This is a genomic window from Labrenzia sp. C1B70, from assembly GCF_000475395.1.
GTDB lineage: Bacteria > Pseudomonadota > Alphaproteobacteria > Rhizobiales > Stappiaceae > Roseibium > Roseibium algicola.
Window position 1 is genome coordinate 1 of record NZ_AXCE01000063.1, and the last position, 57,032, is coordinate 57,032.

53 protein-coding genes and 1 pseudogene (1 of these 54 running past the window's edge) are annotated in these 57,032 nt (G+C 57.2%); 26 read left to right on the forward strand and 28 right to left on the reverse strand.

All coding sequences use genetic code 11. The features are described from left to right. The 5 genes and pseudogenes from Q666_RS66640 to Q666_RS66900 all read left to right on the forward strand — a co-directional run. A partial coding sequence (locus Q666_RS66640) for a hypothetical protein (RefSeq protein WP_035910199.1) occupies positions 1-211 on the forward strand: 211 nt, incomplete at its 5' end. A gap of 476 nt (positions 212-687) precedes the next feature. Beyond that, on the forward strand, positions 688-3,471 hold the full coding sequence (locus Q666_RS65320) for an autotransporter domain-containing protein (RefSeq protein WP_152533474.1): 2,784 nt from the start codon (positions 688-690) through the stop codon (positions 3,469-3,471). A 368-nt stretch (positions 3,472-3,839) separates the two neighbouring features. After that, positions 3,840-4,196 carry a hypothetical protein gene (locus Q666_RS64250; protein WP_022999506.1) on the forward strand — a complete coding sequence of 119 codons (357 nt, stop codon included), beginning with the start codon at positions 3,840-3,842 and terminating at the stop codon, positions 4,194-4,196. 48 nt (positions 4,197-4,244) lie between these two features. Further along, the gene (locus Q666_RS66150; protein WP_152533475.1) at positions 4,245-4,868 is read left to right on the forward strand and encodes a hypothetical protein; all 624 of its coding nucleotides are present in this window, start codon (positions 4,245-4,247) and stop codon (positions 4,866-4,868) included. A gap of 68 nt (positions 4,869-4,936) precedes the next feature. Continuing rightward, a pseudogene (locus Q666_RS66900) lies at positions 4,937-5,626 on the forward strand (IS6 family transposase). A gap of 212 nt (positions 5,627-5,838) precedes the next feature. Here Q666_RS66900 and Q666_RS64260 read toward each other — a convergent pair. The 6 genes from Q666_RS64260 to Q666_RS64285 form a co-directional block, all read right to left on the reverse strand. Beyond that, positions 5,839-6,687: a fumarylacetoacetate hydrolase family protein gene (locus tag Q666_RS64260; RefSeq protein WP_022999509.1), complete on the reverse strand. Its 849-nt coding sequence runs from the start codon at positions 6,685-6,687 to the stop codon at positions 5,839-5,841. A gap of 38 nt (positions 6,688-6,725) precedes the next feature. Beyond that, on the reverse strand, positions 6,726-8,333 hold the full coding sequence (locus tag Q666_RS64265) for a GMC family oxidoreductase (protein WP_022999510.1): 1,608 nt from the start codon (positions 8,331-8,333) through the stop codon (positions 6,726-6,728). 36 nt (positions 8,334-8,369) lie between these two features. Next, positions 8,370-9,698, reverse strand: a complete 1,329-nt coding sequence (locus Q666_RS64270) for a TRAP transporter large permease subunit (RefSeq protein WP_022999511.1) — start codon at positions 9,696-9,698, stop codon at positions 8,370-8,372. Continuing rightward, entirely contained in the window at positions 9,691-10,287 is a 597-nt protein-coding gene (locus tag Q666_RS64275) for a TRAP transporter small permease subunit (RefSeq protein WP_022999512.1), read from the reverse strand. Before Q666_RS64275 ends, Q666_RS64270 begins: the two co-directional genes overlap by 8 nt. A 231-nt stretch (positions 10,288-10,518) precedes the next feature. Then, positions 10,519-11,535, reverse strand: a complete 1,017-nt coding sequence (locus Q666_RS64280; RefSeq protein ID WP_022999513.1) for a TRAP transporter substrate-binding protein — start codon at positions 11,533-11,535, stop codon at positions 10,519-10,521. An 84-nt stretch (positions 11,536-11,619) separates the two neighbouring features. Further along, positions 11,620-12,657 carry a C-terminal binding protein gene (locus Q666_RS64285; protein WP_022999514.1) on the reverse strand — a complete coding sequence of 346 codons (1,038 nt, stop codon included), beginning with the start codon at positions 12,655-12,657 and terminating at the stop codon, positions 11,620-11,622. Between the two features lie 175 nt (positions 12,658-12,832). Between Q666_RS64285 and Q666_RS64290 the strand changes: the two genes are divergently transcribed. Beyond that, a complete protein-coding gene (locus tag Q666_RS64290) occupies positions 12,833-13,540 on the forward strand; it encodes a GntR family transcriptional regulator (RefSeq protein ID WP_022999515.1) in 708 nt (235 codons plus the stop codon). Positions 13,541-13,646: 106 nt separating this feature from the next. Here Q666_RS64290 and Q666_RS64295 read toward each other — a convergent pair whose 3' ends face one another. Both Q666_RS64295 and Q666_RS64300 read right to left on the reverse strand, forming a co-directional pair. Beyond that, complete coding sequence (locus tag Q666_RS64295; protein ID WP_022999516.1) at positions 13,647-14,291, reverse strand: hypothetical protein; 645 nt, start codon at positions 14,289-14,291, stop codon at positions 13,647-13,649. A gap of 9 nt (positions 14,292-14,300) precedes the next feature. Then, positions 14,301-15,521, reverse strand: a complete 1,221-nt coding sequence (locus Q666_RS64300; protein ID WP_022999517.1) for a hypothetical protein — start codon at positions 15,519-15,521, stop codon at positions 14,301-14,303. 104 nt (positions 15,522-15,625) lie between these two features. Between Q666_RS64300 and Q666_RS0134390 the strand changes: the two genes are divergently transcribed. The 4 genes from Q666_RS0134390 (at position 15,626) to Q666_RS64310 (ending at position 18,747) form a co-directional block, all read left to right on the forward strand. After that, entirely contained in the window at positions 15,626-15,919 is a 294-nt protein-coding gene (locus Q666_RS0134390) for a hypothetical protein (protein WP_035910210.1), read from the forward strand. Between the two features lie 2 nt (positions 15,920-15,921). Beyond that, the gene (locus tag Q666_RS64305; RefSeq protein WP_031268831.1) at positions 15,922-16,614 is read left to right on the forward strand and encodes a thioredoxin family protein; all 693 of its coding nucleotides are present in this window, start codon (positions 15,922-15,924) and stop codon (positions 16,612-16,614) included. Positions 16,615-17,056: 442 nt separating this feature from the next. After that, positions 17,057-17,539, forward strand: coding sequence for a hypothetical protein (locus Q666_RS65325; RefSeq protein ID WP_022999520.1), 483 nt, complete (start codon positions 17,057-17,059; stop codon positions 17,537-17,539). After that, the gene (locus Q666_RS64310; RefSeq protein ID WP_022999521.1) at positions 17,536-18,747 is read left to right on the forward strand and encodes a biotin/lipoyl-binding protein; all 1,212 of its coding nucleotides are present in this window, start codon (positions 17,536-17,538) and stop codon (positions 18,745-18,747) included. The genes Q666_RS65325 and Q666_RS64310 overlap by 4 nt, the downstream gene beginning before the upstream one ends. 221 nt (positions 18,748-18,968) lie before the next feature. On the opposite strand, the gene Q666_RS64315 is transcribed toward Q666_RS64310, so the two are convergent. From Q666_RS64315 to Q666_RS64350, 8 genes are all read right to left on the reverse strand, one after another. Then, positions 18,969-19,721, reverse strand: coding sequence for a transcriptional regulator NanR (locus Q666_RS64315; RefSeq protein ID WP_228148160.1), 753 nt, complete (start codon positions 19,719-19,721; stop codon positions 18,969-18,971). 72 nt (positions 19,722-19,793) lie between these two features. Continuing rightward, positions 19,794-21,614: a hypothetical protein gene (locus Q666_RS64320; RefSeq protein WP_031268833.1), complete on the reverse strand. Its 1,821-nt coding sequence runs from the start codon at positions 21,612-21,614 to the stop codon at positions 19,794-19,796. Between the two features lie 10 nt (positions 21,615-21,624). Beyond that, positions 21,625-22,650 carry a Gfo/Idh/MocA family oxidoreductase gene (locus Q666_RS64325; protein ID WP_022999524.1) on the reverse strand — a complete coding sequence of 342 codons (1,026 nt, stop codon included), beginning with the start codon at positions 22,648-22,650 and terminating at the stop codon, positions 21,625-21,627. Positions 22,651-22,660: 10 nt separating this feature from the next. Then, a complete protein-coding gene (locus Q666_RS64330; RefSeq protein WP_022999525.1) occupies positions 22,661-23,725 on the reverse strand; it encodes an ABC transporter permease in 1,065 nt (354 codons plus the stop codon). Next, positions 23,722-25,284: a sugar ABC transporter ATP-binding protein gene (locus Q666_RS64335; RefSeq protein WP_022999526.1), complete on the reverse strand. Its 1,563-nt coding sequence runs from the start codon at positions 25,282-25,284 to the stop codon at positions 23,722-23,724. Before Q666_RS64335 ends, Q666_RS64330 begins: the two co-directional genes overlap by 4 nt. Next, the gene (locus Q666_RS64340; protein WP_022999527.1) at positions 25,281-25,949 is read right to left on the reverse strand and encodes a DUF2291 domain-containing protein; all 669 of its coding nucleotides are present in this window, start codon (positions 25,947-25,949) and stop codon (positions 25,281-25,283) included. Before Q666_RS64340 ends, Q666_RS64335 begins: the two co-directional genes overlap by 4 nt. A 112-nt stretch (positions 25,950-26,061) precedes the next feature. Beyond that, positions 26,062-27,000 (reverse strand): D-ribose ABC transporter substrate-binding protein, encoded by a 939-nt coding sequence (locus Q666_RS64345; protein WP_022999528.1) that lies wholly within the window; start codon positions 26,998-27,000, stop codon positions 26,062-26,064. Positions 27,001-27,110: 110 nt separating this feature from the next. Continuing rightward, positions 27,111-27,935 carry a phosphogluconate dehydrogenase C-terminal domain-containing protein gene (locus Q666_RS64350; RefSeq protein ID WP_022999529.1) on the reverse strand — a complete coding sequence of 275 codons (825 nt, stop codon included), beginning with the start codon at positions 27,933-27,935 and terminating at the stop codon, positions 27,111-27,113. A 116-nt stretch (positions 27,936-28,051) separates the two neighbouring features. Between Q666_RS64350 and Q666_RS64355 the strand changes: the two genes are divergently transcribed. Both Q666_RS64355 and Q666_RS64360 read left to right on the forward strand, forming a co-directional pair. Then, positions 28,052-29,320, forward strand: a complete 1,269-nt coding sequence (locus tag Q666_RS64355; protein WP_022999530.1) for a ribulose-bisphosphate carboxylase large subunit family protein — start codon at positions 28,052-28,054, stop codon at positions 29,318-29,320. Next, positions 29,317-30,642, forward strand: coding sequence for a four-carbon acid sugar kinase family protein (locus Q666_RS64360; RefSeq protein ID WP_022999531.1), 1,326 nt, complete (start codon positions 29,317-29,319; stop codon positions 30,640-30,642). Before Q666_RS64355 ends, Q666_RS64360 begins: the two co-directional genes overlap by 4 nt. 168 nt (positions 30,643-30,810) lie before the next feature. Here the strand turns inward: Q666_RS64360 and Q666_RS64365 are convergent, their stop codons facing one another. Continuing rightward, on the reverse strand, positions 30,811-31,629 hold the full coding sequence (locus Q666_RS64365) for a class I SAM-dependent methyltransferase (protein WP_022999532.1): 819 nt from the start codon (positions 31,627-31,629) through the stop codon (positions 30,811-30,813). Positions 31,630-31,938: 309 nt separating this feature from the next. Next, positions 31,939-32,700, reverse strand: coding sequence for a DUF1194 domain-containing protein (locus Q666_RS64370; RefSeq protein ID WP_152533476.1), 762 nt, complete (start codon positions 32,698-32,700; stop codon positions 31,939-31,941). Between the two features lie 582 nt (positions 32,701-33,282). On the opposite strand from Q666_RS64370, the gene Q666_RS64375 reads away from it, so the two are divergent. Further along, positions 33,283-33,903, forward strand: a complete 621-nt coding sequence (locus Q666_RS64375) for a YdeI/OmpD-associated family protein (protein ID WP_035910218.1) — start codon at positions 33,283-33,285, stop codon at positions 33,901-33,903. A gap of 70 nt (positions 33,904-33,973) precedes the next feature. On the opposite strand, the gene Q666_RS64380 is transcribed toward Q666_RS64375, so the two are convergent. From Q666_RS64380 to Q666_RS64400, 5 genes are all read right to left on the reverse strand, one after another. Next, positions 33,974-34,411, reverse strand: coding sequence for a PACE efflux transporter (locus Q666_RS64380; protein WP_022999536.1), 438 nt, complete (start codon positions 34,409-34,411; stop codon positions 33,974-33,976). A 266-nt stretch (positions 34,412-34,677) separates the two neighbouring features. Then, positions 34,678-35,124 carry a VOC family protein gene (locus Q666_RS0134400; protein WP_031268836.1) on the reverse strand — a complete coding sequence of 149 codons (447 nt, stop codon included), beginning with the start codon at positions 35,122-35,124 and terminating at the stop codon, positions 34,678-34,680. Positions 35,125-35,260: 136 nt separating this feature from the next. After that, entirely contained in the window at positions 35,261-35,917 is a 657-nt protein-coding gene (locus Q666_RS64385; RefSeq protein WP_022999538.1) for a glutathione S-transferase family protein, read from the reverse strand. Between the two features lie 235 nt (positions 35,918-36,152). Then, positions 36,153-36,581 carry a hypothetical protein gene (locus Q666_RS64390; protein ID WP_022999539.1) on the reverse strand — a complete coding sequence of 143 codons (429 nt, stop codon included), beginning with the start codon at positions 36,579-36,581 and terminating at the stop codon, positions 36,153-36,155. A 651-nt stretch (positions 36,582-37,232) separates the two neighbouring features. Further along, positions 37,233-38,066, reverse strand: a complete 834-nt coding sequence (locus tag Q666_RS64400; RefSeq protein ID WP_022999541.1) for an NAD(P)H-dependent oxidoreductase — start codon at positions 38,064-38,066, stop codon at positions 37,233-37,235. Between the two features lie 94 nt (positions 38,067-38,160). Here Q666_RS64400 and Q666_RS64405 point away from each other — a divergent pair, with 94 nt between their 5' ends. The 3 genes from Q666_RS64405 to Q666_RS64415 all read left to right on the forward strand — a co-directional run bounded on the left by Q666_RS64405 (position 38,161) and on the right by Q666_RS64415 (position 40,562). Beyond that, complete coding sequence (locus Q666_RS64405) at positions 38,161-39,075, forward strand: LysR family transcriptional regulator (protein WP_022999542.1); 915 nt, start codon at positions 38,161-38,163, stop codon at positions 39,073-39,075. Positions 39,076-39,499: 424 nt separating this feature from the next. Then, on the forward strand, positions 39,500-40,102 hold the full coding sequence (locus Q666_RS64410) for a calcium-binding protein (protein ID WP_022999543.1): 603 nt from the start codon (positions 39,500-39,502) through the stop codon (positions 40,100-40,102). Between the two features lie 139 nt (positions 40,103-40,241). Continuing rightward, positions 40,242-40,562, forward strand: a complete 321-nt coding sequence (locus Q666_RS64415) for a hypothetical protein (protein WP_022999544.1) — start codon at positions 40,242-40,244, stop codon at positions 40,560-40,562. On the opposite strand, the gene Q666_RS66985 is transcribed toward Q666_RS64415, so the two are convergent. Continuing rightward, a complete protein-coding gene (locus Q666_RS66985) occupies positions 40,493-40,711 on the reverse strand; it encodes a hypothetical protein (protein WP_353608807.1) in 219 nt (72 codons plus the stop codon). The two genes, Q666_RS64415 and Q666_RS66985, sit on opposite strands and share 70 nt — an antisense overlap. Positions 40,712-41,099: 388 nt before the next feature. Here Q666_RS66985 and Q666_RS64420 point away from each other — a divergent pair, with 388 nt between their 5' ends. Continuing rightward, on the forward strand, positions 41,100-42,191 hold the full coding sequence (locus Q666_RS64420; RefSeq protein ID WP_022999545.1) for an acyltransferase: 1,092 nt from the start codon (positions 41,100-41,102) through the stop codon (positions 42,189-42,191). A 102-nt stretch (positions 42,192-42,293) separates the two neighbouring features. On the opposite strand, the gene Q666_RS64425 is transcribed toward Q666_RS64420, so the two are convergent. From Q666_RS64425 to Q666_RS64440, 4 genes are read right to left on the reverse strand one after another with little or no spacing between them, the layout of a single operon-like run. Further along, entirely contained in the window at positions 42,294-43,490 is a 1,197-nt protein-coding gene (locus Q666_RS64425) for a DegT/DnrJ/EryC1/StrS aminotransferase family protein (protein WP_022999546.1), read from the reverse strand. Between the two features lie 11 nt (positions 43,491-43,501). After that, positions 43,502-44,191, reverse strand: a complete 690-nt coding sequence (locus Q666_RS64430) for a PIG-L deacetylase family protein (protein ID WP_022999547.1) — start codon at positions 44,189-44,191, stop codon at positions 43,502-43,504. Further along, positions 44,188-45,108 carry a methionyl-tRNA formyltransferase gene (locus Q666_RS64435; protein WP_022999548.1) on the reverse strand — a complete coding sequence of 307 codons (921 nt, stop codon included), beginning with the start codon at positions 45,106-45,108 and terminating at the stop codon, positions 44,188-44,190. Before Q666_RS64435 ends, Q666_RS64430 begins: the two co-directional genes overlap by 4 nt. Then, positions 45,105-45,725, reverse strand: a complete 621-nt coding sequence (locus Q666_RS64440; RefSeq protein WP_022999549.1) for a sugar transferase — start codon at positions 45,723-45,725, stop codon at positions 45,105-45,107. The genes Q666_RS64435 and Q666_RS64440 overlap by 4 nt, the downstream gene beginning before the upstream one ends. A 1,215-nt stretch (positions 45,726-46,940) precedes the next feature. Here Q666_RS64440 and Q666_RS0134425 point away from each other — a divergent pair. The 9 genes from Q666_RS0134425 to Q666_RS64480 form a co-directional block, all read left to right on the forward strand. Next, positions 46,941-48,809, forward strand: a complete 1,869-nt coding sequence (locus Q666_RS0134425; RefSeq protein ID WP_161633225.1) for a nucleoside-diphosphate sugar epimerase/dehydratase — start codon at positions 46,941-46,943, stop codon at positions 48,807-48,809. Then, on the forward strand, positions 48,809-50,098 hold the full coding sequence (locus Q666_RS64445) for a glycosyltransferase family 4 protein (protein ID WP_022999551.1): 1,290 nt from the start codon (positions 48,809-48,811) through the stop codon (positions 50,096-50,098). Before Q666_RS0134425 ends, Q666_RS64445 begins: the two co-directional genes overlap by 1 nt. Further along, on the forward strand, positions 50,095-50,523 hold the full coding sequence (locus tag Q666_RS64450) for a GtrA family protein (protein ID WP_022999552.1): 429 nt from the start codon (positions 50,095-50,097) through the stop codon (positions 50,521-50,523). Before Q666_RS64445 ends, Q666_RS64450 begins: the two co-directional genes overlap by 4 nt. After that, positions 50,520-52,172: a hypothetical protein gene (locus Q666_RS64455; RefSeq protein ID WP_022999553.1), complete on the forward strand. Its 1,653-nt coding sequence runs from the start codon at positions 50,520-50,522 to the stop codon at positions 52,170-52,172. Before Q666_RS64450 ends, Q666_RS64455 begins: the two co-directional genes overlap by 4 nt. 112 nt (positions 52,173-52,284) lie before the next feature. Further along, positions 52,285-53,091 carry a glucose-1-phosphate cytidylyltransferase gene (gene rfbF / locus Q666_RS64460; protein WP_022999554.1) on the forward strand — a complete coding sequence of 269 codons (807 nt, stop codon included), beginning with the start codon at positions 52,285-52,287 and terminating at the stop codon, positions 53,089-53,091. 10 nt (positions 53,092-53,101) lie between these two features. Next, entirely contained in the window at positions 53,102-54,238 is a 1,137-nt protein-coding gene (gene rfbG / locus Q666_RS64465) for a CDP-glucose 4,6-dehydratase (protein WP_022999555.1), read from the forward strand. A 30-nt stretch (positions 54,239-54,268) separates the two neighbouring features. Beyond that, on the forward strand, positions 54,269-55,501 hold the full coding sequence (locus Q666_RS64470; RefSeq protein WP_022999556.1) for a DegT/DnrJ/EryC1/StrS family aminotransferase: 1,233 nt from the start codon (positions 54,269-54,271) through the stop codon (positions 55,499-55,501). Positions 55,502-55,665: 164 nt separating this feature from the next. Continuing rightward, positions 55,666-56,910, forward strand: coding sequence for a class I SAM-dependent methyltransferase (locus Q666_RS64475; RefSeq protein WP_022999557.1), 1,245 nt, complete (start codon positions 55,666-55,668; stop codon positions 56,908-56,910). Between the two features lie 9 nt (positions 56,911-56,919). Beyond that, positions 56,920-57,032, forward strand: the beginning of a protein-coding gene (locus Q666_RS64480; RefSeq protein WP_022999558.1) for an NAD(P)-dependent oxidoreductase. The gene runs 850 nt beyond the window's last position; only the first 113 of its 963 coding nucleotides appear in the window; the start codon lies at positions 56,920-56,922; its stop codon lies off the right edge, out of view.

A 57,032-nucleotide genomic window follows, 5' to 3' on the forward strand; every position in this document is an offset into this window, starting at 1 on the left:
ACGGATTCAAATGGATGATGGGAGATGGAGAACCTTAAAAGGCTTTGTCATGTTGTTTGACCGAGAAAGCCTGAAACACATGTCTTTTGAACGCATGCAGCAGCCACGGCTTCCCATTGTGCCATTGCGCGAACGCTATAAACGAGAAAAGCTGCTGGCGGTGACCCAAACAGTATTGTGGTGTGAAGGCAGACCAACTGAACGGGCTTAAACGGCAGCGGACAGTACAAAATAATTACACGCGACGATTGTCACGAACTCAATTACTGATATCTTAATTTCGAATTATGCGTCTCAATAAATAGCTTCATTTCATCGTGATCCCGGCATTTTCTGGAGAGATAATTGATGACAGTTTGCTCCTGCACGCTCCGAATTTCAAAGGCGATGACGCCGGCGTACACATGACAATCATTTCCGTCGGAGACTAGCCGATCGATGTGACCGTCAATTAGGGCGGATCGCAGGAGCCAGCACTGTAACGTTGAATATATCGTTTTCTCACCTTTTGAATCGTGCGGAAGTGCCGACTACAAGGACCAATCCATGGGCTGTGTAAAGAGTTCAGATCGTTGCGTGGCCCCTGCTGCAGGGCGAGCATCCTCCATTTCGACTCAACTCGGAAACCTGCGCTCACAGGTGAGCCAGCTTGCCATGCGGTCCGCGCCCTGCAGCACAAGAATGGCCATGCCAGTCGGACTGGCCCTGTGGTTGGTCTTGGTAACGCCCGCATTCGCGGACGGCGGCAGAGGCGGGGGCGCTGCAACGGGGGTTCCTGGAGGAAGCGACAGTGCGACGGCTGCGGGTGACAGCGGCAGCAACGGAGTCGTGGACACTAGCGTCGTCACTGGTGGTGGCGGTGGCGGTGCTGGTGTGACAGGCGGTGCTGGTGGAGCTGGTGCTGGCGGTGCTGGCGGTGCTGGCGGTGCTGGCGGCTTAACCCCGGGAGCGGATGGGGTTGCTGGCGGCAACGTGAATAGCGGAGGAACGGGCAGTGGCGGCGGTGGTGGCGGCGCACATGGTGCAGTTGTCTCGGTCTCCGGCACACTTTCCGGCGGGAACGGTGGAAACGGTGGGAACGGCGGGGGCTTTCCGGTAGGGGGCCCGACCGGGAATATCGGTGGCGGTGGCGGCGGTGGTGCAGGTGGCTACGGCACGGTCATCACGGGATCCAGTCTTTCGCTGACCAACAATGCTACCTTGACCGGAGGCACTGGTGGTGCAGGCGGTCGAGGGGGACAGGGCGGCGGCAGGGGTGGCGATGGCGGCAGTGGTGGGATCGGGCTGGATTTTGTCACTACGTCCAACGTCTTCCTGAATGGGCATACTATTGCGGGAGGCGCTGGCGGGAGTGGAGGCGCAGGGCAAGGTGCCAAATTTTTTTATGGCAACGGTGGCGATGGTGGCAATGGTGGCGCAGGCATCGTGGCATCCGACCTCGTTGTCACGAACACGGGTTCGATTACCGGCGGCAATGGTGGTGCAGCGGGCACAACAAATGTTGGTACGGCGGGTCAAGCCGGCGTTGGCGGAGCGGGCGTTTCTGGATCCAGTCTCACTATCTACAATAGCGGCACCATCGCCGGTGGTCTCTCGGGCGATGGAGCGACACGCGCCGATGCCATCAGTTTCACCGGCGGGACCAACACCCTGGAATTGCAGGCCGGGTCCAACATCCTTGGCAACGTCAGTGCGTTCAGTTCTGCCGACACCTTGCGTCTTGGCGGGGGCACCAACAGCAGCTTTGACGTATCGCAGATCGGTGCCAGTGCGCAGTATCAGGGTTTTGGCATATTTCAGAAGACCGGCGGCAGCACCTGGACACTGACCGGGAGCAACACTGCCGCACAGTCATGGACCCTTGATGCGGGGACCTTGTCCGTGAATGGCACGATCACGAATGCCAGTGTGACCGTCAGCGGTGGCAAGCTCGGCGGCTCCGGCACGGTCGGGTCTGTCGTTGTGCAATCTGGCGGCACATTCGCACCGGGTAATTCCATCGGCACGACAACAGTTTCCGGCGATGTCAATTTCGCGAGTGGCTCGGTTTACGAGGTCGAGGTCAATGACGGCGGCACGACGGCTGGAACGAACAACGACCTGATTTCCGCTACGGGCACAGCAACTCTCGATAGTGGCGCCTCCGTCACCGTGTTGGCCGAAAACGGCACTGACAATGGTTCCAGTTATGCCGCTGTATCGACCTACACCATCCTGACCGCGACTGGTGGGATTACCGGAACCTTCGGGTCCTTGAGCGAAAACTTCGCCTTCCTGGACGGAGCGCTCAGCTACGACACGCTGAATGTCTACCTTACGCTGACCCGTAACGCCGCAGGCCTGACAAGTGTCGCGCAGACCCTCAACCAGACAAAGACGGCGTCTGCAATCGTGGATCTCGGCACCGGGTCCAGCCTTTATGACGCCGTTATCTCGCAAAGTGCTTCGGGCGCACGCGCCGCTTTTGATGACCTGTCGGGCGAAATCCACGCGTCTCTTTCAACGGTTGTGATCGAGGATGCACGGTTCCTACGCAATGCCGCCTATGACCGAAGCCGTGCCGTCAGGACCCATATGGGCGCGGTAGACCTGGAGCCGGGGGGTGCCACAGCGCAAACCGCCACCTATGGGGACAGCTTTTCCGCTGCGGGCAGCGCCCTCTGGATGACCGCGATCGGCGGTTTCGGGGACTGGTCCTCGACAGGAAACACAGCGGGTCTTTCCAGCTCAAGCGGCGGCTTCCTGGCTGGGGCCGACGGTGTTCTGGGCGATGCCGTACATCTCGGCCTGATGGGCGGATACCAGAGGGCAAATGTCGATGTGAAGGCGCGCTCGTCCACGTCGAAAGTGGACAGCTATCTATTCGGGGCCTACGGCTCCACTAGCGTGAACGCGCTGGCCCTGCGCTTCGGCGGCTCCTATTCCTGGCATGGCATCGACAGTGACCGCGATGTCACTGTCGGCAGCTTCACCGACAGCCTGTCGGCCGACTATACCGGACGAACCCTGCAGGCCTTCGCCGAAGCCGGGTACGAGATTGGTCTGGGTGCCTATTCGCTCGAGCCCTTTGCGGGGCTGGCCCATGTCAACCTGCACACGGACGGTTTCACCGAGAGCGGCGGCGCAGCCGCCCTGACGGTCAATGCCGCGACCTCTTCAGCTACCTTCACAACCCTTGGCTTGCGTGCAGCTGGTGTTGTCAACTTCGACCAGACGGCGGTGAATTTTCATGGTGGCCTCGGCTGGCAGCACGCCATTGGACCTTTGAACCCGTCGGTCCAAAATAGTTTTGCAGGCGGCGCGGACTTTACGGTTTGGGGTGCGCCTATCGCACGCGATGTCTTGACCGTCGATGCCGGGCTAGACATCGACCTCGCTGAAAACACCACGTTCGGTGTTGCCTATGGCGGCCATCTCTCCGGAGAGAGTGCATTGCATGATCTAAAGGCTAACCTGACGTTCCGGTTCTAGGTCGGTGATCTTCTTGACGAATGCGTTCGGGGACGAATACCTCGAAGACACACTCTTCACATCGTGGAAGGGTGACCACAACCGAAACAGACACCACTCATCCCCGGACAGTCTCGCGTCCTGCGAATGTGCCCTGAAAATGACACTGCAAACACGGGCCGCGTATGGCCAAAAATATCATCCGAAGGACTCCACGCTGATCTGGAAGAGAACCGGGTCTCGGGTCAAGCATCAAACTCCGGCTTGCGGTCGGCTCGGAAACCGATTCCCGCGCCAGCATACATCTGGCGCGTGAGGCGCATCTCAGGACGATCTTTCGCGATATTCCGTTTTCTGAATTCAAGACACGAGCGATCTTTGACAAGGCCTTGGTCGCACCGGAGCGTGTCGGGCTGATCTATGCAGCGCCGGGGGTGGACAAGCCACTGGTTGAGGACGGTCTCTTCGGCTTTGCATCAGTGCAAACGGGCGAGCATTTTCTCGGCACTGGTATGCTGATCGCGACGGTGCAGACGTTGAACATATCCCAAAAACTCACCGACACGCTGCTCGGCGGCAAGGTCGCCCTCCGTCTCGTCCACGCGGTACGCCACTGGGCTAATACTCTCGGTTGCGCCCATGTGATGGTTCATGTCACGAATGGCGAGAACGCGGAAGATGCTGACCAGTTTTTCTGGCGCTGTGGGATGGTGACAATTGGAGGGAATTATTGTTGGTTACCATGAGCCGATTGATGAAAAGAGAAAATCAAAACAAAAAATAAGAGTGGCATAATGAAATATTTTTATCCTGATAGTATTCAATACTTCTTTTTATATATGAAAAAATACTTAAAACTTAATATATTCAAGTTTGTTTTATTACTATTCTTCACTATCTTAGTAACAACATCTTTTTTAGATAAACCATCGAAGGCAAGCGAGAATTTAGCAAGTGAATTAGCCCAATTGCTGGAAAGTAATATATTTCGCTATGGCGACGAAGAATTGCAAGTCAATGTCGACGGATGCCGAATTGCAATTATAAGCAACAATAACAATTGTTACTATCCTGAAAACACAGAAATAACAAAAAACGAAATTTGCTTGCGCGAATTTGAATCAATCAAGGTAATAAAAAACAGTCATTCATCATCGATGATCTTAAATCCGGGTAGAGAAACTAGAAAAAAGATTGAGACTCTCGACTTATTTTCTAAAGGAAAAGATGAAGACTTTGGAATTTTGTGCCCCTCTCAGGATAAGCTATTTACAAAAACAGCTAATTTCCAATGCAATGGCGGCAAATATTTTCTGGTTGATCCAGGAGGCGCTAATATTCGGTTGCACTTAGGAAGTGAAAAAATTGTAGAAGAAAAACTGAATTATTACCTAAATACCATTTGCAAAGGTGAATAAACTCATGTCAAGCAAGCGGTGCTGTCACCTTATTCCTTAGGCAACAATTTCTGTGTAGCTGCGGGAGCATGGACAGGACTGCTCCGACTTACAAAAACCATCGCTATCCGATTGAAATCGTCTCGCACGCGGTGTGGCTTTATTTACGTTTCAATCTGAGCTGCGCGATGTCGTAGAAATCTTGCTCGAACGGGGCATTGTTATTTCTTATCAGACGATCCGTCGATGGTGCCACAGGCACTGTACCGAGCATTTGCGTCTGCGCGGCAAGGCACCGGGAAAAGCAGATATCTGGCACCTCGACGAAGTCGCGGTGCGCAATCATGGCCGGAAATGCTGGCTGTGGCGGGCGGCTGATCAGGACGGTTAGGTTCTCGATGAGATCGTTCAGACGCGCCGCAACACCAAAGCAGCCAAGCTGCCTTCTGATGCGACTTTTAAAGGAGCAAGACCTGCCACCAAAGCACATGATCACCGACAAGCTGCGCTTCTATCGTGTGGCCAATCGCCAAGTCATGCCGACCGTCTAACATCGCTGACACAAAGGCTTGAACAATCAGGCCGAGAATTCCCATCTTCCGTTTCGAAAGCGGCAGGGCTTTCGGGCGACAAGGTCACTGCAGCACTTCGAGTTGATATTTTCGTCTGTGAGGAACCTCTTCGTCCCATCACACACCCTCCACTCAGCAGCACAAATTCGAGATCTTCGACTTCGGGCCTTGGCCGAGTGGAAAGCCGTTATTGAACGACTCGTTTGAAAAAAGCTGACGCAGCTTCCCGCGTCTATACTTCAAACAATGTGACAACTCCGTAGGAACGGATTCATATCGATGATGCTGGCTGGGAAGAACACCGCCAATGACGGAGGCTTCTCAGCCACATTCGGACGGCGTCCAACACGCTTTAATCTGGCCAAGGGTGACACCACGACGGGATTGCCTCTGGCAAGACTTGATAGGCGGCCGGTCAATCAAGCCGGCTGGGAGACAACGGATTGTCGCTGTGTCCCAAGGCCGGAGATGCTTAGATCGACAACGTCACCAAGCTTGAGAAACTGCGGCGGATCGAGCCCAAGGCCTACGCCTTCCGGCGTTCCAGTGGCAATGACATCACCGGGCATCAGACGCATGAATTTGGACATGTAGGAGATGATTTTCGCCACGGTAAAAATCATGTCGTCGGTTGAGCTTTCCTGGCGCATCACTCCGTTCACCGAGAGCGTCAATCGAAGGTCCTGCGGGTCCCGGATCTCGTCCCGTGTAACCAGCCAGGGACCAATCGGGCCAAAGTTTGGTGCCGATTTGCCCTTGATCCACTGGCCACCGCGCTCGATCTGATAGGACCGCTCACTGACGTCATTGATGAGGCAATAGCCGGCGACCATCTCCAGCGCGTCCTGCTCTGGAACGTATTGGCATTCGCTGCCGATCACGACACCCAGTTCGACTTCCCAGTCGGTTTTTTCCGATCCCTTCGGCAAAATGATCGGATCGTTCGGACCGCTGATGCATGAGGTGGATTTGGAAAACAGCACCGGTTCGGAGGGATTTGGATTGCCTGTTTCCTTTGCGTGCCGGGCATAGTTCAGCCCGACTGCGTAGAAATTCCGGACGCCCCCCACACAAGCGCCAAGGCGCACGTCCGGATCGACGACCGGCAGCTTTGCAGTGTCCAGGGCACTCAGGGCAGCAAGGGTGCTTTTTGTGAGTGTTTCGGGCGTCAGGTCGCTTATGTGAGCGGACAGGTCCCGGATGCGGCCTTCAGCATCAACACAGCCCGGTTTTTCCTGGCCCAACGGGCCAAAGCGAAGAAACTTCATGTGAAATCCTCGTGGTTCTGTTTCTTGGGGAATTTTTGTCAGGCAGAGAGCAGGATCATGTCTGCGGCTTTCTCGGCGATCATCACGACGGGTGATGCCGTGTTGCCGGAAACAATGCACGGCATGATCGAAGCATCCACGACACGCAGTCCCTCAATACCGCGCACCCGCAGCTCCGGGTCGACGACTGCTTTGTCATCGACACCCATCCGGCAGGTTCCGACAGGATGAAAAATGGTTGTCCCGATGTCGCCCGCAGCACGCATGAGCGCCTCATCGGACCGGACGTCGGGGCCGGGCAGAGCTTCCTCCGGCTCATATTTTTTCAAGGAAGGCATGGACAGCAACGCGCGGGCATGACGCAGGGACCTGAGTGCAACCGTCCTGTCACCAGGAGCGGACAGATAGCGCGGTGTTATTTTCGGTGGGGTTTCAGGGCTGTCGGAAGCGATGTGCACGGTGCCACGACTTTCCGGCCGGAGATTGCAAACCGAAACGGTGACGGCCGGATAGGGATGCAGAGGCTCGCCGAGCCGGTCGGTCGACAGGGGCTGAATGTGATACTCCAGATCGGGCGTCGCCACGTCCGGGCTGCTGCGGGTGAAAATGCCGAATTGGCTGGGCGCCATGGAAAGCGGGCCTGACCGCGACCACAGATATTGGGCAGCCATCGACACTTTGCCTGAGAGCGAATTGACGACCTGGTTCAAGGTCCGGGCATTGCGGACTCGAAATACCATGCGCAGTTGAAGGTGGTCCTGGAGGTTTTCACCGACGTCATCCAGGGCATGCACCACATCAATGCCGGCCTTCCTGAGGACCTCCGGCCGGCCAATGCCTGACAGTTCAAGCAGCGCGGGAGAATGAACGGCTCCCGCCGCAAGGAGGACTTCTTTTCCGGCCGTGGCTATAAGCTCCTGTCCTGCGCAACCGAAGGCAATGCCCGTGGCGCGGCGGCCGTCCAGAATGATCCGCTCGACTGTGGCACCGGTCAAAAGTCGCAGATTGCCGCGTTTCAGCGCCGGCCTCAGGAAGCCCCGTGCCGAACTCCAGCGGCGGCCGCCTTTCTGGTTGACCTCGAAATAACCTGCGCCTTCGTTGTCTCCTGCGTTGAAATCGGTCGTTCGGGGAATGCCCATTTCGCTTGCGGCACTCTGGAAATCATCCAGGAGATCCCATCTCAACCGCTGCCGCGCGACCTTCCACTCTCCACCCGCACCATGCAGCCTGCCATCCGCGTCCGGTCTGTCCTCGGACCGCACGAAGTAGGGCAGCACGTCCTGCCAGCTCCAGCCGGTGTTTCCCATCTGCGCCCAGCCGTCGTAGTCGGCTGCCTGCCCGCGCATGTAGATCATGCCGTTGATGGAGCTGCATCCGCCGAGGACCTTCCCCCGCGGGTAGGCGAGGGACCTGCCGTTCAGCCCCGGATCGGCCTCCGTGCGAAGCATCCAGTCCGTGCGCGGATTGCCCATGCAGTAGAGATACCCGACAGGAACATGGATCCAGGGGTAGCTATCCTTGCCGCCCGCTTCCAGAAGCAGAACCCTGTTGGCCGGATCTGCCGAAAGGCGATTGGCAAGCACGCATCCGGCCGTTCCGGCTCCTATGATGATGTAGTCGTATTCGCCGTCTAACCTGCGTCTCATGAGGTCGTCTCGATTGCCATTCTTGAGGGAAGTGCGTCAGTGCAGTGCGAGGGCCGGGAACATCACCAAAAGCCCTACCGCAATGACCTGAAGAGCGATGAACGGAACCAGGGACCGGAAGATCTCTCCAAGGGAAATCTCGGGTGGTGTCACGCTCTTCAGATAGAATGCGGCTGGCCCGAAAGGTGGCGTCAGGAAAGACACCTGCATGTTCATGGCAAACAAGACGCCGAACCAGACGGGGTCGTAGCCGAGTTCCTTGATGATGGGCACGAAGATCGGCATCGTCAGAAGTGCGATCCCGACCCAATCCAGAAACATTCCGAGTATGAAGAGAATGAGCATCATGAACAGGATGATGACGGTTGGATTGTCGGATATGCCGGTGATGAGCTGGGAAATGAAACGGATGCCGCCCATCAGGTTGTAGACGCCCACCAGGGCGCTGGCACCGATGCCGATCCACATGATCATGCCGACGGTTGCCAATGTGTGCATCGACGCATCCAGCAACATGGAGAAGGAAAATTCCCGCCGCAGGATGATCGAAACGATCACGCCGGCGACCCCGATGGCCGAGGCTTCCGTCACCGAGGCGATACCGCCATAGATCGAGCCCAGGACCACGAACACCACCGCCATCGGCAAGACCAGGCCACGCAGCAGGGGCAGATGTTCTGAAAGCGAAATTCGATTTTCAGGCGGGGGAGGCGCGACCTTGGGGTCGGTGTACGAACGGAACAGGATATAGGCGATATAAAGCCCCGCCAGCATGAAGCCCGGGACGAATGCTGCAGTGAACAGGTCTCCGACAGAGACGTTTGCTGTCAGTCCGTAGATGATGAGAACGATGGACGGCGGCACCATTGTGCCGAGCGCACCACCGGCGCAGACAACACCGATGGCCAGGCGGCGGTCATAGCCAAGTCTCAGCATCTGTGGCAGGGCGACGAGACCCAGGAGCACGATTTCCCCGCCGATAATGCCGCTCATTGCAGCCAGGATAACAGCCACGAATATGGTCTGGACCGCCACTCCGCCACGCAGCCGTCCGCCGACGAGTTTCATCGCGTCGAACAGATCCCTGGCAATGCCGGACCGGTCGAGGATCGCCGCCATCAGCACGAACATGGGCACTGAAATGAAGACGAAGGATGAGACAAAGCTGTAGACGCGGCTGGTGATCAACGGAACGGCCATCGGTCCGAACCAGCCAACTGCAAAAAGAAGGGCAACCAGCAAGGTCACCATGGCAAGAGGCATGCCGGTCAGAAGAAGACCGACCAGTAGGGCGAACATCACCAATGTGCCCCAACCGATGCCGAGTGCCTTGAGGTTCAGACCGAAATCGAGAAGGTCAAGCATCGCTGTCTCCCCCTGTCCGGAGTGGTCGGCGCAGGTAATTCACCGTCAGGATCAGGAACTGGATGCTCATGGTGACCATCACCACGAGCAGGAAGATCTTCAGGAGAGCCGGCGCGGGTGAGTTCCAGGCGCTGCCGCTGGTTTCCAGGAAGAAGGACCCATCCGGACGGAACATCGCTTTCTTGACCATGAGCCAGGATGCCCAGGCAAAGAACAGGCACGCCAGCAGACTGGCCATGGAAATCAGCACATCCAGAACCCTGCGTGCACGCCGGCTGACCACGTCGTAAATCAGCACGACCCGGATGTGCGAATTGCGAGCGACACAGAAAAGACCACCGAAGATGAAGGTGACGGCACTGAGGAAGGTGGTTGTTTCATGCGCCCAGATAGTGGGCGAGTTGAAGACATATCGAAGGAAGATTTCGACGACCAGCACCGCCATGGCGATGATGATTCCAACCGCGAACAATCGGGCAAGGCGAGTAATTGCCCAACCCAATCGGCCAGATTCAGGCAAATATTCCTGAGCCGGCACAAGAGGTTCGGCCTGATCCGGCACTGGGGCACGTTCTGGCGGCAGAGGCATGGACAGCCACTCCAGTCTGAGAATGGGGGATCAACCACAACGACCCGGGACGTTACCGATCGTCCCTTGAAACCGGTCGGCAGACTGCAGCGTGTCGGGGCCAGATGCGGTTGCCTGGTTCCCGGACGCATATGTCCAAGCCAACGCCTTCAAAAGGCTGCTTGCCGGTTGTGGCTTATCAAAAGTTCGAAGGAGGCATTCGGGCGCTGAGGCAGCGCCCGAAAACATGTGTCACTTCAACATGCCCTGACTGTCGAGATAGGAGGTCAGGGTCTCATAGACGTTCTGGGCATTGTCGGAGCGCGCTGCCACCTTGGCCCACTGGTCCATCGCGATCCTGCGGAACTTCGCCCGTTCTTCTGCCGACCAGTTGTGAACGGTGATGTTCGGGTCAGCAGTCGCTTCCGCATAGGTCTTCAGGTCGTTCATCGACAAGATTGCAACCGCATCCTGGGCAAAGTCACGAACGGAAACTGTCAGGATTTCCTGAAGATCAGAGGGAAGGGCGTTCCATTTGTCGAGGTTCATGGAAACCTCCACCAGAGGCATGGAATGGAACCCCGGATAGACAGGATGTTCGGCAACCTTGTGCAGGCCCTGCTGGTGGTTGGTTGAAAAGACGGTGGAATCTGCAGCGTCGATAACGCCCTTGTCGAGCGCTGTGTAAACCTCGGAATAGGGCAGGTTGACCGGAACCGCGCCGGCGGCAGCGAAGACTTCCTGAATGAGGCCTTCCGGGGCCCGTACCTTCAGGCCTTTCAGGTCATCGACCCCGTCCAGAGGACGTTTGGAGACGAAACCTTCAAGCCCCGTGGTGGTGGCGCCGATGAAATGAAGACCATACGGCTCCTCAAGCGCGTTCATCAGCTCATAGCCACCGCCGTAATTGATGAAGCGGAACATTTCGTCGGGTGCGGCCCAGGCGCCGATGGGGTTTGCAATCAGCCCGAACGCAGGATCCTTGCCGGAGAAATAGCTGACGTCGGTGATGTGGCCGTCCAGAATGCCATTGCCGACTGCGTCCTGGGTTTCATTGTATTCGACAACCGAGCCAACCGGCAGAAGCTCGATCGACAACCGGCCGCCGGACATCAGTTTTACACGTTCTGTCCAGGCCTGCTGGATGGCGAAGTTCGGGTTTCCGGCCGGATCGACCGACTGGAATGTCAATTCGAAATCCTGTGCGACGACCGAGGTGCTGCTGAGCATGCACGCTGCGATGAACGTCTTGAAAAACGTCACTTTCATACTTTCCTCCCTGAATTGGACATGTTTGGTGATCCCATGTCCTCGGATCATGTTGCGGGTTGCTGGTCCCGCAGGAGCTTTGCGTCAGGCCGCCCCGCTAAGTGCTGGCGTGACCGGTGAATTGACGAGGTTGCGAAGGCGGCCCTCGCGCAGGAACTGCATGGCCGTTTCCACCGAAAGGCGCCGCGCGTCGGCGACGCTTTCCGGGCTGGACCAGGCCGCATGGGGCGTCACGAACAAGCGCTCACCGACGATCGGATCGGCGCCATTGGCATAGGCAAGGGCGATTTCATCGGACTTGGAAGGCGGCTCGACCGGAAGCACGTCGATCCCGGCACCTGCAATCGTTTGCCGTCGCAAGGCGTCCAGAAGCGCGTTCACGTCGATGACCGCGCCGCGTGCCGTGTTGATCAGAATTGCGTGCGGCTGCATCATCGACAGTCGCTCGGCGTTGATCATGTTGCGGGTTTCCGCCGTCAGCGGACAATGCAGGCTGACAACATCGCTTTGCGACAGCAGCTCTTCGAGATGGTCGCACCGGTCCACGCCTGCGGCGATCTCGGTACCCCGGGACACCAGCGGATCATATGCCAGAACGCGCATGCCGAAGGCCTTGGCCCGAAGCGCCGTGGCAATGCCGATCCGTCCGAGGCCGATCACGCCGAACGTCTTGCCGCGCAAGCGCGCCAGCAGTGGCGCCCGGGCATGGTCAAACCCGTCTTGGGGCGATTGCATCAGGTTGCGATGATAGCTGGCGATACCGCGCCGCATGGTGAGCATCAGGGCAATGGCATGATCGGCAACTTCGCTGGTGCCGTAGTCCGGTGTATTGCACACCGGAATGCCTGCATTGGCAGCTGCCTGAAGGTCGATGTGGTCAAATCCGACACCGGCTCTCACAATGATCTTGCACCGGTCCAGCTTTGAAATGAGCTGGGGTGAAACCGGCATTTCATGCCAGACCACCATCGCATCACACGACCGCAGAACCTCTTCAGGCAACTGCTCGGGAGAGCGCTCGCGGTAAATATCCCAGTCCACATCGTCACCCGCCGTGGCCCGTTCGATCAAGGCATCGTCTGGGTATTGGGCATCAGGGGTCAGGAGACGCAGGCGGGACATGAAATACCTCTTGAACTTCAAAGTACATTTTGTGTTTGCATTGGCTCTTCTAGAATTCTAGAATTTATTCGAATGTCAAACAAATTTTTGAAACTATGAAAAAAGCAAGGTTTTTGGCGATTACAGGTCTGCTAGACCGTGGTGTAGTGAGCCAGGTGGATGCGAGGAGAAGAGAGTGTCGCTAACCCAGGAAGCCAGCGAGCGCATTCGCGATGCGATCGTGTCCGGTAAATTTGAATTCGGTGAGCGGCTCTCGGAAGAGCAAATCGCAAGAGCGCTCGGGATGAGCAAGGCACCGGTTCGAGCCGCCTTCATGGAATTGCGTGACATGGGTCTGGTGACCATTGTCCCACAGGCTGGAACCTACGTGTTTACGCCTTCGCGAAAAGACGTCGAGGAAATGAGCCAATTCCGGGCCATGCTAGAAAAGGAAGCTCTCCAGATGGCGCTGGAGCGGAACCGAAGTGGGCTGGTGCAACAGTTGTCCGCCGCCATTTCCCAGATGGACCACGCGATACAAATTGGCGACCGGCTTCGTTACAGCACGGCCGACAGCGCGTTTCATCGGGTCATTCTTCAGATTGCCGGAAACAGGTATCTTGAAAAGGCCTATGATCTGACCGCAACTGCTCTTGCTGCGCTGAGAGCACGCCTTCAGTCAGGCGAAGGCGACTACTGGCACCGCTCCTACGCCGAGCACACCCGCATGCGCGACCTGATCGATCAAGGCGAATTCGACGCCGCTCACGCACTCCTGCAAGAGCATATCCTGATCATCAATCGATCCCTGGCCCTACCGGATACCAACACCCAGATCCGCCAGAAGGCACAGCTGCGCTCGGACCAGGAGTGTCAGGAATTGCTTCTTCAAAGTCAGGGATGACTGCCTTCGGTGAGTAGCCGCAATTTTTGCGGCTAAGCGCTTGCGACAAGCCCGGCGATAGTCGCGGCGCCATGACCTTAATAGCGAGGGTCTTTTGGGGAACAGATCATTCAGAATCTGACCCCGGCCGTCGGACGACCAACAGTTTTCCGGCACCTCCGCTGCCGCAGAAAAAGCGATCACCGCCATCGGATTCAAGTCCCGAGACGCCGGAACCCGATGGCATTTGCAAACGCTCCAGCACATCTCCAGTCGCGGCATTGATGTGCCGGATATCGCTTTCGCCGTCCTGCCAGGTGCCGTGCCAAAGCTCGCCATCCACCCATGTGACGCCAGTGACGAAGCGATCCGATTCAATTGTACGATGAACCTTGCCGCTTTCTGGATCTACCTGGTGGATCTTGCAACCCCGATGCTGTCCAACCCAAAGGAACCCCTCGGCCCAAGCCAGTCCCGAATGCCCGCCGTCACCGGGGGCCGGTATCGCGGCCAGCACTTCTCCGGTATTGGGGTCGATCTTGTTGATCGCATCATCGGCAATCTGGAACAGATGAGTTCCATCGAAAGCGGTACCGGCATCGGCGGCAGTCGCGATCGATCCCGTAATCTCTCCACTTTCCGGATCAAGCGCATTTAGCCTGTCTCCGGACGCGAACCAGACTCGCTCGTGATCAAAGCTGACCCCGGCAATGTCATCGATGCCGGGGAAGGGACCGAACTCCCGGATGATCTCTGCTGTTCTGTGTTTCATGTGGCAATTCTAACCGGTGGCGATTGCAAGGGGGAGTAACAAACTTGTCGGGAATCCGGGAACGCTCGATAGGATCCAGCGGCAGGCCCGGCCTCGTCCGAAGGAACGAACTTTCCCGGCAAGAGCAAGGTCTTCAAGCTTCCTTTGAACCGTGCGTGGACTTGTGCCGAGTGCCAAGGCCAGCGCAGAACTCGACCAGGCCTCGCCGTCCGCGAGCAGCGCCAGCACCTCCGGGTGGTCGCTTTCCACCGGTGGCGCCAGCACGGCGACCTGGCAAGCGCCGTACGGCTTCAGCGCAAAGCCCAGGCTCGTTGCCCTCACCGCGGCGACGGGTTTGATGACCTTGCGAAGGCGGGCAATCTCGACACGCAGCCTCGCCCGGTGCGAATCGTCCACATGCTTTGCCCCGAAGGCGTGCAAGAGAAGATTTTCGCGCGAAACATCTTCCGGCCAGACCTCTGCCAACGCCCGTGCCAGAGCAAGCAGGACTGGACGGCGGTCGAGTGAGATCAACTTTTCCCCAAGCCGCACAGCATTTCGGCAGGTATCTACAATAAACGTATCGGAGGCGACCAGAGCCTCGACCCCGTCAAGCTGCAGCAAGTCTTGCCTGTCGCGAGAGACAAGACGGGCGGCCGGTGCCTCCAGCGCATGCCTTGCCTTTTCAACCTCGGCCTTGAGGGAGGGAATACCGGCATCCTGGGCTGCACGCGCCGCCTGCTGGAGTGCGGCTCGTGCAGGCCCCGTCCGGATTTGCCGCATGGCTATGCCGGCGACCACAAGACCGTAGCCAGCTCGAGACGCAGGCGGCAAGACGTCGATGTCGATGCTGTCGAGTGTCCTCTGGGCATCTTCGAGCCGGCCGATGAGCAGAAGCTGGCGGGCTTCGAGATAGCCGGCATGTGCGGCATTCACCTGGTCACCACCGGCTTCGAGCGTCGCGCGTGTTGCACCGAGCGTTTGAAACGAACGGCCGAGGTCGCGGCAAACCAAAGCGATCTCGGCTTCGGCAACCATGCAGCGTGCACGCGCCATCGGCTCATCCGGCCCGAAGGCGCGGGCCGCATCCTTCAGCAGCTCTCTGGCGCGCGCAAGGTCGCCGAGCTGGGCCATGGCAATGCCGCGCAACGCCAATGCCGGCGCGTCGTTGCGCAGTGCCACCCGTTTCAATACCGCCAGGGGATCTCCGGACGAAAGGGCGCGCGCCGCCGCGGCGATCAGTATGTCCATGGAAATCCCGCCAAACTTGTAACTCTCACCCGCCCCGTCTCCGCATCTATGTCTTTGCTCACCGGGCGATGGTCGCAAACGCCGGATCATACGGAGGACCGATAATGACGATGTTTGCAGGTACAGGGAAGACACAAGCACCCTCTGGTCACCGCCGCGACACAGCAGGGTGCCTTCGGCTGGCCGCCGCGCCAACCTTTGGCTCAATGGCATGGATTTCCGCAACCGGAGTGCAGGGGTGGGAGATCTGTTCATCCGTTCCAGGCTTCCTGCCAGTGAATGACATGACCCTGATGTACGTCCTGATGGGCGTGTTCCACCTGCCGCCCTGGCTCAAGCTGATGTCCGCCCGCTCGCGGCGCTTCGATATCCCCACTACCCAAACTGAAGGAGAATGATCATGCAAAACGCTGTTGTTTCACATGAAGACTGGCTCGCCGCCCGGCGGGACTTGCTGCAAAAGGAAAAGGAACTCACGCACCTGCGAGACAGGGTCGCCAGCGAGCGCCTCGCCTTACCGTGGGAACGCATCGAGAAGGACTATGTCTTCGATACACTTGACGGCCCGCGCTCGCTTGCCGGGCTTTTCGAGGGACGGTCTCAACTCGTGGTGCAGCATTTCATGTTTGCGCCGGGATGGAAGGAAGGCTGCCCGAGCTGTTCTTTCATGGCCGACCACGCAGACGGCATGAACCTGCATCTTGCCAACCATGACGTGACCATGATTGCGGTCTCCCGCGCGCCCCTGGCCGACATTGAGCGCTACCGCAAGCGCATGGGCTGGACGTTCGGATGGGTCTCGTCCTTCGGTAGCGACTTCAACTACGACTTCCGGGTCAGTTTCACCCCCGAGGAAGTTGCCACCGGGCACATCGACTACAATTTCGGTGGCTGGAACATGACGGGCGAGGAATGGCCTGGCGTCAGCGCCTTCATCAAGAACGAGGCCGGCGAAGTTTTTCGTACATATTCGACCTACGGACGCGGCGTCGAAGTGATGATGGGCACTTATGCCATGCTCGACCTGACGCCCAAGGGGCGTAATGAGGCGAGGGGAATGGACTGGGTGCGCCGACACGATCGCTACGAATAAGCACCTGGGAATTGAGTGCGCAATGCGTGCCCGCAACACCGGAAAAGGTAAGATCGCCGGGCCTGCAAAGGCCCGGCAATTTGCAAATTAGCCTCTAGGCCTACCAGCCCCTTTCCGGACAGCAGCGACCGGGGCGAACGGCTGCTTGCTAGCGGAAGACCTGAGGCAACCCTCGCTGCGGCCTGCGTGCCAGCACGGGGACCACAGTCGAAATCCAGACGTTCGCTCGGGACGTCTACACCAACCATCTCGTCATTCCGGAAAGACATTGCCTGAAACCCTTCGATCCAGCCTCGGAAGGTGCGTGTCACACCGACTGCGGATCAGGCCGACCTAACGTGTCCTCGGTCAGAGGCGCAATTTCTTGTTTCAATCGGTAATTCCTGCAGACATTATGTTTCCGGTGACGTTGGGTCACAGCACATCGGGTGGGGGAACATTCATGAGCACAACGGCAACGACGGCGCAGACACTGGACCCACCGCCGGATTCCTGGGTCGCGCCCGGCGCCAGCGACGGCTTTGCCACGGCCGGGTTGATCACACTGTTGCTGCTCCTTTTCCTGGTGATCTACCTCTATGCGGTTTTCGACCGCTACGCGGAGCACAAGGGGTCGAGGACGCCGATCCGCACCACGATCCCGACCATGCTGGTGATCGGCCTTGCCTATGACCTGGTGCCGCCCTTGCGGGACGTGAGCCTTCTGTTGCCGTTGACCCTGATTTTTGCCGCCTTCGCCTATGACGTCGTTCTCTGGATGAAGCCGGAACCGGTCGCGGACGAGACGTTGCAGGAAGAGGAAACAGCAGCCGTCGAGAACGCGTCGCCTGCCAATGGAACGCCCCCTGCCAAAGAACAACCGATAGCAGAGCAGCCAGTAGCGGATCTGCAGGCACCGGTCGAAGGAAAAGGAGCCAACGCATGATCGAGCTCCTCATCACCTGCTTTCCGCTGTTGCTGCGCATGGCCTATCTGCGCTGGCGGGGACGCCCCGTGACGCTCTACAACGTCCACCGCGCACTGTTCGTCTGGATTGTCTTGTTCGTCGCACTGATCTTCACGGTCGAGTATTATCATCCGGACACCCCAAATGCGCTGATCCCCTACCGTGTCGTGCCGATCGTCACCGAACGCGGTGGCACGGTCACCGAGGTGCCGGTCAAGGCCGGTCAAACCGTCAAGGTCGGCGATCTGCTTTTCACGGTCGATGACAGCAGCGAAAAGGCGGCGGTCGCGACCGCCCAGACCGCGGTTGGCGAGGTCAACAGCCAGATCGATGTCGTCAAGGCACAGATCAAGGCAGCCGCGGCCGACCTCGCCCGGACGAAAGCGGTTCTCGACACGGCCAATCTGACCCTGTCGGAGCAGCAGGACCTCAAGGACAAGAACTCGCCCGCCTACACGCTGAACAGGTATGAAAATGCAAAGGCCGCGCAGGAGCAGGCGGCCGCCAATGTGAACGCCGCAAACTCCAAGATGGAAGCGCTGCAAGTGCAGCTCGATCAGGTCCTGCCTGCAGAACTGAAGTCCGCAGAAGCCGCCCTTGACCAGGCCAAAGTCAATCTTGCCAAGACCAAGGTGTATTCGTCGGTTTCCGGCAAGATCGAGCAGCTAACCCTGAATGTCGGTGCTCGCGCCGCGCAGTTCTCGGTTAACCCGGCGATGGTCATCGTGCCGGATCGCGACGAGTCCGATCCTATCGAAATCGTCGCTGGTTTCAGCCAGACAAACAGCGCGGTTCTGCATGTCGGTATGCCTGCGGAGGTCGCCTGCGAGAACAACATCAACAGCGGCATGGCGAACACGGTGCTGGCAGCGCGCATCGTCCGCATCCAGGACGTTATCGCGACCGGCCAACTCGGTCCGACCGGCGTGCTGATGCAGCCGTCAGACCGTCGCGGCCCCGGTGACCTGGTCGTACATGTTCGGCTCGAATATCCCGAACAGAACGCTCTGCTGGTTGATGGTGCCAGATGTCTGGTACAGGCCTATACCACCCATATTTCCGGCTCGCTTCAGGGCACCTTCATGGGTGGCATCATCCAGGCCTGGGCGCTGGAAAAGGCGCTGATCATGCGGATGAAGGTCTGGATCATGCTCTTCGCTGGAACGGGACTGATCGGCGGGGATTGAGCTGGCAGAAAAACGTCCGATCCTTGACGCGATGATCGATGTCATCCGCAAGGACGGCGCAATTTCGACTTGTTGACCAACTGCGGGCAGTGCCCGTTGATAATTGCGTCCGGTTTCTGGATCCTGACGAGAGCCGCCGAAAGACTGATATGGGGACGCTTTGCCGGCTGGCAGGCGCCGATGGCATCAACTGCGCGCGCAGCGAAACCTTTAGTGCAGTGTCAAATGTGATGCCGGTAAAGGTCCTGAGATCTGTTCAGGTGCGAGCGCATTGCGCTTTCGGCCTCTTCAGCAACGCCGCCTTCGATGCACTCGACGATTTTCGAATGCTCGGCAAGCGTGACGTTCTCCCGTCCCGACCAGATCAACAGGTCCGTATGATAGTTGAACAACCAGTTGAGCATGGCGTCACTCACTGCTGCAAAAATCGGATTGCCTGAGATCGAGGCTATCTTGCTGTGAAACGCGATGTCGGCCTTGATGAAATCGGACGGACTGTCGAGCATGTCCTCTTGATGGCTTATGAGGTGTTTGAGCTCGGAAATGTCTTCAGGCGTTGCCATTTCCGTCGCGATCCTGACCATGCCGACTTCAAACAGTCTACGCGCCTGCTTCAGGTGCTCCAGATTGTCCGAAGACGCAGACAGCAGCATGCGCGCCACCATATCCATCTGCCGAAACGCAAGATCGGCCGAAAGCTCACTGACCCTGGAGCGCTCACCCTGCGATATCGAAATGAGACCCTGGGTGTGCATCGTCTGCATGGCCTCGCGCACCGCGGGCCGGCCGACGCCGAAACGTTGCATCAGTTCACGCTCAGACGGCATGGGATCACCGGGTCCAAGCTCACCCCGTACAATCATTTCACGCAATCGATCGAAAACCTGATCGGAGAGTTTTCGCCGGACAATCTTGTCGTCACCGGCCCCCAAGCCGTTCCAGTTTTCCATGACCCGCCAATCTGATCTCTTCATTGTTGGGGTGTCTGAACGTCGCGACAAGCACGGCGTCAAATTCGCCAGCCGCTTCAACACCCTTGGGAAGACTTATAGCCGGATAACTTCAAATGGGCCAAACGTCCTGCGTTCACCAACGCCAATTTCCAGTTCCCGATTTGTCAGATTTGCAGCAAACCGCAAGACCTCACCGTCCTTCTCCACACAAAGGGCAGCTACGCTGGCTGGCGTTTCATCGCTGCAATCGATGACAGCCCCTTCGCTTAGCTCAGCAAGAAGCGAGACAACTTCACCGACAGGCAGAAGAGATCCGCTTTTTGTGTCCACGATTCCTCTCGGGCCTGTGAAGCTGGCCGGGATCCATTGGCGGATATCAGCCTTGGCAATTGCGGACGCATACCCCATGGTCCAGGCGGCGGCGAAAAGGCCGCGCTGACGCGGATCGTCGTGGGTCATGCAGATGCGCTCGTTTCCTGGATTGGCGAATGTCTGCGAACCGTAAGGATTCTGACGCATGCCGATGGTTGTCGGTCCCAGTCTGTATTCCTTGTCCTTGCCGATGATCGCACGGGCAGTGCGCGTGATGTGCGGCAGGGTCTCAAGTGTTTCGAGAACACTCTCGTCATCAGCAGCATGGACAATCGGATTGGTCGCGTGGGTCACGAAATCAAGCAACGACACCGGAGGTCGCTTGCGGTTCAACTCGGTGAAATAGCTGAACATGCCGCCCCCGAGCCTCATGCCGGGGAAACAGTGCCTTGCGGCCGCATAGATGTCCGCCAGGGGAGGGCATTGCGGCCATTCGCTTCCAGGTGGTGTCGATTGTCGGTCAACGGAAGGACAGACCGCAATGGAAGCCAACTCGAGCCCGCTTCGATCGATCATGTCGGCAAGGTTTTGAAACTCGGCCAAGAGGTCTCCCTTGCAGGAAACCACATATTCAAGTTCATAGGATGCCGGGAAACGAACTTGCAGCTCCCTGAAACCCTCGAGCGCCTCCTGCCCATGCAAAGCAGTTGGGTCAAGGTGACACAGGATTGCTGGAGGGTTCACTTTCCTCAGGAGGTCAATGTGACTGATGGCGGACTTCAGGTCTTCCGGGCTGATCAACAAACCGATGCGCGGAAACCTGCTTTTTGTTTTCTTTCCCGCTTTAAGTTCGACACCCCCGGTGGAGGTGCTTAGCGGTGTTATGGTCGATGGGGCAGTCTCGTTTGCAAGATTTTCTATCTGAAGGGTAATCGACTGTTCGACCTCCTTGCCCGCTTCAATGACATATGGCCACGGAAGCGCCAGGGGTCTCACATAGGTCTTGTAGGAAGCGTCTGACCAGTTGCGCTGGTCCTCCATTTCGAACGTGTCGCCGTCCATCCGGCATCGGGCCTTCAAGTGCGGCGCAGGTGCGTGGGTCAGCGACCGGATCGACTTGAACGGTTGCCAGGGATCTATGAGGTCTGGAAACCTGGTTTGGACGACCGAACCATCACAATGCTCCACTTCGACAGGTTCACCGGCTACTCCGTTGATCGGATGCAGCACCGTGAAACCACAGCGGTTGGTTTCGAAGGCGCTGTCGGCAACAGCCGAAGAGGCAAATCTCAAGGAACCGGTTTCCGTGCCGGTGATGCGTGCCGTGACGCTGAGACCCGCCCCCTGGTTTTTGTAGCGGGAAACATAGGAAATCTCGAACTTCCCAGGCTCTTCCAGGACAACGAGATCGGAGATGGCTCCGGCCAGCGTGCCCCAGTCCTTGTCACGCACCACGTAGGAAATAGCGCGCAGCACTTCGTGGCCCTCGAAACGGACGTAGCGCAGGTTTCCGTCTTCCAGCCGTACTTCCAACGGTCCTGCGCGCAATATCCGGAAAGGCTCCGGCGCACTTTCCGTTCCATACAGGCGCATGCGGCTCATGGTGCTCATCTCAGGAGCTGCCCAGTATGATTGTTCGGCTGTTCCCGGCGGCGGAAAGATACGCAGCCTCGACCAGTTCCAGCGTCCTCAGGTTGTCCGTTCCAGATGTCTCTGGCGTGCTGGCAGTATTCAGGCAATCGATGAAGTGCCGTTGAATGTTGTAGACACTTTCCTGAATGTTGTGCCAGGGGCGCTCCGCCCAGGAAAGCAATGGGGGCGCAACGTCCAGTTCCCTGGTGCCGGACGCATTGTGCAACACCAGCCTGTAATCCGGCATCAGCCTGAGTGCTCCTTCACTGCCATCCACTTCAAGAAGGCTTTCCGGAAAGCTTTCCCGGGACAGCCGCGATGCGTAGCTGCAGTCGACAACACTGGTGACGCCGCTTTCGTGAACCAGCATCATGGTGGCAACGTCTTCCGCCTTTATTGCCGGATTGACCCGCTTGGTGCTTGCCGAGATGGAACGCGCGTCACCGAACAGGAAACGGGCGATGTCCAGGATATGAATCCCGAGGTCCTGGACGATGAAACGGTCATCCGTCGCAAGATACGGCTGGCTGGCATAGACATCATAGGCGGAGCGGAAACTGACTCGCCCCCAGAACGGCGTTCCGATACTTCCCTTTTCGATTTCGGCTTTCGCCGCACGGATTGCCGACTGCCAGCGAAAGTTCTCGTGCACCATCAGGGTCACGCCGGCCGATGCAGTAGCATCGACCATTGCAGTGGCGTCTTCCAGTGTGTCCGCGAAAGGCTTCTGGCAGATGATGTGAGCTTTCGACCTCGCCGCGAGTTCCACCAGCGGCCGGTGGGTCTGAACTGTCGTCGCGATGTCGACAAAGTCGAGCTCTTCCGATTTCATGAGATCGACCGCGTCGGAATAGGTCCTTTCAATGCCAAAGCGTTCGGCCGTTTCCTTCAGGCGTTTGTCGTCGCGATCACACAGCGCGATGATGGCTGCTCCGTCGACATCGGCCCATGCATGCATGTGATTTTGGGCGAAAAAACCGCAGCCGATCAATGCGCCTTTCTTCATGAAATTCTCCTCAAGCTGCCGCGGCCTGCTGCTGTAGTGCCACACGGGCCTGCAGCTTTTGCTGCGCCTGGTCGACAACTACAGCGGCGATGATCACCAGGCCCTTGATAACGGTCTGCCAGAAGGAACTGACACCCATCATCACGAGTCCGTCGGACAGAACGCCTATCACGAATGCGCCGACAATCGTTCCACCGATCCGTCCGCGTCCACCCGACATGGATGTGCCGCCGAGGACCGCCGCCGCAATCGCGTTGAGTTCGAAGGTCTCTCCCGTTGCCGGATGCGAAGCCACCAGCTGTGACGAGATGACAAGGCCGACAATGGCCGCGCAAAAGCCCGAGAACATGTAGACGAACATCTTGACGCGGTTGACCTTCACACCTGACAGGGCGGCTGCCTTCTCGTTGCCACCCACCGCATAGATGTGTCGTCCCAGTGGTGTTCGGCCTGCTATATACGCGGCGATCAATCCAACAGCTATCAAGAGCCAGATGGACACCGGGATACCGAGAAAGTTACCAGTGCCGAGCATGTCGAAACCCGTAGATCCATAGGCCTCCTTGCCGACAAGGTTTGGAAACGTCGCCCCGTCAGAGGAAAGCAGCGCTAGCCCGCGAGCCACGTAAAGCGTTCCGAGCGTCGCGATGAAAGGTGCCACATTGAGACGCGTTATCAGCACCCCATTTATCGCTCCCACGAAAACACCGACGGCAAGCGTGATGAAAATGATCTCGAAGATATTGAAATAGAGCGAGTACCCAATCCCCAGATCGACACCGTTGAGAATGAGATAGCCGGCCACCATTCCGCAAAGGCCGACAATCGACCCGACCGAGAGATCGATCCCGCCGGTAATGATAACGAAGGTCATGCCGATCGCCAGAAACGCGTTCAGCGCCACGTGCTTGGACATGATGACAAAATTCGCGGTGCTGAGGAAATTCGGAGCCGCAAACGAGAAGAACGCAAACACCGCAATCAGGGCGATGAAGGTCCTGAGCTTCAGGAGCAGCAGGATCATCGGTTGTCCGCCGGAGGTGCCTGAAGGCTGCATGGTGGTGACAGATGTCATCCGTTACTACTCCCAATGAAATGACCTGCTTCGGAGGCAGGAGCGTGCCCGATCGCAGACGCCGCGATTATCTGTTCTTCCCGCACGTCGGCGCCCTCGAACTCGCCCGTTATGCTGCCGTTCGACATCACGATGATCCGGTCGGACAGGGACATGACCTCTTCAAGATCCGAGGTGACGAACAGAATTCCCAGTCCTTCAGCCGCAAGCCGCCGCATGGTGCGAAAGACCTCGGCCTTTGCGCCAATGTCGATACCGCGGCTCGGCTCGTCCATGAGCAGGACCTTTGGCGAGGTCATCAGCGCCTTGCCGATCACGACTTTCTGCTGATTGCCTCCCGAAAGAGAGCTGACTGGGTTTTCCATGCTGGCAATCTTGATGGCCAGGTCCTTCACGAACCGCTTCACCGTCTCCCGCTCTGCCTTGAGGCTGAGGTGAATGCCCTTCACGAACCTGCCGAGGCTCGACAAAGACATGTTCTCCCGGATCGGCAGGATCTGGATCAGACCTTCCGACTTCCTGTCTTCGGGGATTAGCGCCAGCCCGCGTCCGATACGCCCAGCAACGTCCGGTTCGTTCAGATGGCGTCCCTCGACGTAGAAGTCCCCTGTGCAATGGGGATGCTGGGCCATGATGCACTCGAACAATTCGGAGCGCCCCGCGCCCATGAGGCCATAGATGCCGACAATCTCGCCAGCCCGCAGGGACAACGACACATCATCGACAACGAACTTTCCTGTCCGGCCCATCAGGCTGATGTTCTCGCAGCGAAACACTTCGTCGCCGAAGTCGTGCTCGACCGTCTTGGCAAAGTCCTTTGAGGCTGCACCGATCATGTTTTGCACGATCCAGGGCACATCGACGCCGTCCATGCTCCTGGCACCGGTTCGTGCACCGTCCCTGAGCACCGTGATGTAGTCGCCGATCCGGATCAGTTCCTCCAGGCGGTGCGAAATGTAGACGATGCCGACACCGCGTTTCTTGAGGTCCGCGATGACCCGGAAGAGGATTTCGACTTCTGCCGCACTGAGGGCGGATGTCGGTTCGTCCATGATCAGGATCCGGGCATCCTGGGCCAGCGCCTTGGCGATCTCGACAATCTGCTGCTCCCCGATGCGAAGGTCGGACACCATCGCATCCGGCGAAATGTCGTGCTCGAGACGCTGCATCAACGCTGCGGCTTCCGACCTCTGGTCGCTGGCGGCGATATCCACTCCGGCGCGGGTCTTTTCCCGTGCGATAAAGATATTGTCGGCAACCGACATGTTGGGAAACAGGTTGAGTTCCTGGAAGACAATGCCGATCCCGTGTGCCGCGGCCGTGCGCGTATCGGGGAAAGAGACCTTTTTCTCTCCCATCAGAATATCACCCGAGGTCAGCTGCTCGACGCCGGCGATCACTTTCATCAAGGTGGATTTGCCAGCGCCGTTTTCGCCAACGAGCACATTCACTGCGCCAAGCCGGACATCGAAGTCCACGTCCTTCAGCGCGTGTGTACCCGGATAGACCTTGTTTGCGGCGCGCACGGACAAGCCGATCTGGTGCTTTGCTTCTGTCATGACCCACCAATTTTTGTCTCAACGGGTGTGATCAGGTACGGCGGACCATCACCGCGCACCGTAAAGGCACCAAGCACGTCAACCGTCTTGCCCACGAGATCGTCGCGGGGCAAATCTTTCAGAGCGCTTTCGTAAGCGCGTGTATTCAGGGAACGGGAGAGCTGGGCGAACTCTATCTGATCGGTAAATGAGGAGAAATCTACAAAGGGAAGGATGTCCCGGAGTGCTGTTCCGCGGATCACCGGACCAAGCTGCAGAATAACATCTGCCTTGCCATCAGCAGTGACGTCCACTTCCGCGGTGGCAGCACGCGTATCGGTCCTGGCCGCCAAGATTGTGCCCTGTACCCGGGCTGCGAAATTCCAGGGACTTCCCTCGCTGGACGGACGATAACCATGTGCTTCGCCGGCGACGTCAACATCTCCTGCGATCGCATCGCCGAGAACGACCATGTCGGTCGCCGTTTGCTGAAGATGTGGCAAAACCTGTTTGGCCCAGATGTCGGCGACAAGGGCATCCATGTCGCCGCCCGGATCGCTTGAAACGACTTGCTGGGCCTGACCGTCACCGTCATTCGTGGCAACGTGCTTTTCGAGTTTGCAGCCGACCAGGCCGGCGGCAACTGCAAAAACTAACAACAGGGAAGGAACTGCGCCGCGATCCACTGTGCAACCTCCTTGAACAGAACTCTTCCGGCGGTTTCCGGCAGGATTTTTTCAGGTTTTCGTGGGAAAGATCACACCGCGGCGGAGCATCCGCCGCAGTGTGACAAAGGGCCTAGTTCAGCGCGAAAGTCTCAAGGTTACCTGCATTCGAACCATTGATCAGGACGCAATCCATCAATTGCTTTTCGTCCTGACCGGTCGATCCCGTCTTCAGGTACTGGTCAGCCTGCTCTACTGCGATCTGGGCCTGCCGGTAGGCTGGTTGCAGCACGGTTGCCTTGATGCCGCCTTCCAGAATGGAGTCGCGTACATCGTTGCTGCCATCAAAACCGACAACGATCACATCTGTCCGCCCGGCTGCCTTGAGAGCTGCCCAGGCTCCCATGGCCATGGTGTCATTTCCTGAAATGACACCTTTGATCTCGGGGTTGGCCTGAAGGATGGTTTCCATCTTTTCGTAGGCTTCGGTCTGGCTCCAATTGGCTGATTGCTGGGCAACCATCTCCAGATCGGGGTACTGGTCAATCACATCATGATAGCCTGCGGAGCGAATTCCGGCATTGGTGTCGGCTTCGCGGCCCAGCAGCTCGGCATATTTGCCTTCTTCACCCATCAGCTTGACGAACTCCTCCGCGCCGAGCTGTGCTCCCTGGTAATTGTTGGAGACGATCTGGGAAACGGCAATGCCTGTTTCCTTGATTTCGCGATCGATCAGGAACGACGGAATGCCGGCTTCTTTCGCGCGGCGGACTGGAGCGACAGTCGCATCCGCACCGGCATTGTCCAGGATGATCGCCTTCGCACCACGGGCAATTGCCGTATCGAAGAGCTGGTTCTGCTTGTTCGGATCGTCATCGTGGACCAGCACGAGTGTGTCATAGCCGAGGTCTTCGGCACGTTTCTGCGCGCCTTCGGCTTCCGCCTTGAAAAACGGGTTGTCATGCGACGGTGTGATGATTGCAATGAGGTCGGCTGCGGAAGCGTAAGCGGGTGCAAGCAGGGTAGCTGCAACAGCAGCGCTGGCAAGCAGGATTCGTCTCGTGAATTTCATGTTGTCCTCCCAACAATAGGTTCAATCTCGTGCCAGGTCCCGCGGGGTCCCTCCAAGACCCCGACGGCACCAATCTGAACGTTCGCCATACGAGATGGCGAACCGCTCAATCAGGTGATCTGCCGGATGCTTTCCCTGATTTCGTCCGGCTTGAACACGCCGATCCAGTCGTCTCGCATGAGACGTTTCTTGCCATTGGTGATGGCCTTGTTGCAGGCATCAGAGAAGACGCCGTCGACTTCTTCCATGACGACTGCCCCAAGAATGTTCATGTGACCCAGAAGAAAGTCCCGGGCCGCCACGGGGTCGACCCCTCGCCGGATGACTTCATCCATTGCTTCCTTCATCACAACGAGAAGGGTCGCGCAGACGGTTTCGGACAGGCCCGGCTCCAGGAGCGCCATTTGTTCCACCGAGACCCGGTGCGAACGCAGGATCGGCTGAAAAATGGTTTTCGCGATCTCCTCCCCGATTGCATAGTCCTCTTCCGGACCCTGCATGAGGGCGTTCACGATCGCCTGTTTGGCAGCAATACCGCCGAAATAGTCGCGTTTCGCAGGCAACTGCGTTTCATCGTTGAATATCGGCGGATGGCAGGGATGGGTGACGAAATAGGTCACGTCCTTGCGCTCTGGAAAGTGCCCTGCAAAGGGCGCAGCTGCGTCCAGTGCGATCAGCATCGTTCCTGGCGCAAGCTTGTCGATGATGCCTTTCGCCACCGCCCGGATCGCAGTGTCCGGCACAGCAAGAATAACCGCACGTGCGTCTTCAAGCGCGGCGTCGACGTCGACACAGTCGACGCCGACTTCCGCCTTCAGCCGATCTCTGCCTGCATCGCTGACTTCCACATGGGCAACGTTGAAACGGGAGCCTTTCAGGTTCTGGGAGAGCCGCACTCCCATTTTTCCCCCCGCACCGATGAGAGCGATTTTCATGTGTCCTCCAAATTTGTTGCGCAAATAAATTCACATACAAATCATGTTGTCAACTGGTATGATAAGTTGATAGTCATATAAGCAATGCGCAACTTGGAACAGGACAGAGGACGGGAATGGGGAGGCTCTTTGCAACATATGATCTTGAAACACCGACAACTCTGGAGCGGGCCGCCGAGGTAATCGCAGGTGAACAATCCTCGGGAACATTCCTGAAGCTGCCGGGTGAAACAGACCGGTTAAAAGAGCTCTCCGGGGCAAGGGTCGAGCGGGTCACGGCAACATCGAGCAGCAGGGTTCCCTCGCTGCCGTGCCGGATCAGCGCGGAGACCTACACGCGCGGCGAGGTCGTTCTTTCCTGGCCGCTCGAGAACATGGGCACATCCCTTCCCAACGTCCTGGCAACCATTGCCGGCAACCTTTTCGAACTGGCAGACGTGTCCGCGCTTCGCCTGACGGACATTTCCTTTCCTGAAGAATTCGCCGTGGCGTATCCGGGTCCGGCCTACGGCCGGCAGGGAACTCTGGCGCTTGCCGGTGTCAGGGACCGGCCGATGATCGGCACGATCATCAAACCAAGCGTCGGTCTCTCACCTGCCGAAACAGCGTCTCTTGTCGCAAAACTCGCCGAGGGTGGAATCGATTTCATCAAGGATGATGAATTGCAGGCGAACGGGCCTCACTGCCCGTTCGAGGACCGCCTGAACGAAGTCATGAAAGTCATCAATTCGCATGCGGACCGCACCGGCAGGAAGGTGATGTACGCCTTCAACATCACCGACGAGCTGGACGTGATGCGCCGTAATGCCGACCTCCTGCAACAAGCCGGCGGCACCTGTGCGATGGTCAGCCTGTTTTCACTTGGCCTTACGGGCCTGACCGCCATCCGGCGGCACATTGATCTTCCACTTCATTGCCACAGAAACGGTTGGGGCATCTATTCCAGATCGCCGGATATCGGCATCTCGTTTCGTGTCTGGCAGAAGTTCTGGAGGCTCGCCGGAGCGGATCATCTGCATGTCAACGGGATCGCGAACAAGTTTACAGAGGCCGACACCACGGTTATCGAAAACGCCCGCTCTCTCGATGATCCCTTGTCAGGAGAACGCGGATATCAGGCGATGCCGGTATTCTCGTCGGGTCAGACAGCGGTTCAAATGGAAGACACCTGCCGGGCCGTAGGGCACACCGACTTCATTTATTGTGCCGGGGGCGGGATCATGGGACACCCCGGCGGTGTTGCCGGAGGTGTCGCCAGCCTGAAGCAGGCTGCAGAGGCAGCCGTTGGCGGAATTCCGGCACAAGTTTTCGCGAAAGATCACAAGGAACTTTCCGAGGCCCTGGACCTATTCGGCAAAAAAGACGGCGCCGGAGCAAGGAAATGACCGGCGATCTTTTCATTTCCTATTACGGTGACGATTTCACGGGATCGACGGACGTGATGGAAGCCCTGACAACCGGAGGCGTCGAAACCGTCCTGTTCACGTCTATCCCCGGCGAAAAACAGCTCGAAAAGTTCAAGCATTGTCGAGCGGTCGGCCTGGCAGGCATCAGCCGTAGCCAGACACCCGAGTGGATGTCGGAGCACCTACCAGCGATTTTCTCCTGGCTGTGGACCCTCGACGCGCGTTTCTGCCACTACAAGACCTGCTCGACCTTCGACAGTTCGCCGGAAAAGGGCTCCATTGGCCGTGCCCTGGAAATCGGTTTGGAAACGTTCAGCCAGAAACGGACAGCTATTGTAGTCGGGGCTCCCCAGCTTCGGCGCTACACCTATTTCGGCAATTTGTTCGCGGCTTACCAGGATGAAGTCTACAGAATAGACAGACATCCCGTGATGAGCAGGCACCCGGCAACGCCGATGCACGAAGCTGACCTGGTAAAACACCTGTCAGGACAGACGAACCTGCCCTTTGAATGCCTGACCCCGCTGGACGGTTCCATCGCCGCCAAGCGCGGCCATGTCCCGGATATCGACCAAGCGGGCAACCCCAATCTCCTGATAGATGTTTACGACAGCCTGTCCCAGGTGGCCGCGGGAAGTTATCTCGAAGAAAGCAGGCAGGACCTGGGTCCATTCATTGCCGGCTCGTCCGGCGTTGAATATGCCCTCTTGCACAAATGGCGCGAACTTGGCCTGCTGCAGCCGCCGAAACCTTCTCCGCCTCTGACGTCCAAGTCCCGTATCGCAGTTGTCTCGGGAAGCTGCTCGCCAACAACCGCGCGCCAAATCGAAACCGCGGAACATTTGGGCTTCAGGGGCATCGAAGTCGATTTCAATGCACTGGCAACCGGCAACGGCATCAAGCAGGAATTCGAACGCGTGCTGCAGATCGCTTCCGAGGCACTCGAAACCGGCCAAAGTCCGATCCTTTACACCGCAAAAGGTAAAACCACCGAAGAGGTAACAGGATCCTTGAACCTCGACCAGGTCGGCAAAACCCTCGGCCGCCTTCTGGCTACCCTCAAGGACCGGCATGGTCTCGAGCGTGTTGCCGTTGCCGGTGGCGACACATCAAGCCACGCTCTGGCGGAACTGGACATTTTCGCCCTGACACTCCGCCAAGCCATCCCGACCACACCCGGTTCGCCCGTGTGCACCGCCCATACCCGCGGAGGATCAGAACTCGAAATTGCGCTAAAGGGCGGCCAGATCGGAAATGACAGCTATTTTGCAGATCTTCGAGACGGCACGTTCAAGCCCTGACGACTAAGACAGGAAGGCAAATCTATTCGCAACGTCTGCTCTGGGAAGCGTTCGAGAATATCTGAATGACTGAATTGGGTCTGCTTTAATGTCATCCAGTTCAACCGCAACAAAGGTCGGCCTGGAGCCCACAGCTTTCAACGCCGTGCTCGCCACGAATAGCAACTATCAACCCTTGGTGCTCGTCAGCTTTTGAGCCACGAGGCTGTAGCTCATGGGAATCTGTGCGGGACGGCCTTCGTAGAGGTCGTACTCTGGTTCACGGATGGTGTGTCCGTATTCCCTCAGTTCGACTATAGCTAGCCCTGCTTGGGCACAGGCGGTCACGATCTCGCCGAGCGGGTGAATGAACCAGTATCCCGCCTCGCCTTCACCGTGGTCCTTGCCGTCATAGGTAATTGCTTCGGTGACGTCCTGCGGCCGACGATCGAAGTAGCTGAAAGCTGGCTCGAATGGGGTGGGGCTAACTGGGTCAAAAACCTCGAGGAATGGGTGCGTTTCATAGATGACCAACCTTCCTCCAGGTACAAGCAAGCCAGACGTGACGCGAAAAAACTCTGGCAAGTCGGGCATCCAGTTGAGAACGCCGATTGTAATGAGAGCGAGGTCGAACTGGCCGACGTCCCGAGGCAAGTCGTAGATGTCCGCCTCAAGTAGGCGGACGTCGAGGCCCGCAGCATCAGCAAGTCGTTTGGCTTGAACAAGAAAACCGCTCGCTTGATCGATCCCCAATTCAGGGCGGATGCCTAAGGAAGCGAGCGAAATCAACTCTCGAGCATTGTTGCAGCCGATTTGTACAGCAGATTTTCCCGTCAGTTCCAACCCACCCAGAATAGCGGTCAAAGTTGGATCGAGAACTGAAAAACCTGGGCAAACCGCGCGTTCAAGAAGTTGCTCCCAATGGTCTCCTTCCGCGTGCAAATGCGCCGAAGCATTCCATGCAGCCCGATTTGCCGCCGTGATATTCTTATTGGTGCTTGATGCCATCGAAACCGACTTAGTTGAGGGATTGAATCAACGAATATCGACAATAGGCCCTCCAACGGTTGTGCTGAAGGGTTAATGCTTCCGAAAATAGGCGGCCTGTTCAGGAGAAGCCGACTGCCCGTGTTCAGGGGACGCTTAGGGGACTGGCAGGTTACGCCATGAACGGTCCATCATTTCCTGGGCTGGCATCAGACCTGCGGCGCGTGCTCGCCGCGGACAAACGAACCAATGCTGGCGCCAGAGCAATCACCATATTGATCGGGAGCCCGGTAAGCACCTTTGACCGTCCTGGTAAAAGAGGACCAGCTTTCATTGGTCTGCAGCAGCGCCAAGCCTGTTAAGTCCGGATAGGTAGAAGCCTTTATCGGCAGCAGAACCGTTTACGGCGACTGGCGAGCCGATCTCGCGTAGAAACTTGAGCCGCATCGCTCTGGAAAAATCAGGGAAATCCTGCGCGGTAATGACAAATGCTCCCGTCCCGCCAATGAGATGATGTCGAAAATGACGGGCAACATCGATCGGGTCTTCCTCAATGGCCAAACCATTTATGACGATACCCTGGGCAATCAGTCTGTCACGTGCTTTTTCAAGCATCGGCACATCATCGGCGTGACCATTGCCGGAGACGTCGATAACCTGTCGCACCGCAGGTATGGGAGCGTCCTTGAGCATCTTCCCGGCAAATTCAACACCGGCGTGGATCATCGTGTTGCCGCCCGAGAGAATGCGAGGCATTTTCCTGATTTTTGTCGCCAGAGTGTCGATGTCATGCTTTTCGCGCAAGCGCGTCCACTCAAGCGCAATCGCCTGGTGCCTGATGCTTGCCCATTGCACGATTGCTAAATTGATCCCGCCGGGCGCTTGAACAATCGCTGCTTGTACATCTGGATCCCGAAGCGCGATCGCTATACCGGTTCGCTGCAGCTCGAATTCCTGATCATTGATACTGGCTGACGCATCCACGGCCAGCACCAGGTTCAAGTGCGACTTGTTCTGTGCCGATGCTTGCGGTGCCATTGCAAAGACGGCAAGTACCATAAGCAGCAATGAACTTGAGGCGATACGGCGCACGACACCCTCCTAGCCACGCCAAACAAACCGAAGAGACGGCAATTGCTAGCCCGTCAACTCTTTCGCGCTGAAATCCGTTCAATTGATCGGTAATGCGGGCTCCACATTTGGCTTCCTTGTCAGGAGATAATGAGATGGCGCGATGGCTGTTGTTTCAACGCACAAGATGGTGAATGGCTCGAGATGTCTGCAAGGGTTTGAAAGTTGGTGGGCTTGATCACTTGTTCGTCGCGAACAACCCGACTTCAGATCGATGGAAAGCTCCGAACACCCAGTCTGATTTTGTCAAACCGACTGCAGTCAGGAAGACATCTTCCCATGTGACGATCATGCTGTGAAACCGCCCAAATGAAGCCCCACTCACGGTGGAGTTTCCACGGGTAGTATGTCGATGGAATTACGGCTCCCTGACACCAGGCAAGCGGTGGCAACCTACCCTGAAAAGCCGTATGGTTCTTTCATCGCCACAACCTTTGATATATTCCCGTGGAGAGTTCCCGACCATATCAACAGGTCACGGGCTAACGCTGGCTGCAAACCCAAAATGAAGAACGCAAGTAAGAGAGCTGGCAACCGATGCCGATGATCACGGATCCGGAAGATTTTTTTACCAAGGGCTGTGGTCGATGTGAACGCTTTGAAACACCTGACTGTTCAACCCGTCCCTGGATCGACGGTCTGAGGCATCTGCGCCGTATCTGCCTTGACATGGAACTGGAAGAAACCGTCAAGTGGGGGCATCCCACTTATATGCACGCTGGCCGAAACATAGCGATTTTTGGGGCGTTTCGCAGCGATTTTCGTCTGAGTTTCATGAACGCCGGTCTCCTGAATGACCCGGAAAATGTGCTTGAACCACAGGGACCGAACGCTCGTACACCGAGCATAATCCGCTTTGCCGATGTGGCCCTGGTTGAAGAGATGGAACCAGTGATCCGCGCGTACCTTCGGCAACTTATGGAGCATGCGGAAAAAGGCACGAAGCCACCAAAGGTACGAACGGAAATTGACATGCCGGATGAATTGGCTGAGGCCCTGCAAACGGACCGGGAGCTGGCCGATGCATTTTATGCGCTCACGCCGGGTCGGCAAAGAAGCTACATGTTCAATCTTAACCAGGCCAAACAGTCCGCAACACGTGTCGCTCGAATCGAGAAGTTTCGCCACAAGATCATTGCCGGCAAGGGCGCCATGGAACGTTAGAATGTGCGGCCACAGCTCTGGAACCGTTGCAGACGTTCAAGTCTATCCAGACGTTGTTTCTCGATTGCCGCTACCTAGTAACGGGCTGATTTCTCCACTCGGGAAGCGGGAAGAGTTTGTCGTAAGCCCAGTTAAAGGCAAAAGCGTAGACCAGGTAGAAGGCTACGAAAAACAGATCCATTACCAGAGCCTGCCAAAGGGACACACCCAGATACCAGGCAATGAATGGCATCAGAACGATCAGCAGACCAATCTCGAAGAAAATCGAATGGATGATGCGCACAATGAGCGTCTTCAGGGTCTCGCCCGTAAGGCGCCTGTAGGTCACGTCGAAAACGAAATTATAGACGACGTTCCAGAGCGTCGCGATAGTTGCGCTGACCACACTGACGACGCCAACATCATGCATTGGCACGCCAAAGGCGACCGTTCCGAGCGGGACGGCCAGGACGAGTGCGATAATTTCGAAGCTTAGTGCTTGCCGAAGACGATCGAGCGGGGACCGCATTGAAACCTCAACAATGGTAGCGGGTCGTCCCGCTTTGTTATTTCCACATATGAGGTCGTCCTCAACGCGCCGATATAGAAATCCTGCACGCTCTTTTCAAGTTGGATCGATGAAGCCTGAAAGTGACTGGACCTGAGATGGCCCCCAACGAATTCGGCCTTGTGAAGTCTTGGTTGCGCACGTTCGTCGTTTAAGTCGGCATTGGTCTCCCTAGGGTGTTGCGAGCTAATCCTTCGACAGTGCCTCATGTGAGAGTGTCTTGCAGGTCAACCCTGCTGCGGGCGCCAGTCAGCCGATGGAATGACGTTGATCATCCATGGAATGCCGAAGCGGTCGACCAGAGAGCCGAAACCTGGTGACCAGAAGGTTTCTGCAAACGGCATCACCGTCTTGCCGCCTTCGGACAGTTGACCGAACCAACGTTCCGCTTCTGCCTTGTCTTCGGTATGCAGCGTGACATCGAAGCCGTTTTTGGGTTTATCGATGCCAGGCGCCCATCCGGTGTCCATATCGGCACCCATCAGCGCCTGGTCACCAACTTCCAACCAGCAGTGCATCAGCCAGGTCTTGTACGCCTCATCGGTGATGGGCATGCCTGGAGGTGCGTCGGCATAAGGCATGGCGGCTGTAATCTTCCCGTTGAGTACCTTCGCATAATACTCAAAAGCCTCACGACACTGGCCCCGGAAGCTTAGGCTGGTAACGATTTTCACGGTTGTCTCCTTTCGATTGGTGGTTCCAGGTGCTCCCCGCGAGACGCCGAGCCCAGAATTGCGAAACTGAGCTGCTCCTGTCTTTCAAGAAGCGCAACGGCGGCACGGTCGTTGGTATCGCGGAAGAGGTTCATTTTCAGGCGTCCGCATGCACTGCCACATCGATTGACGGCAATGGGGGCGCATCCAGGCCGTTGAAGGGGTCACGCCAGGCAGCGATCTGTTCGAGCTGGTGATACCAACGAGCGATGCAAGAATAGTCCTCGATCGGCAGACCTGCGACATCATTGAAGGGCAAATACGCCGCCATTCGGAAGTCGGCATAGGAAACCGAATTTCCGACGAGCCACTCGCGTTGAGAAAGTTCGACTTCGAGAATTTCCGCGGATCTGCGGAAGAGGCGTAGACCTTCCTCGATTTTCTCCGGGTCAATCGAACCAAGCCGGTAGCGCTGTTTGGTCCCCCGTTCGAAATGAACAATATCGCAAGCTTTCTCGAAGTTCTCCTTGCTCCAGCTCAGCCAACGGATCATCTCCGGTTCGTCGTCGCCGGCGCGCCAGAAATTCGAACGTCCGAGGCGCGAAAGCCGGCAGGCAATTGCATCGGTCTCCCAAAGGCTTTTTCCCGATTCTGAGAGTATGGGTAACAACAGATTGGGATTTAGCGGTAGAAACCTCTCAGCCTCACCAGGGGCGAGGGGCGAGGCAAATTCGAACTCGATGTTTGCGTCGAGATAGCGAGCCACCGCGACCGCCAGTCGAGGATTGGGATTTCGGCTGAAGAACAGTTTCATTCCATATCACTCCCGGTGTTCGTCCATTCCGACAGAAAAAGAACAGTCGTGACGCGGCTCCACGTCTTGCCCAATCGCAAACTGCGTCTCACAGGACCCGGCGTACGTAGTCGAGAACGGACCAATGGCAGTGCTGTCTTCATTCGCCTCACCGCCAAATGCGAAACGGCAAGTTGCGCGAGCGATTGATCCGATCCAGCCAGACGATTTGCCGTCTTTCTTCCAGCAGATTTCTTCAGGTGCGAACATCGAGCACACCTTCGACACAGTTGATCTTCGGGCGGCGAAACCCCATCGAAATCCAAGCCCCTATGAGGGTCAGAAAGAACCTTGGGGAATGCGTCTTGTGAATTGGCACATCCTCCGGAAGCATGGAGAGATCATCAAGATCACCCGCCATGGTCCGCATCTGCAGGGGAGGAAGGCTACTATCAGGCCAGAGAGGGCCGTATAGGTCGACCCAGTGGCCATCGGTGAAATCGAGGAACATTGCCGTGTTACAGCAGGCAGCAACCACCCGGCGTGTCTTTGTTTTCTCATTCAGGCGGAATTCCCGAAGGTGAGCACCGCCCTTGACGCAGTGGACACGGTCCTTTCTGAACATCTCCGTGCGTGTGCCGCTCGTAGCCTCCTTCAAAGGCGGCGCACCCGGAAGCGACTCCATCAGCAGCTTCCCGGCACGAATTGCACAGGCATTCCGTGCTCATGATCGGAGCACCCTCGGCTGCCATCTCAACTTCACCGCAGCGGCATTGCAGCCGTGTTACTTTTGCCATGCTTCCACCTGCTCGAACTCGTCAACACACCCGGAGCGAAATGCGGGTTGCGCTCGTCGGCCTTTTCGATCGCGGCAACGCCAATCCGGCCATTTCCGCCATTGCCTCCGGCGCGACCTGAGGCAGATCTTGTTCCTGTTGAAGGCCGCTCCTTTTGTCTCCCCATTCCGCGATTGTTTCGTCAGTCACAGCGTGAGGATTATCGACGGTCATCACAGAATGTCAGAATCAGTATTAAAAAACAACTGCTAGTATAAAAAAACTACTAATTCATCGAAGTTGTTCCAATGCGCCTTGATGAAGGTTGCCTGGCAGCCGATCCACTCGATCTGATCGGAAACCGTCGGGCGTTCCTGCGCCGTGCAGGAGCATCTGTTTTCACCCAAGTCGTTCCAAATGATCAGCGCTGTTCAGCGCTTGCGCCGCAGAATTGGCCTTTGATTGTTGGCCTACAGGGCAACAAAATCTCCCTGGTTCCACGGCGGCAAGGCCAGTCATAACTTTCTGGAGCTGCAACCACGCTCTGCAGACTTGTCTCGTCAAACGGAGACTGGCGATCCTTCGGCATTCAGACCGGCAGGGTCACGCTCTTCATTATCTATGTGAAGCGAGAAGCCGCTCTTGCTTTCCTCGCCCAATCCAGGGCGGAGCTGCATGCTTGGGATCAGGTAATCGCCTGCGTTTTGCGGTCGGTAAGGGATCGGCGGGATCGTAAACAGCGTCTGCATTCTTTCCCGCAATCGCTCTGCCACCGGCTCGAACCCGCTATCGTCGAACCGGTCGACGCGATAGACCACGAATGGCGGCAGGACGTCATACCCAGGATAGTAGAGAATACCGTGATTGATCGGAAACAGGAGGTCGTCGATCGGTCCATTGATGCCCCGCGCATCATAGTGCTCCTGCCATCCGCCAGCTGTCACAAGCAGCATGGCGCGCTTACCTGCCAGCGTTCCTTCGCCGTAACGGTCACCCCAGCGACTGTCACTGTGTTCCCCGACGCCATAAGCGAAACCGTAGGCGAAAACCCTGTCGATCCAACCTTTGAGGATCGCCGGCATCGAGAACCACCAAAGAGGAAACTGGAGGATCAAGGCATCGGCCCATAGGAGCTTTTCGATTTCTGCCTGTACGTCTTCCGTGAGCGTGCCTGCTTCGAAATCCTTTTTGGATGCGGCGGTCGTGACGAGACGATCATGCTCGGCCAAAGACGGAAAGTCAGCGCGATCAACTTGCGACTTCCATTTGTCGGCATACAGGTCTGAAATCTGCACATTATGGCCCTGGGCAAGCAATGCCTCAACGGCGACATCTCGGAACGCAGCATTCAACGAGCGCGGTTCGGGATGGGCATATACGAGAAGAACATTCATTGGTTCGTGCTCCGTTGTTGGAAAGTCACCCAATAGATAGCCAACGGGCAGTCATTCCGATATACATGGGGAATGGATATGATTATTCTGAAAAATGGATAAATCGGAGATATCGTTCGAACGCATGCGAACCTTCGTGCGTGTTGTCGAACGGGGCAACCTGTCGGCAGTTGCCCGCGAACTCGAAGTTGGCCAGTCAACGGTCACTCGCCATGTGCAGGAGCTCGAAGAAGCTGTCGGAGTACCGTTACTCAGCAGGACCACCAGACGCGTTACATTGACTGAGGAGGGAAGCCGCTACTACGCCGACTGCATTCAGATACTGCGGCTGGCAGAGCAGTCTGTAGAGGAAGCCCGGACCTCCCGTTCTGCTTTGGCCGGCTCAATCCGCATTTCCTGCACCGCGGCACTGGGCGTGCTGCACATCACCAAATTGATCTTTGCCTTTCAGGATCTCCAACCTGATATTGCCATTGATCTCAGCTTGTCCGACGAGCGTATCGACCTCGTTCGCGAGGGCGTCGACATGGCCTTCCGCCTGGGTCCGCTCACAGACAGCTCAATGAAACTGCGTGCTCTTGGTGAATCCCGACGCCTGCTCGTTGCGTCGCCTGACTATCTGGCCAGACATGGAAGACCAACCGTTCCGCAGGATCTGGCAGGTCATCAGGCCATTCGCATGTCGAACGTGGCGGGCAGCGACATCCTTGTGTTGAAGGGACATGATGGCAGTCGTCATTCTGTGCCGTTCGACGGGAAATTTCGCGTGGATCATGGCCTCGGCGCACGCGAAGCGCTCATCGCTGGACGCGGCATTGCACCCGCGCATCGTTGGCTTGTCGATGATCTCCTGAGACAAGGCAAACTCGAACCAGTCCTGCCTGACTATTCCCCTCCATCCGTGCCGCTAAGCCTTCTGATTGTCCCCGAACGTTCTCGTATTGCAAGGGTTCGACTACTGGTCGAGTTCCTTGCCGATCAGGTCTCGGCGATGCCCGGGGTCTCATGAGGGACTTCCTGTGAGAGGCTAATACTCTTGGTTTTTTGGTAGACAACCCGGCTCAATTTCTTGCACGCCGCACCCAACGCAACAGTCCTCGATTGAAACAAGTTCCGGCTGTTTTGGCCGCGATCTCGTTTCGACCCTTTTTTGTTTTTCATTGCTGTATTCAAACGCAGTCAAATTTCAGCTGATTTGTTTTCGCAAAGCATTCTTTTTCTATCCTCTGATAGCGCATATTTTAACTAGTAGTGAATTTAGATTCTAATTTCCGAGATTAATATTCAAAAATACTCGTAATTTCGACGTAATTTATTATTCGAAAATATCTAGACTCGGGGTTTTATTATGATTTGTATTGTTTATTCTATTGATCAATCGCCAATTAATTCGAAGCGCGATTGATTCATCATGAAGACCAGAAGGACAGGACATGGCTACAATAGAGGGCAGTGAGTTCCAGGATTTTCTGAGCGGCACACGATCCCATGACTTTATCTTTGGCCTCGGTGGGGACGACCTCATTTTCGGCATGGGTGGAAAAGATGTCATCCTTGGTGGACAGGACGACGATTTCGTCGACGGTGGCAAGGGAAACGATACGCTGCTCGGCGAAAGCGGCAGCGACGTCCTACTGGGCGGCGATGGCCATGACATTATTCTGGGTGGTGACGGCGACGACTATATCTCGGGCGGAAAAGGTCATGACCTTCTGTTTGGTGGTGACGGCTCGGATCTTATCGAAGGCGGTGCTGGCCATGATGTCATGGCTGGGGGGAGCGGTGGCGACGTTTTTGTCTTCGCCGGTGGCGGCGGCCACGATGTTATCCTGGACTTCGAAGCTGGAGACATGCTGCAGATTTCAAGCAACATCAACAACACCGGCATTTCGTCCGCGGCAGATGTAGCCGCACGGGCAACACAAGTGGGCAGCCATACCGTTGTCGACCTTGGTCAAGGCGATACACTCACACTCAACAATGTTGACGTCGACGATATGCAGGAGAATCCCGACAGCTATTTCGCGATTTCCTGATTGGATTTCGGTAGGGACATGCAGGTGTTCGGGCGTGCTTTGTTACTCAAATGCAAGCTTCGACAGCCAGAGACGTGGCGGACCTGGTTCAATCGGGAACTAAGTCCGCAGGTCTCGGGTTGTATCATAAAGGAGGCGAATGATGCACAAACCTGTCCTGATCGCGATGGCGTCGTTGCTGTTACTTTTACCTGTGTCTGCTCAGGCGGGTGGACCAAAGGGCTGTCCCCCCGGCCTCGCAAAAAAGAGCAACGGCTGTCTGCCGCCGGGCCAAGCCAAGAAAATTTACCGACCAGGCGACCGTATCTACAGTGAATATGCGCCGGTCCGGAACCCGGGCGTCTACGGATTGGACCCCAGTCAGACCTATTACCGGGTTGGCGATTATGTCTACCGGGTTGATAGCAATACCAAAAAGGTTCTGGACCTGATTGGCGCGGTCAACGCAATTCTGAACTGAACCACGTCAGCACAGACCATGCCGAGCCCGGTATCATGCATTGCAGCCAACTGGCACATTGCAATGCTGTTACCGGTCTCCGCGGATTTCGCGTACCAATCATGCGCCTGCTCGAAGTCCTTGAGGACACTGAAGCCGTTCTCGAACATGACACCTGGCAACAAGCTGGCCAGACACGAACCGATTCAGCGCAACATGCTCTAAAGTCAACAAAATTGAAAGAGACGTCTCCTCAAGCAATTTTGAAGAGGAGACTGAACTGCCTTTGATGAGATCTACCATCAGGCAAATCGAAATTGACAACGCTATTGTTTTCGATAATATTTTTGAAATACTAATTTGAAATTGAAAATAACGTTAGCAGTCGCACGGTCGTTGATAACGAAGAGATACCTGCGACCAAACATGCCGAGCAGGCTCGATACAAGACTTCTGATTGCACTTTTTGAATGTCGAGCAGCCACGTCGTTTCAGACCAAACAGGGCTGACAATGGACGTTAATCACCTTTGTTTTCGAAAATTGAATATGGTCCGCTATGAATTCCACTTCGCCGCAAAGTTCGCAATTCAACTATTCCGTACACGGTCTGCGCGGCGTTGCGTCGATCATGGTGCTGGTCGCTCATATTCTCGGTGGAACAGCCGAACACATCTACAATGACAGGCCGGGATATGTTGAAGGGATTGTGCCGTTTCACAACTTCGGCACATCCGGCGTCATGCTGTTTTTCGTAATCAGCGGGTTTGTCATCCTGCCGAGTGTGATGAGGTATTCTCCGTCAGAGTTTGCCCTCAGGCGCCTTCTGAGGCTCTATCCGCTCTTTCTCGTTTCGACCTTGTTTTTTGCCGTCCTGAATGGCGTGACAAACAGGTACCCGGAACTGAACAACCTTGAGTCAGTTCTGTTTTCCCTGACCTTCCTGGATTTGTTCACAACAACAAAGCAGGTTGCCCCGAACGCCTGGAGCCTGACCTATGAAGTGATGTTTTATACGTTGGCCTGCATGACGTATTTTTTCCTGACAAGAAAAATGAACATCGTCTGGAAGATCGCATCCCTGGCGATACCGGTACTGTTTACCTACTACTATCCGAAGGCGCTGTTTTTTCTGTCCGGGGCCGCCATCTACTGGATGTACAGGAGCGAAATCACCAGCGGTCTGAAGTACACGAAAACGCTTGAGGCCATTTCGTTTCTCGTCTGGGTCTATCTGGCTTCCACGTGGGACTTCAAGTTTCGGACGTACGAGTTCTATGAGGCCTATCCGACCATCATACCCGCCCCGGCGCTCCTGGTCCTGGCCACTGCGACCTACTTCTTTTTTGCGGCTTCGAGAGACAGCCTGACCGGGAAATTACTGAACAACAGGATCATGTTCTTCTTCGGAACAATAAGCTACAGCTTCTACCTGGTTCATCCGTATATATACTTTGCTACACGGCAAATATTCTCATCTCTCGGCCTGTTTGGCGACAATATATTTGTGTCCCTTCTAATTTTTGGCACGGTCGTATTTATTCTCACAACAATCTTCTCGCACTTCTCCTATCTGATACTCGAGAGACTGCCGTACCAAATCTTCTTCGGTCAGAAAATCTACCGAAACAGAAGGGTTCAGAACGCCTGATAACGTGGCACACGCCAATCAACGCTGGACCGCGTGTGAACCCGAGGCATTGATGGCCTTATGGCCAATCTGGGTTGATCGGCATGACGCTGGCTGGTTGCTTCAGGCGGGGGCCTTTGCAGGTGACTTGTGCGACACCGCAAGCGATCGATCAGCGATCGAAGCGACTTTTTCGGCCAGCTCGATGATCCGCTCCTGTTCCCACGTGGTATCCACGAGGAAGGCGAGACTTGTCTCGCCCAGCTGCCTGGCAACGGGAAGCGGTTTGTCGGGCCCCAGCCCGCGGTCGCGAAACATTGCCTCTTTGTAGATCTCAGAACAGCTTCCGGAAAACGCGGGCAGACCCGCTTCGGCAATTTCGGCAAGGATCCGGTCGCGCGACCAGCTGTCGGCCATGGCGTCCGGGCGTACGAAGGCGTAAAAGCGATAATAGGCATGGGTGACGGACTGAGGCGGAACGGGAACCCGTAACGCATTCGATCCGCTGAGGATTTCGGCAAGCGTCAAGGCATTGCGCGTCCGGTGGGCGCGGGTTTCCGCGAGCCGCGACAATTGTATGCGCCCGATAGCGGCGGAAGGTCCCGCCATGCGAAGGTTGGTGCCCGGGCCTGAATCATGCAGCCATCGAAAGCCGGGCTGATGGTCTTTTTCAAACACCGTCGCATAGCCCTTGCCGTGATCCTTGAAACTCCAGGCACGAGACCAAAGGTCGGGATTTTCGGTGAGAAGCATCCCCCCTTCGCCCCCTGTCGAGATTATCTTGTCCTGACAGAATGAATAGGATCCGAAATCACCCAGCGTACCCACATGCCGTTCACCGATCATCGCGCCATGTGCCTGGGCGCAATCTTCGATCACCCAGATATTGTGGGCGCGGGCAAGAGCCAGGATGCCGTCCATATCGCAGGGCCAGCCCGCCAGATGCACGGGCAGGATGCCGACCGTGCGCGAGGTGATGAGAGGGGCAATCGTCTCCGGCGTGATGTTCTGGCTGTCCGGATCAATGTCGGCGAACACCGGAATGCCGCCGGCCAGGAGCACACAGCTGGCTGATGCAACGAAGCTGCGTGGGGTCACGATGACTTCGTCGCCCGGCTGAATGTCGAGAATTCGCAGCGCGGTGTCCAGTGTTACCGAACCATTGGCCATTGCGATTGCGTGAGCAGCGCCGGTGTAGTCGCAATATTCCGATTCGAAGGCAAAGACGTCCGGGCCGGTCCAGGCATTCACCTTGCCGGACCGCAGGACGCCGGTAACGGCATCGATCTCTTCGTCAGTGTAGACTGGCCAACCGCCCATATCCTCTCTCCTCAGACCACATAACGCACAAGGACGAACCCCTCGGCGGCAGAACGGTGAACGGTCGCCCCGCGCAAGGTGGCCAGCGCCCGCAGGGACTCCACCGACCTTTCGTGGGGTGCCTCGCGAACCTGACTTGCGAACAGCTGGAAAGCCTCGAGCTTGCGGTCGAGCGTTGCTGAAATGTCCACGAACACATTGGGAACGAATGCCGGCGTGAGGTACGGCGCATTCCAGTTGGTTTCCGAAAGAGTTTCGTAAGCCGCAATGACGGAGGGATGCCGGGCCTGATGGGGCCGGCTGGCAACCAGGGTGGACAGAAAGCAGAGCTGATGGTCGAGATGGATGTCGCCCGGATGAGGTGCCAGGACCAGTGTCGGGTCGAGATCCCGAACGAGCGCGCCCAGCCCGCCGTTCAGATCGGCATGAGGATACTCTGCCAATTCAGCGGCAGGAAAATCGAGCCAGTGGGTTTGCGAAATGCCCAGATGGGCGTGCGCGGCTGCGGCTTCTTCGCGAACCGTGTGGATCTGCTCGGCTGAGAACCTGGGCGGACGTCCGCGTGTGACAATGGCGACATGCACCGCTCTGCCTTGATCCGCAAGACGGGCAATTGTGCCTCCGGCACCCAGAACTTCGTCATCGGGATGGGGCGCGATTACAAGTGCCGGGCCGTCGCCGGTGAAAATTGGTGAATTCATGATTTTGCACGACTGCTGAATTTGGAGTGAAGACCTGGGCACCGGTCGGGGCCGGTCCATTCGAGAATTTCAAGACATTGGCCGTCGCCGCATGCGACGGTAAATACCGAACCGTCAACCGCCTGGACCTGGCCAGGAAGACCGATGTAACGACCCTTGTGGGGGCAATGCCTGGCACGGGTCACGGTCAGCATGCTCCCGTCAGAGGTTTCCGTAAAAGCTCCAGGATAGGGGGGACCGACGGCACGAATAAGCCGGTCGATCTCCGCCGCGGGACGGGTCCAGTCGATAAGACCATCTTCCGGCCGCCGCCGCGCACATATGCTTACGCCGTTTTCAGACTGCGGTTCTGACGGCACCTCGCCGGACTGGATCCGGGTCAACAAGGGCGGCAGCATCTGCGACACTGCGTTCCTCACGCGGTCATAGAGTTCACGAGCAGTGATCGTTTCCGGGTCGATGTCGTACCGCATCTGAGCTGCGATCGGGCCATCGTCCACGCCCTCACCAAGCCAGAACAGGGTTGCGCCTGCTTCGGTTTCACCCACGAGGATCGTCCAGGGGATGACACCTCGGCCGCGCAGGCGCGGCAGAGCAGAGGGATGGAACCCGATACAGCCGAGCCGTGGTATGGCGCGAAAGTCCGGCCCGCAAATCTGCGACCAGCCGATAACAAGTATCAGGTCAGGGTCGACTTCCCGAAGGACTTTGAGCGTCTCCTCGCTGTCGGATCTTGAAGTGTGGTGGACGGGCACGCCGTACTTTTCGGCCGTCGGCGCGAGATCGGCAAAATCCGAGTGCCGGCCGGACAGCTGCGGCGGCAGTGTCACCACGAGGGCGGGAACGTGACCGGCGGCGCAAATTGCGGCAAGAGCTTCAAGAGACCCTTCGACCGCACCCACAAAGACGGTCTTCATGCGGAAACCTGCTTGTTGTCGGCCCCGTTATCGAGACCTTTCCAGGAGCTTGCGGCATCGAGCCGGCTTGCGTTCTTGTGCTCACCGAAAAGTGCAACCCCGATAGTTTCAAAGATAATCTGAAGATCGAGCGCTGCGGAGCGATGCGCGATGTACCAAAGGTCCAGTCGCAATTTCTCCTCGTTGCTCAAAGACGTGTTACCGCTCACCTGGGCCCATCCGGTCAACCCCGGCCGCACGGCTCCGCGCAGGACCCCGTCTGCCCCGAATTGCGCCACTGTCTCGGGCTTCAAGGGGCGCGGTCCGACCAGGGCCATCTCACCGCGAAGGATTGACAGCAGCTGCGGAAACTCATCGAGCCGAAGGCGTCTCAGCCAAATACCGGATGTGGAGACGCGTCTTTCGTCGGGCAGCAGGTTCCCGCCGGCATCGCGCGCATCGCTCATGGTGCGCAGCTTGGCGAGGATAAACACCGTGCCGCCTTTTCCTGCTCGCGTTTGCGTGAAAAAAACCGGTCGACCCAACGTAAGCAGTGTGAGCAATGCCGCGAACACGAAAAACGGAAATGCAAAAACCAGCGCACAGAGGCACAATAAAATTTCAATAACCCTGTTCATCGGAATCCTTGGCTCCTGAAATTAAAAAACAGAGAAGATTCTGAAGGCCAATAAAACCAAAATAGAAAGAAAACTACGAACCTAAGATAAGCATCTACCTCGCAATATTGACACACTAGCCAAAATTTACAAGTGGAAGTCCCATCATTGTTTAAGCACCTGGACAACAAACCGAATGCGCCCTGGGAATTCCTTTCCGGAGCCGCCAATTCAGCAACGGAAGGGTAGGGACGGACTTACCGTTCCAAAGCCGGCAAAGAATTGGACAACACCTTTCCAGAGGTGCCTCGAAATCCCCTGACAGAGTTCCATGGACAGTGTCTGTCCGCCGCCCTCGCTTCGCTCCAACCACCCCGGCTGCAGGTCTAACCGAAGGGAAAACGAGTCGTCCGAATGCGGTTCGAACGGCAACAGGAAGGGCCCAATTTCATCATAAATCAGCCTCCGCGATAGTGGCGATGACGTTTTTTGCACTGTCAGAATGCTGCATCCTGAACTGGCTGATTTTAATTGTTTTTTCCGTATTTTTTGGGGGTTTGGAAACGCTAAAAAGGCCATCGGATCAATCCGCCCAAGAAATTTGTGGAAAAAAACTATTTATTAACCTTGCGTTATGTGTTACACCTTGGGTTGAAATTGCAAGACTAAATTTAACATGAAATGCTGTGACGTATGGCATTTTTTCATGCTCTGAAGATTTTATTTTTGAAAACTGATCATTATTTTAGATGATCTACGTCCTTTTAAGGGACTAATCTTCGGAAAAACTGAAAATATTTGTCGAAACTACATTCACGAAGTGGGAATCGTTTTATTTATTTTCCATTTTGTAAATACGCCACCGTCGCAGCAACAAAAAACAAAGAATAATCAGTCCGTTAAAAAATAGCGGACGGCGAGGCACAGCTATTTTTGTGCCTCAAGTGTTTAGCGGAGCGTTTGCTTATGGCGGATTTTTATTCTTCTGAGACGACGTCGAAGATTGGGATAAAAGCATCGGGTCACTCTGTCTTGGAAAGCCAGCCGAAGATTAATCGGTGGTTCCAACAATTATTGGCCGAGCTGAAAGCTAATCGCAGACTTGTCCTGGGTGACGTCGTTTCAATCACACTGTCTGCAGCGCTTGCAGTGCTCCTGACGGTGACCGGATCGGCTCAAAAGCAGTTATTGCCTGCGATACTGCCATTTGCGGCGCTGGCATGTGTCTGCGGTCTCGTGATTTTCCCATTGGCCGGGTTCTACCGCCGGGACACGCGATCAACTTCGTTGAGAGACATCGTTGTTCTGCTCAAGGGAGCTCTGCTCACAAGCGTTTCGCTTGCAATCCTGTCACGTTTCAACCTTGTGACAGCCTCCGTTCCCATCCCTGTCGTAATCGTTCAGTTTTACCTCGCCGTGCCTGCGCTCGGTGCGTTGCGGGTTATCGCCAGGGGCCGGGAGCTGACCCGTCAAAGCCGCCACCTCAAGGAGAAAGAGGTGGATTCGAGGATTCCGGTACTTCTGGTGGGGACCGGCGCAAGTTGCGATCTCTTCCTGCGCTCCTTGCGCAATACCGGCTCCCGCTACCTTCCGGTCGGAATTATCGATGATGCCCGCAACACCCAGGGGCTCTACTTCCACGACGTCCAGATCATCGGAACGCTGAGAGATCCTGAAAACGTGATCGAACGGCTTTCGCATTGGAACGTACTGCCACAGCGGCTGCTTCTGACCGAACCGACGACCCATTTCGACAGCGACGGCATCCAGAAACTGACTGTCTGGGCCAGTGGACATGGGGTGACCGTTTCGAGGCTTCACGGGCTGGAGGATCTTGGTTCCCCAGACCTGGGCGAAGGGCAGAACATGAGAACCGTGGATCCGGATGACATTCTGGATCGGCCGCAAAAGGCAGTGGAACGCTCGTTGCTGTTCGAAGTCTTCAAGGGGCGACGCGTCCTGGTGACAGGTGCCGGCGGGTCGATCGGCAGCGAACTCACACGGCAGATCGCGTCCTTCCATCCGGCAGAGATCGTGATCATCGACAACTGCGAATTCAACGCCTACTCGATCGATATGGATCTGTCGCAGCATTTTCCCGATGTACCGCGGCGGATGTACGTGGCCTCCATCGTCGATGCGGACCGCGTCAACTCGATCTTCCGGCAACACCGTCCGGAACTGGTGTTCAATGCGGCAGCCCTGAAGCATGTGCCGATCGTCGAGCTCAACCCGTGCGAAGGCGTTCTGACGAATGTTGTCGGATCGAGAAACGTTGCCGATGCGGCCCGCGAAATCGGTGCTCTCGCAATGGTACAGATCTCGACCGACAAGGCCGTCAACACGACCAACGTCATGGGGGCAACCAAACGCGTCGCGGAATTCTACGTCCAGGCGCAAGACCGTATCACCAACGAGACGGAAGAACGCACCAGGTTCTTCTCTGTTCGATTTGGCAATGTCCTGGGGTCCTCAGGGTCGTTGATACCGCTGTTCCAGCGCCAGATCTCAAACGGCGGACCGATCACGATCACCGATCCCAAGATGGAACGGTACTTCATGACGATCCGCGAAGCGGTCCAGTTGACACTGGTATCTGCGGCGAGCGGCCTGAAGTTCGACACCAGCCAGGGTGAGATCTTCGTCCTGGACATGGGAAAGCCGGTCAAGATCGTCGATCTTGCAGAACGCATGATCCGTCTTGCCGGACTGACACCTCACCAGGACATCAAGATCAATTTCATCGGCATGCGTCCCGGCGAGAAGCTGTTCGAGGAACTGTTCGACAAATCGGAAGCCCGCGCCGATTGCGGCATTCCCGGTGTCAGCGCCGCACGACCGGAAGGCGTTCCGATTGCGCGGCTGCGGGCAATGATCCTGAAGCTGGAGCTTGCCGCACGGTGCCAGAACGGGTCCTTGGTCAACCAGTTACTTCGGGACCTGGTGCCTGGCTACGGCACAAAAACATCGTGCGCGGTGGAGCCGGCCAAAGTTGGTGCAAGCGCTGCATGGTCAGGTGCGAAGGAAATGACCGTGAAGTTGCCAATTCCGCCCCATGCCGTTCTTCGGCCGGTTGGTGCACCTGAAGTGCTGAGTACTGGCTAATGAGCGCTTCTGCCAACCATATGGACTACGCGGTCAGTGTGTCTTCCAAGTCGGGGACAGGGTCTTCCGGGCGCCGCCGGCGAGCTGTGATCGTCGGTAGCCTGGGGTATTCGCTGGTCAATTTCCGGCTGGATCTGATGCGGCGCTTCCAGGCAAACGGCTATGAAGTGACCGCTTTCGCCGCCGAGATCGATGCCGAGACCGCCAGAATTCTGGACGAGAACGGGATCGCTCATCGCGAAATTCCCATGAAACGCACGGGGACGAACCCCTTCAGCGATCTTGTCAGCCTCTGGGCTCTCATTCGTGCACTTCGCGAGGAAAAACCGGAACTCGTCCTCGCATATACAATGAAGCCGATCGTCTATGCCTGCCTTGCAGCACAACTGGTCGGCATCCGGTCTCGCTACGCGCTGTTCACCGGGCTTGGATATGCCTTCATGGAAGAAAATCCAACAGGACGCAGACGCTATGTCCGGAGCGCCTCCGTATTGCTGCACCGGATCGCACTGCGCAAGCTTACCGCGGCTTTCTGCTACAACAGCGCGGACCGCCGGGATATCCGGAACTATCGGCTGATACCGGACCAGGTGCCTCTTCACGACATTCCGGGTTCAGGCGTAGACACCGCACGCTTTTCGGCGACACCTGTTCCGCAGGGACCAGTCCGCTTCCTGTTCGTGGGGCGGCTGCTTCGGTCCAAGGGGCTTGCTCATCTTGCCGAAGCCGCGAAGCTCCTCAAGACGCAGGGGCTCGAATTCGAGCTCGACATCCTGGGCCCGACCGACAGTAATCCCGATGCGATCGAACCAGAGCAGCTCGACGCCTGGCAAAGCGAAGGATTGCTGCGATATCGCGGCGCGACAAACGATGTCGTCCCCTTCCTTCAGGCAAGCAGCGTGCTGGTTCTTCCGACGTCGCTGCGGGAAGGCATTCCGCGTTCCATTCTCGAAGCCATGTCCTGCGGGCGCGCTGTCGTCACCACCGATGCACCGGGGTGCGGAGAGACGATAGAACACGGTGTTTCCGGTTTCGTCGTCCCGCGCGGTGATGTTCAGGCTCTCGCCGCGGCGATGAAAAGCTTCATCGAAACACCGGCGCAGGCTGCAAAGATGGGCGCGGCTGCCCGGGCACTCGTTTGCAGCAAGAATGATATTCACCGGGTGAATGCCAGGCTGATGCAGCTCATGGGCATCGAAGCCGTCCGATATGCCTCCGGCTCGCGTAGCCTGGGTTCTCCGGCTGAAGCCGAACTGGTCTGCCAGGTCTCGGAGGTAGCCCTCCCATGACGCAGTCCGTCACAACGGCCCGCACGGCATTCTCCGACCTGATGACATCCCGGGTCGTTCGTTTTCTTGGCGCCGGCATAATCAATACAGCGTTCGGATACGGGGTCTTCGCAATCCTCGTCCTGGCAGGTGTGCACCCGCAGGTCGCTCTCGTGGCGCAGTTCGGTCTCGGGGTCATCTGGAACTATTCCATCCATGCCCGGTTTGTTTTCGGTGTCAGCGGCTTTGGCAGGCTTCCGCTCTACGGCCTCGCCTATGTGGCGGCCTATGCATTCAACGCGCTGTTGCTTGCGGCCCTGACCGGCGCCGGAATACCTGCGCTCGGTGCCCAGCTCCTGTCGCTGCCGCCCGTCGTGGCCTTGTCCTATATTCTTGTTGCCCGCGCCCTCGGCGTGCGGGCGGGCAGAAAGGACGCACAGCAATGAGTGTCCTGCAGTCCAACCAGTTGGCCGCCGCGGTGGATCAGGCTTCACATGCCGGACACCGTCAGAAATGGCTGCGCCTTGCAGTCAGTGTGGCGTCGGTTGCGGGTGTCGCGCTGCTGCTTGGTGCACTTTACGGCAGGCTGATGACCTTCGGTTTGCGGCGGGACGAGATGATGTTCGTTCCCCCCGCGCAATATATGCCGGACTGGCAGCTATACCAGGACGTCTTCTTCAATCATGTGCCGAATGTCGCCTGGTTCTTCCACTCCATGCATATCGTCTTTAGCGATCAGGGTTTGCTGGGCGCGGCAAGGACAGGCGTCTTTCTTCTTTGGGTGCTGCTGATCCTTGCGATTGTCTGGACCACGCTGCGCATCTCGCGATCCTGGCTGCTGGCGCTCTTCTCGGCCGTGGCCATTCTCGCTGCGGATCCGTTGCTCGGTCAGGCCGGTATGGCCGCGACCAACAACCTGCTGCCGCTGCCGTTTGCGGTGCTGGGACTAGGCCTTTTCCTGGTCGAGACAATGGAACAGCGGCCGCGATCCAGTCTGATCTTCGTTGCCGGAATGTGCCTTTCGCTCGCAGCAGGCAGCAAGGTCAGTGCGGTGGTCTTCATTCCCCCGGTCGCGCTTGCCGCCTTCCTGCTTCCGGCACGTATTTCCTTGCGCACACGCCTGACCGGAATTGTTCTTCCGCTCGCAGCCGGCGGGCTGGTCGGAGCCTTGCCCGTCTTCTGGTATCTGCTGGACGATCCGCAGCTCTTTCTTGCGCATGTTCTGTCATTTCATACCGGCCCGCATATCGCCTACTGGACGGCGAACGCCGCCAGCGAACCTGGCCTGGCGATGGGGCTTGGCGGCAAGTTGCAACTCGCGTTCGGAGCCTGGCTGGCAGGTGGTTCGTTGATCCTTGCAACAGTGCTGGTTTACCTGCTCTGGATGTCGCTCCGGGCAGGGCACAAAGGAGAACGGCAGGACGGCAAATGTCTCGGACAGATTGTTGTCGTCCTCGCAGTCACGGCACTTGCTGCCGTTCTAAGCTTCGTTCCGACACCCGGTTTTCCGCAGTATTACATTCAGCCGCTGGTCTGCCTTCCGATCCTTGGTGCGTTGCTTTACCGGCAGATCGGAACACGGGACCGCCAGCAAGTGGTGCCGGTTCTTTGTGCCAGCATGTTTGTCATGCTCGTCATCACGCTTCCGCGGCTCATGCCCGGGCTCGCAAGCCTTGCCAAACCTGATGACTTTACCTCCGCGCGCCTGGTTCGCGGCGGCCAGGAATTGCAGCAGGCGCTGGCCTCGCACAATGTGCCTGAAGGCCCCGTGGCAACCTTCATGCCGCTTTACCCCATGGAAGCCGGTCTCGACATCTATCCGGAATTTGCCTCCGGTCAGTTCGCGTACCGGATCGCGCCTTACACGGACGCCGAACTTGCCGCTTTCTATCGGATGGTCGGCGCCGACGGTCTGGGAAATCTGTTCGGCAAACAGCCTCCGGCAGCCATCCTCATTGGCTACGACCCCGACCTTGAAGCGCCGATGCTCGAGTATGTGCGAGCAAACAACTACCTGGAAGTTCCGGTTGCTGAACTGAGCAACCGTTACGGAGAAGGCCGACTTTTTGTTCGAACAACGGGAGGCCAGGACTGAGCCGCCGGTCTGTGGCTCTCAATGTTTTGCCAGTGCGATCGTTTCAGTCGGACTGACTTCGTTTCACACCAAGATGTTGTTTTCAGTGTTTAGACAATCAGGGAGAAGAAAAATGCAAACCGTACTTCTTGCCGGAGGGTTAGGCTCACGCCTGGCTGAAGAAACAGTCACCATTCCCAAGCCGATGGTCGAGGTCGGTGGTCGACCGATCATCGCTCGCGTGATGGATATTTACAGTCATTTCGGCCATCGCGACTTCGTTGTTGCGGCCGGTTACAAGGCGTTGCTGATTAAACAGTTCTTCGCCAACTACCATCTTATTGCCAACAATATTTCCGTTTCGGTGGATACAGGAAAGCTGCGTCTCGTACCGTCGGAACCGGGCGGCTGGAACGTCTGCGTTGTCGACACGGGTTCCCACACGATGACCAGTGGCCGCATTCGCAGGCTGCGTGACTGGCTAAACAACGAAACCTTCATGTGCACCTATTCGGACGGTCTGGGCAATATCGACATCAACGCCCTGCTCGACTTCCACAAGTCACATGGAAAGCTTGCCACCGTTACCGCCGTTCAGCCGCCTGCACGCTTCGGCAACATCGAACTCAAGGGTGATCGGGTCTTCGCGTTTACGGAAAAGGTTCGCAAGCGCGACACCTGGATCAACGGCGGCTACTTCGTGTTCGAACCGGGTGTTCTGGATTACATGGTCGATGACGCCGAACCGCTCGAGCAGTCGCCCCTGACCCAGATGGCCAAGGACGGCGAACTGATGGCGTATCGTCACGACGGTTTCTGGCATCCGATGGATACCGTGCGCGATCGGGACACGCTCAATTCGCTGTGCGATGAGCTTCCGCCGCCGTGGTTGCGGTTCAATGAGGAAATGCCAGCCAATATGCCGGCACTCGCGATCTGAGACGACGACCATGTCCGAGTTTATCGATCCTCATATTGGCCGAGCTTTCGCCGGCCGCCGGGTTCTCGTCACAGGCCACACAGGGTTCAAGGGCGGCTGGCTTTCGGCCTGGCTGCTGCACCTGGGAGCCGATGTCGTTGGCCTGTCCCTGCCACCCAGTGAAGGACCGGGCGTCTTCAAATCCTGCGGTCTCGCCGATCGCATGGACAGCCGGATTGCCGACATCCGGGATCGGGGAGCGTTGCAGGAAGCTCTGCGCGGCGTGGATGCGGAGATCGTATTCCATCTGGCTGCCCAGCCCCTGGTGCGCCATTCGTACCGGCATCCGGCGGAAACCTTTGCAACCAACGTGTCGGGAACGGCCAACGTCCTGGATGCGGTTCGCCAGATGCCTTCGCTGCGCGCTGTCGTCGTGATCACGACCGACAAGTGTTACGACAACCGCGAATGGACCTGGGGCTACCGAGAGATCGACCCGCTTGGTGGCCACGACCCCTACAGCGCGTCGAAGGCGTGTACCGAACTTGTGGCGCAAGCCTACCGCCACGCCTACTTCGCCGATAGCAACGGACCGCAGCTGGCCACGGCCAGGGCCGGCAACGTCATTGGTGGCGGTGACTGGGGTGAGGAGCGGCTGGTGCCGGACATCGTGCGGGCAGCGTCAACCGGCGTTCCGCTCGAGATCCGCAGCCCCGAGGCGGTGCGCCCGTGGCAACACGTACTGGAGCCGCTTTCGGGCTATCTCCAGCTTGCGGCTCGGCTTGTTGACGACGGCTCCGAGTTTGCTGGCGCCTGGAATTTTGGTCCCGAGCTGGAAAGCACGGTCAATGTACGCGAGCTGATGCAGATGGTGCGGACAGCCTGGGGGCAAGGCGCCCCGGAGGTTCGTTTTCCGGAGCAGCAGACGGGAACGTCATCGGCCCTGCACGAGGCCGGCATTTTGCGCCTCGACAGCACCAAGGCCCGCACCCGCCTCGGATGGCGGCCGCAGCTCAGGCTTGCCGAGGCAATCGGAATGACAATCGACTGGTACAAGGCACACGCGCTTGGCGACGACATGAGCGACTGCACCGAACAGCAGCTTGCCGGCTACAGCGCCCTGATGGCTGGCAGCAGTCTCACGCGCTACGCGATGGTCGCTGAATAGACAGCGCGAGATCACCGGAGAAATTGACACATGCGAGTTAATTACGGTCAGACAGTACACGGACAGGAAGAGATCGACGCCGTGGTCGAAGTGCTCAAGACCTCGACCCAGATGGGTCCGCGTGTCCGTGACATGCAACAGAAGGTCGCCGAGCTTTTCAGCAAGAACTTCGGGATCATGGTCAACTCGGGTTCTTCGGCCAATTACCTGGCCGTGGAAATCCTCGATCTACCCAAAGGCAGCGAGGTCATCACACCGGCGCTGACTTTTGCCACCACGGTTGCCCCGCTTGTGCGCCAGGGCCTTGTGCCGGCATTCGTCGACGCTGCCGAAGGCACCTACAACATCGACGAGACAGCCATCGAACGCATGATCACACCTGCGACCTCCGCAGTGATGATCCCGTCCCTGATCGGCAATCTGCCGAACTGGAAGCGCATTCGCGAGATCGCCGATGCCCACGGCCTCAAGGTGATCGAAGACAGTGCCGATACTCTGGGCGCGACGATTTCCGGTGAAAGCACGGGTATCTACTCGGATGTCTCGACGACGAGCTTTTACGGTTCGCACGTCATCAACGGAGCCGGCAACGGCGGCATGCTTTGCGTCAACACCCCCGAGCTGGCGCGCAAGGCTTTGTTGCTGCGTTCGTGGGGACGCAGTTCATCGCTCTTTGTTGAATCGGAAGCAATCGAGAACCGGTTCAATGTCCGCCTCGATGACATCGAATATGACGCGAAGTTCGTCTTCGAAGCGCTGGGGTACAATCTGGAGCCTTCGGAAATCAGCGCGGCGTTCGGCCTCGTGCAACTCGGTAAGCTGCAACACAACATTGCAGTGCGCGAACGGCATTTTGAAGCCCACAAGCGGTTCTTCGCCGACTATGAAGACTGGTTTGTCCTGCCGCGCCAGTTGGAAGGTGCCAGGACGGGATGGCTGGCTTTCCCGCTGACAATTCGGGACGACGCGCCGTTTACCAGGCGCGAGCTTCAGATCTATCTCGAAAAGGCGGACATCCAGACCCGCCCGGTCTTTACCGGCAATATTCTGCGCCAGCCGGCAATGAAGAACATCGACTGCCGCGTCGATCCGTCAGGCTATCCGATCGCCGACAAGGTGATGCGTGGCGGCATTCTTCTGGCCTGCCATCACGGCCTCAACGACGATCACGTCGAATACATGCACGCGCGCGTATCCGATTTCCTGAACCGGTTTTCCGCCGGTTTCGGTGCCATGGCGGCAGGCAACGAGAGGGTGGGATGACGCCAAGCCTACCGCACCCTTCAGGAGGTGCCTGTCGGGCGATGGGCAGGGACTTTCGGGGAGGAGCGGCGCCGAAAGCTTGAATTGCCGCGAATTCTGCCTGGTGGAGTTCGCAATGAACCTGAACCTGACAATGCAAGTCATTTTAAGAGCGATTGAAAAAAATGAATAAGTTCGAGCTAGACAAGTCCATTCGCCGTACCTGCAGAACCTGCGGTTCCGAGGATCTTTTGCTGTTCCTTCCCATGGGAGCTCATCCGCCGGCCAACTTGTTTGCCAGCGCGGCTGATCGCGACCAGCCCCAGGTTGCCTTTCCGCTCAACACGCAAGCCTGCCTCGATTGCGGCTTGATCCAGGTTGCGGATCAGGTGCCGGCCGATTTCTTCACCAACTACCTTTATGTACCTTCCGGCGCCGCGACCATGCATTCCCATTTCGCGGAGCTTGCGGAGGTTGCCGTCGGCAAGGCGAACGGTGGGCTGATCGTCGATATCGGCTGCAACGACGGGCTCATGCTTTCCCACGCCAACCGGCTGGGCGGCAAGACGCTTGGCGTGGACCCGGCTGCGAACCTTGCGACAATCGCGCAGGAGCGCGGCGTGAGGGTGCACACGGCATTCTTCAACCCCGAGACGGCTGCGGAGTTGAGGGCGTCCGAAGGTCCCGCCGCCGTGATCACGACTTCGAACACCTTCAACCATATCGATGACTTGCACGGCTTCACCGAGGGCGTGCTGACGCTTCTTGACGACGACGGTGTCTTCATCATCGAGGTGCCGTGGGGCAAGGAAATCCTCGAGACCAATGAATTCGACAATGTCTACCATGAGCATCTGTCGGAACTGAGCCTGCTTTCGATTGTCCGTTTGGGCGAAAGCGTCGGCCTCGATGTGGTCGATGTCACCAAGCTTCCGGTGCACGGAGGCTCGATGCGCGTATTCATGCAACCGGCCGCCTTGAAGGTGGAACGCGCGGCAATCGTCGACGAGATGCTTGAAGATGAACGCCAGGCCGGCATGACGGAGGCCGCGACCTATCAGGATTTCGCCGAGCGGGTTCACCAGATCCGCAACGATCTGACCGGGCTGCTGGCGGAGTTGAAGGCAGAAGGCAAATCAATTGCCGGCTACGGCGCTCCCGCCAAGGGCAATACATTGCTCAACTTTTTCGGGATCGGCACGGAGACACTCGATTTCCTGGTCGACAGGAACACGCTGAAACAGGGCCTCTTCTCTCCGGGCATGCATATTCCGGTTCTCTCGCCGGATGCCGTCGCCGAGAGGCAACCCGATTACCTGCTGGTTCTTGCGTGGAATTTCCTGGATGAAATCCGCGAACAGATGGCCGAATTCGAAGCGAAGGGCGGCAAGTTCATCGTTCCCCTTCCGGTGCCGAAAATCGTTCCCTGAGGCAGAACTATGGCGCGCGTTCTCATAACCGGAGCTTCCGGTTTTATAGGATCAAACCTGACCCGGGCCTGCCTGAAGCGAGGTGACGAGGTCAGTGTGATCTTGCGGCCCCGTTCGTCCAC

What these genes read in the sequence shown, in the direction of transcription:
- Q666_RS65320 (WP_152533474.1), top strand. Translation starts at nt 688, where the DNA reads ATGCCAGTCGGACTGGCCCTGTGGTTGGTCTTGGTAACGCCCGCATTC.
- Q666_RS66150 (WP_152533475.1), top strand. Translation starts at nt 4,245, where the DNA reads ATGAAATATTTTTATCCTGATAGTATTCAATACTTCTTTTTATATATG.
- Q666_RS64260 (WP_022999509.1), bottom strand. Translation starts at nt 6,687, where the DNA reads ATGAAGTTTCTTCGCTTTGGCCCGTTGGGCCAGGAAAAACCGGGCTGT.
- Q666_RS64265 (WP_022999510.1), bottom strand. Translation starts at nt 8,333, where the DNA reads ATGAGACGCAGGTTAGACGGCGAATACGACTACATCATCATAGGAGCC.
- Q666_RS64270 (WP_022999511.1), bottom strand. Translation starts at nt 9,698, where the DNA reads ATGCTTGACCTTCTCGATTTCGGTCTGAACCTCAAGGCACTCGGCATC.
- Q666_RS64275 (WP_022999512.1), bottom strand. Translation starts at nt 10,287, where the DNA reads ATGCCTCTGCCGCCAGAACGTGCCCCAGTGCCGGATCAGGCCGAACCT.
- Q666_RS64280 (WP_022999513.1), bottom strand. Translation starts at nt 11,535, where the DNA reads ATGAAAGTGACGTTTTTCAAGACGTTCATCGCAGCGTGCATGCTCAGC.
- Q666_RS64285 (WP_022999514.1), bottom strand. Translation starts at nt 12,657, where the DNA reads ATGTCCCGCCTGCGTCTCCTGACCCCTGATGCCCAATACCCAGACGAT.
- Q666_RS64295 (WP_022999516.1), bottom strand. Translation starts at nt 14,291, where the DNA reads ATGAAACACAGAACAGCAGAGATCATCCGGGAGTTCGGTCCCTTCCCC.
- Q666_RS64300 (WP_022999517.1), bottom strand. Translation starts at nt 15,521, where the DNA reads ATGGACATACTGATCGCCGCGGCGGCGCGCGCCCTTTCGTCCGGAGAT.
- Q666_RS0134390 (WP_035910210.1), top strand. Translation starts at nt 15,626, where the DNA reads ATGACGATGTTTGCAGGTACAGGGAAGACACAAGCACCCTCTGGTCAC.
- Q666_RS64305 (WP_031268831.1), top strand. Translation starts at nt 15,922, where the DNA reads ATGCAAAACGCTGTTGTTTCACATGAAGACTGGCTCGCCGCCCGGCGG.
- Q666_RS65325 (WP_022999520.1), top strand. Translation starts at nt 17,057, where the DNA reads ATGAGCACAACGGCAACGACGGCGCAGACACTGGACCCACCGCCGGAT.
- Q666_RS64310 (WP_022999521.1), top strand. Translation starts at nt 17,536, where the DNA reads ATGATCGAGCTCCTCATCACCTGCTTTCCGCTGTTGCTGCGCATGGCC.
- Q666_RS64315 (WP_228148160.1), bottom strand. Translation starts at nt 19,721, where the DNA reads ATGAAGAGATCAGATTGGCGGGTCATGGAAAACTGGAACGGCTTGGGG.
- Q666_RS64320 (WP_031268833.1), bottom strand. Translation starts at nt 21,614, where the DNA reads ATGAGCCGCATGCGCCTGTATGGAACGGAAAGTGCGCCGGAGCCTTTC.
- Q666_RS64325 (WP_022999524.1), bottom strand. Translation starts at nt 22,650, where the DNA reads ATGAAGAAAGGCGCATTGATCGGCTGCGGTTTTTTCGCCCAAAATCAC.
- Q666_RS64330 (WP_022999525.1), bottom strand. Translation starts at nt 23,725, where the DNA reads ATGACATCTGTCACCACCATGCAGCCTTCAGGCACCTCCGGCGGACAA.
- Q666_RS64335 (WP_022999526.1), bottom strand. Translation starts at nt 25,284, where the DNA reads ATGACAGAAGCAAAGCACCAGATCGGCTTGTCCGTGCGCGCCGCAAAC.
- Q666_RS64345 (WP_022999528.1), bottom strand. Translation starts at nt 27,000, where the DNA reads ATGAAATTCACGAGACGAATCCTGCTTGCCAGCGCTGCTGTTGCAGCT.
- Q666_RS64350 (WP_022999529.1), bottom strand. Translation starts at nt 27,935, where the DNA reads ATGAAAATCGCTCTCATCGGTGCGGGGGGAAAAATGGGAGTGCGGCTC.
- Q666_RS64355 (WP_022999530.1), top strand. Translation starts at nt 28,052, where the DNA reads ATGGGGAGGCTCTTTGCAACATATGATCTTGAAACACCGACAACTCTG.
- Q666_RS64360 (WP_022999531.1), top strand. Translation starts at nt 29,317, where the DNA reads ATGACCGGCGATCTTTTCATTTCCTATTACGGTGACGATTTCACGGGA.
- Q666_RS64365 (WP_022999532.1), bottom strand. Translation starts at nt 31,629, where the DNA reads ATGGCATCAAGCACCAATAAGAATATCACGGCGGCAAATCGGGCTGCA.
- Q666_RS64375 (WP_035910218.1), top strand. Translation starts at nt 33,283, where the DNA reads ATGATCACGGATCCGGAAGATTTTTTTACCAAGGGCTGTGGTCGATGT.
- Q666_RS64380 (WP_022999536.1), bottom strand. Translation starts at nt 34,411, where the DNA reads ATGCGGTCCCCGCTCGATCGTCTTCGGCAAGCACTAAGCTTCGAAATT.
- Q666_RS64385 (WP_022999538.1), bottom strand. Translation starts at nt 35,917, where the DNA reads ATGAAACTGTTCTTCAGCCGAAATCCCAATCCTCGACTGGCGGTCGCG.
- Q666_RS64390 (WP_022999539.1), bottom strand. Translation starts at nt 36,581, where the DNA reads ATGGAGTCGCTTCCGGGTGCGCCGCCTTTGAAGGAGGCTACGAGCGGC.
- Q666_RS64400 (WP_022999541.1), bottom strand. Translation starts at nt 38,066, where the DNA reads ATGAATGTTCTTCTCGTATATGCCCATCCCGAACCGCGCTCGTTGAAT.
- Q666_RS64405 (WP_022999542.1), top strand. Translation starts at nt 38,161, where the DNA reads ATGGATAAATCGGAGATATCGTTCGAACGCATGCGAACCTTCGTGCGT.
- Q666_RS64410 (WP_022999543.1), top strand. Translation starts at nt 39,500, where the DNA reads ATGGCTACAATAGAGGGCAGTGAGTTCCAGGATTTTCTGAGCGGCACA.
- Q666_RS64415 (WP_022999544.1), top strand. Translation starts at nt 40,242, where the DNA reads ATGATGCACAAACCTGTCCTGATCGCGATGGCGTCGTTGCTGTTACTT.
- Q666_RS66985 (WP_353608807.1), bottom strand. Translation starts at nt 40,711, where the DNA reads ATGTTCGAGAACGGCTTCAGTGTCCTCAAGGACTTCGAGCAGGCGCAT.
- Q666_RS64420 (WP_022999545.1), top strand. Translation starts at nt 41,100, where the DNA reads ATGAATTCCACTTCGCCGCAAAGTTCGCAATTCAACTATTCCGTACAC.
- Q666_RS64425 (WP_022999546.1), bottom strand. Translation starts at nt 43,490, where the DNA reads ATGGGCGGTTGGCCAGTCTACACTGACGAAGAGATCGATGCCGTTACC.
- Q666_RS64430 (WP_022999547.1), bottom strand. Translation starts at nt 44,191, where the DNA reads ATGAATTCACCAATTTTCACCGGCGACGGCCCGGCACTTGTAATCGCG.
- Q666_RS64435 (WP_022999548.1), bottom strand. Translation starts at nt 45,108, where the DNA reads ATGAAGACCGTCTTTGTGGGTGCGGTCGAAGGGTCTCTTGAAGCTCTT.
- Q666_RS64440 (WP_022999549.1), bottom strand. Translation starts at nt 45,725, where the DNA reads ATGAACAGGGTTATTGAAATTTTATTGTGCCTCTGTGCGCTGGTTTTT.
- Q666_RS64445 (WP_022999551.1), top strand. Translation starts at nt 48,809, where the DNA reads ATGAGCGCTTCTGCCAACCATATGGACTACGCGGTCAGTGTGTCTTCC.
- Q666_RS64450 (WP_022999552.1), top strand. Translation starts at nt 50,095, where the DNA reads ATGACGCAGTCCGTCACAACGGCCCGCACGGCATTCTCCGACCTGATG.
- Q666_RS64455 (WP_022999553.1), top strand. Translation starts at nt 50,520, where the DNA reads ATGAGTGTCCTGCAGTCCAACCAGTTGGCCGCCGCGGTGGATCAGGCT.
- rfbF (WP_022999554.1), top strand. Translation starts at nt 52,285, where the DNA reads ATGCAAACCGTACTTCTTGCCGGAGGGTTAGGCTCACGCCTGGCTGAA.
- rfbG (WP_022999555.1), top strand. Translation starts at nt 53,102, where the DNA reads ATGTCCGAGTTTATCGATCCTCATATTGGCCGAGCTTTCGCCGGCCGC.
- Q666_RS64470 (WP_022999556.1), top strand. Translation starts at nt 54,269, where the DNA reads ATGCGAGTTAATTACGGTCAGACAGTACACGGACAGGAAGAGATCGAC.
- Q666_RS64475 (WP_022999557.1), top strand. Translation starts at nt 55,666, where the DNA reads ATGAATAAGTTCGAGCTAGACAAGTCCATTCGCCGTACCTGCAGAACC.